The sequence below is a fragment of the Gemmatimonadaceae bacterium genome, assembly GCA_020846935.1.
In the GTDB taxonomy this organism is placed as follows: Bacteria; Gemmatimonadota; Gemmatimonadetes; order Gemmatimonadales; family Gemmatimonadaceae; genus RBC101.
The window spans coordinates 172,824-217,155 of sequence record JADLCY010000013.1; the positions used below are offsets into that span (position 1 = coordinate 172,824).

At 67.9% G+C, this 44,332-nt stretch carries 40 protein-coding genes (1 of these 40 running past the window's edge); 19 read left to right on the forward strand and 21 right to left on the reverse strand.

Annotation, left to right across the window (positions count from 1 at the left end; translation table 11 throughout):
* The 4 genes from IT361_16415 to tilS all read right to left on the reverse strand — a co-directional run.
* Nucleotides 1-1,740 carry the 5' portion of a DUF2723 domain-containing protein gene (locus tag IT361_16415; protein ID MCC6319258.1) on the reverse strand. Its footprint begins 219 nt before the window's first position, so 1,740 of the gene's 1,959 nt are visible here — the first part of the coding sequence; it begins with the start codon at nucleotides 1,738-1,740; its stop codon lies beyond the left edge, outside the window.
* Nucleotides 1,741-1,816: 76 nt separating this feature from the next.
* The gene (gene ftsH / locus IT361_16420; protein ID MCC6319259.1) at nucleotides 1,817-3,793 is read right to left on the reverse strand and encodes an ATP-dependent zinc metalloprotease FtsH; all 1,977 of its coding nucleotides are present in this window, start codon (nucleotides 3,791-3,793) and stop codon (nucleotides 1,817-1,819) included.
* 16 nt (nucleotides 3,794-3,809) lie between these two features.
* Nucleotides 3,810-4,319 carry a hypoxanthine phosphoribosyltransferase gene (gene hpt / locus IT361_16425; GenBank protein ID MCC6319260.1) on the reverse strand — a complete coding sequence of 170 codons (510 nt, stop codon included), beginning with the start codon at nucleotides 4,317-4,319 and terminating at the stop codon, nucleotides 3,810-3,812.
* Between the two features lie 22 nt (nucleotides 4,320-4,341).
* Complete coding sequence (gene tilS, locus IT361_16430) at nucleotides 4,342-5,661, reverse strand: tRNA lysidine(34) synthetase TilS (GenBank protein ID MCC6319261.1); 1,320 nt, start codon at nucleotides 5,659-5,661, stop codon at nucleotides 4,342-4,344.
* 91 nt (nucleotides 5,662-5,752) lie between these two features.
* Here tilS and IT361_16435 point away from each other — a divergent pair, with 91 nt between their 5' ends.
* The 7 genes from IT361_16435 to IT361_16465 all read left to right on the forward strand — a co-directional run bounded on the left by IT361_16435 (nucleotide 5,753) and on the right by IT361_16465 (nucleotide 13,699).
* Nucleotides 5,753-5,932, forward strand: a complete 180-nt coding sequence (locus IT361_16435) for a hypothetical protein (GenBank protein ID MCC6319262.1) — start codon at nucleotides 5,753-5,755, stop codon at nucleotides 5,930-5,932.
* Between the two features lie 97 nt (nucleotides 5,933-6,029).
* Nucleotides 6,030-6,587 carry a LemA family protein gene (locus tag IT361_16440; protein MCC6319263.1) on the forward strand — a complete coding sequence of 186 codons (558 nt, stop codon included), beginning with the start codon at nucleotides 6,030-6,032 and terminating at the stop codon, nucleotides 6,585-6,587.
* A 65-nt stretch (nucleotides 6,588-6,652) separates the two neighbouring features.
* Nucleotides 6,653-7,651: a M48 family metalloprotease gene (locus tag IT361_16445; GenBank protein ID MCC6319264.1), complete on the forward strand. Its 999-nt coding sequence runs from the start codon at nucleotides 6,653-6,655 to the stop codon at nucleotides 7,649-7,651.
* Nucleotides 7,652-7,756: 105 nt separating this feature from the next.
* Nucleotides 7,757-10,645 carry a hypothetical protein gene (locus IT361_16450; protein ID MCC6319265.1) on the forward strand — a complete coding sequence of 963 codons (2,889 nt, stop codon included), beginning with the start codon at nucleotides 7,757-7,759 and terminating at the stop codon, nucleotides 10,643-10,645.
* A gap of 235 nt (nucleotides 10,646-10,880) precedes the next feature.
* Complete coding sequence (locus tag IT361_16455; GenBank protein ID MCC6319266.1) at nucleotides 10,881-11,984, forward strand: Re/Si-specific NAD(P)(+) transhydrogenase subunit alpha; 1,104 nt, start codon at nucleotides 10,881-10,883, stop codon at nucleotides 11,982-11,984.
* Nucleotides 11,981-12,283: an NAD(P) transhydrogenase subunit alpha gene (locus tag IT361_16460; protein ID MCC6319267.1), complete on the forward strand. Its 303-nt coding sequence runs from the start codon at nucleotides 11,981-11,983 to the stop codon at nucleotides 12,281-12,283. Before IT361_16455 ends, IT361_16460 begins: the two co-directional genes overlap by 4 nt.
* 3 nt (nucleotides 12,284-12,286) lie before the next feature.
* Nucleotides 12,287-13,699, forward strand: coding sequence for an NAD(P)(+) transhydrogenase (Re/Si-specific) subunit beta (locus tag IT361_16465; GenBank protein MCC6319268.1), 1,413 nt, complete (start codon nucleotides 12,287-12,289; stop codon nucleotides 13,697-13,699).
* A gap of 20 nt (nucleotides 13,700-13,719) precedes the next feature.
* Here IT361_16465 and IT361_16470 read toward each other — a convergent pair whose 3' ends face one another.
* Genes IT361_16470 through IT361_16480 form a run of 3 tightly spaced genes read right to left on the reverse strand, consistent with a single transcriptional unit; the run spans nucleotide 13,720 to nucleotide 17,184 of the window.
* Nucleotides 13,720-14,859, reverse strand: a complete 1,140-nt coding sequence (locus IT361_16470) for a glycosyltransferase (protein MCC6319269.1) — start codon at nucleotides 14,857-14,859, stop codon at nucleotides 13,720-13,722.
* A complete protein-coding gene (locus tag IT361_16475; GenBank protein ID MCC6319270.1) occupies nucleotides 14,838-15,011 on the reverse strand; it encodes a hypothetical protein in 174 nt (57 codons plus the stop codon). Before IT361_16475 ends, IT361_16470 begins: the two co-directional genes overlap by 22 nt.
* Before the next feature lie 16 nt (nucleotides 15,012-15,027).
* A complete protein-coding gene (locus IT361_16480) occupies nucleotides 15,028-17,184 on the reverse strand; it encodes a S9 family peptidase (GenBank protein MCC6319271.1) in 2,157 nt (718 codons plus the stop codon).
* 66 nt (nucleotides 17,185-17,250) lie between these two features.
* On the opposite strand from IT361_16480, the gene IT361_16485 reads away from it, so the two are divergent.
* The 4 genes from IT361_16485 (at nucleotide 17,251) to IT361_16500 (ending at nucleotide 20,295) form a co-directional block, all read left to right on the forward strand.
* Complete coding sequence (locus IT361_16485) at nucleotides 17,251-18,051, forward strand: AAA family ATPase (protein MCC6319272.1); 801 nt, start codon at nucleotides 17,251-17,253, stop codon at nucleotides 18,049-18,051.
* A 152-nt stretch (nucleotides 18,052-18,203) separates the two neighbouring features.
* The gene (locus IT361_16490; GenBank protein MCC6319273.1) at nucleotides 18,204-18,626 is read left to right on the forward strand and encodes a DUF4442 domain-containing protein; all 423 of its coding nucleotides are present in this window, start codon (nucleotides 18,204-18,206) and stop codon (nucleotides 18,624-18,626) included.
* A 29-nt stretch (nucleotides 18,627-18,655) separates the two neighbouring features.
* Nucleotides 18,656-19,993: an amidohydrolase family protein gene (locus tag IT361_16495; GenBank protein ID MCC6319274.1), complete on the forward strand. Its 1,338-nt coding sequence runs from the start codon at nucleotides 18,656-18,658 to the stop codon at nucleotides 19,991-19,993.
* Nucleotides 19,990-20,295, forward strand: a complete 306-nt coding sequence (locus IT361_16500) for a hypothetical protein (GenBank protein ID MCC6319275.1) — start codon at nucleotides 19,990-19,992, stop codon at nucleotides 20,293-20,295. Before IT361_16495 ends, IT361_16500 begins: the two co-directional genes overlap by 4 nt.
* Before the next feature lie 8 nt (nucleotides 20,296-20,303).
* Here the strand turns inward: IT361_16500 and IT361_16505 are convergent, their stop codons facing one another.
* Nucleotides 20,304-21,092: a helix-turn-helix domain-containing protein gene (locus IT361_16505; GenBank protein ID MCC6319276.1), complete on the reverse strand. Its 789-nt coding sequence runs from the start codon at nucleotides 21,090-21,092 to the stop codon at nucleotides 20,304-20,306.
* Nucleotides 21,093-21,213: 121 nt separating this feature from the next.
* Here IT361_16505 and IT361_16510 point away from each other — a divergent pair, with 121 nt between their 5' ends.
* On the forward strand, nucleotides 21,214-21,387 hold the full coding sequence (locus IT361_16510) for a hypothetical protein (GenBank protein MCC6319277.1): 174 nt from the start codon (nucleotides 21,214-21,216) through the stop codon (nucleotides 21,385-21,387).
* Here the strand turns inward: IT361_16510 and IT361_16515 are convergent.
* The gene (locus IT361_16515; GenBank protein ID MCC6319278.1) at nucleotides 21,371-22,639 is read right to left on the reverse strand and encodes a hypothetical protein; all 1,269 of its coding nucleotides are present in this window, start codon (nucleotides 22,637-22,639) and stop codon (nucleotides 21,371-21,373) included. The genes IT361_16510 and IT361_16515 overlap by 17 nt on opposite strands.
* A gap of 314 nt (nucleotides 22,640-22,953) precedes the next feature.
* Here IT361_16515 and IT361_16520 point away from each other — a divergent pair, with 314 nt between their 5' ends.
* On the forward strand, nucleotides 22,954-23,475 hold the full coding sequence (locus IT361_16520) for a DUF1572 family protein (protein MCC6319279.1): 522 nt from the start codon (nucleotides 22,954-22,956) through the stop codon (nucleotides 23,473-23,475).
* Between the two features lie 10 nt (nucleotides 23,476-23,485).
* Here the strand turns inward: IT361_16520 and IT361_16525 are convergent, their stop codons facing one another.
* On the reverse strand, nucleotides 23,486-23,980 hold the full coding sequence (locus tag IT361_16525; protein ID MCC6319280.1) for a nucleoside deaminase: 495 nt from the start codon (nucleotides 23,978-23,980) through the stop codon (nucleotides 23,486-23,488).
* 86 nt (nucleotides 23,981-24,066) lie between these two features.
* The gene (locus tag IT361_16530; GenBank protein MCC6319281.1) at nucleotides 24,067-26,682 is read right to left on the reverse strand and encodes an ERAP1-like C-terminal domain-containing protein; all 2,616 of its coding nucleotides are present in this window, start codon (nucleotides 26,680-26,682) and stop codon (nucleotides 24,067-24,069) included.
* A 163-nt stretch (nucleotides 26,683-26,845) separates the two neighbouring features.
* On the opposite strand from IT361_16530, the gene IT361_16535 reads away from it, so the two are divergent.
* Both IT361_16535 and IT361_16540 read left to right on the forward strand, forming a co-directional pair.
* Complete coding sequence (locus IT361_16535; GenBank protein ID MCC6319282.1) at nucleotides 26,846-29,152, forward strand: 3-hydroxyacyl-CoA dehydrogenase/enoyl-CoA hydratase family protein; 2,307 nt, start codon at nucleotides 26,846-26,848, stop codon at nucleotides 29,150-29,152.
* Between the two features lie 18 nt (nucleotides 29,153-29,170).
* Nucleotides 29,171-30,340, forward strand: a complete 1,170-nt coding sequence (locus IT361_16540) for a thiolase family protein (protein MCC6319283.1) — start codon at nucleotides 29,171-29,173, stop codon at nucleotides 30,338-30,340.
* A gap of 62 nt (nucleotides 30,341-30,402) precedes the next feature.
* Here IT361_16540 and IT361_16545 read toward each other — a convergent pair whose 3' ends face one another.
* Nucleotides 30,403-31,173 carry an SDR family oxidoreductase gene (locus IT361_16545; GenBank protein ID MCC6319284.1) on the reverse strand — a complete coding sequence of 257 codons (771 nt, stop codon included), beginning with the start codon at nucleotides 31,171-31,173 and terminating at the stop codon, nucleotides 30,403-30,405.
* A 107-nt stretch (nucleotides 31,174-31,280) separates the two neighbouring features.
* Entirely contained in the window at nucleotides 31,281-32,144 is an 864-nt protein-coding gene (locus IT361_16550) for a transglycosylase domain-containing protein (protein ID MCC6319285.1), read from the reverse strand.
* A 3-nt stretch (nucleotides 32,145-32,147) separates the two neighbouring features.
* Here IT361_16550 and IT361_16555 point away from each other — a divergent pair, with 3 nt between their 5' ends.
* From IT361_16555 to IT361_16565, 3 genes are read left to right on the forward strand one after another with little or no spacing between them, the layout of a single operon-like run.
* Nucleotides 32,148-33,683, forward strand: a complete 1,536-nt coding sequence (locus tag IT361_16555; protein MCC6319286.1) for an N-acetylmuramoyl-L-alanine amidase — start codon at nucleotides 32,148-32,150, stop codon at nucleotides 33,681-33,683.
* Nucleotides 33,684-33,717: 34 nt separating this feature from the next.
* Nucleotides 33,718-34,959 carry an NADP-dependent isocitrate dehydrogenase gene (icd, locus tag IT361_16560; GenBank protein MCC6319287.1) on the forward strand — a complete coding sequence of 414 codons (1,242 nt, stop codon included), beginning with the start codon at nucleotides 33,718-33,720 and terminating at the stop codon, nucleotides 34,957-34,959.
* 25 nt (nucleotides 34,960-34,984) lie between these two features.
* Nucleotides 34,985-35,884, forward strand: coding sequence for an endonuclease/exonuclease/phosphatase family protein (locus IT361_16565; GenBank protein ID MCC6319288.1), 900 nt, complete (start codon nucleotides 34,985-34,987; stop codon nucleotides 35,882-35,884).
* Between the two features lie 126 nt (nucleotides 35,885-36,010).
* Here IT361_16565 and IT361_16570 read toward each other — a convergent pair whose 3' ends face one another.
* The 8 genes from IT361_16570 to IT361_16605 form a co-directional block, all read right to left on the reverse strand.
* Nucleotides 36,011-37,849, reverse strand: coding sequence for a CocE/NonD family hydrolase (locus IT361_16570; protein MCC6319289.1), 1,839 nt, complete (start codon nucleotides 37,847-37,849; stop codon nucleotides 36,011-36,013).
* A 21-nt stretch (nucleotides 37,850-37,870) separates the two neighbouring features.
* Nucleotides 37,871-38,254, reverse strand: a complete 384-nt coding sequence (locus tag IT361_16575) for a RidA family protein (GenBank protein ID MCC6319290.1) — start codon at nucleotides 38,252-38,254, stop codon at nucleotides 37,871-37,873.
* Nucleotides 38,255-38,280: 26 nt separating this feature from the next.
* The gene (locus tag IT361_16580; protein MCC6319291.1) at nucleotides 38,281-38,670 is read right to left on the reverse strand and encodes a hypothetical protein; all 390 of its coding nucleotides are present in this window, start codon (nucleotides 38,668-38,670) and stop codon (nucleotides 38,281-38,283) included.
* Nucleotides 38,671-38,672: 2 nt separating this feature from the next.
* Nucleotides 38,673-39,974 carry a fumarylacetoacetase gene (gene fahA / locus IT361_16585; protein ID MCC6319292.1) on the reverse strand — a complete coding sequence of 434 codons (1,302 nt, stop codon included), beginning with the start codon at nucleotides 39,972-39,974 and terminating at the stop codon, nucleotides 38,673-38,675.
* Complete coding sequence (locus IT361_16590) at nucleotides 39,971-40,852, reverse strand: hypothetical protein (GenBank protein ID MCC6319293.1); 882 nt, start codon at nucleotides 40,850-40,852, stop codon at nucleotides 39,971-39,973. The genes fahA and IT361_16590 overlap by 4 nt, the downstream gene beginning before the upstream one ends.
* Nucleotides 40,849-41,436 carry an SET domain-containing protein-lysine N-methyltransferase gene (locus IT361_16595; protein MCC6319294.1) on the reverse strand — a complete coding sequence of 196 codons (588 nt, stop codon included), beginning with the start codon at nucleotides 41,434-41,436 and terminating at the stop codon, nucleotides 40,849-40,851. Before IT361_16595 ends, IT361_16590 begins: the two co-directional genes overlap by 4 nt.
* A 1-nt stretch (nucleotide 41,437) precedes the next feature.
* Complete coding sequence (locus IT361_16600; GenBank protein ID MCC6319295.1) at nucleotides 41,438-41,878, reverse strand: hypothetical protein; 441 nt, start codon at nucleotides 41,876-41,878, stop codon at nucleotides 41,438-41,440.
* Nucleotides 41,879-42,358: 480 nt separating this feature from the next.
* On the reverse strand, nucleotides 42,359-42,925 hold the full coding sequence (locus IT361_16605) for a hypothetical protein (GenBank protein MCC6319296.1): 567 nt from the start codon (nucleotides 42,923-42,925) through the stop codon (nucleotides 42,359-42,361).
* A gap of 277 nt (nucleotides 42,926-43,202) precedes the next feature.
* On the opposite strand from IT361_16605, the gene IT361_16610 reads away from it, so the two are divergent.
* Nucleotides 43,203-43,802, forward strand: coding sequence for a DUF4440 domain-containing protein (locus IT361_16610; protein MCC6319297.1), 600 nt, complete (start codon nucleotides 43,203-43,205; stop codon nucleotides 43,800-43,802).
* Nucleotides 43,803-44,332: the final 530 nt, after the last annotated feature.

Consider the following 44,332-nt stretch of genomic DNA (forward strand, 5'->3'; position numbering starts at 1 on the left):
CACGTACACCAGCCCCAGGAAACGCCAACCCGATCCCATCGAGAGCCGTTCCGATCGCGAGACCCCGACCGCCACGGCCAGCGGTCGACCTTCGCGCGCCGCGGCGGCAGCCATCTGCTGCAGCGTGACGGTTGTCCCGCGCCAGCGGCCGGCTGACGCCGAGTCGAGCAGTCGGGCGCGACGCGCGAGCTCGGCGCGATACCAATCAGCGGGCAAGAGCGGAACCGTAACCGGAGTGATGTCAGGGCGCACGCCGCGCACGTGCTGCGCCCACCAGGCGGCATACGAGTCGTTGTCGCCGGCAAGAATCAGCACCGCGTTCGGCGGTGCGGCGCGCAGGGACTCGATGCCCAGCGCGGCCGCCAACTGCGCGTCGGGGTGTCGACGTCGATTCGTGGACGCCCAGTTCAGCAGCAGGGGAAGCACCGCCGTGGCCGACACGAACGCGGCGATCCAGCGCCTGGACGCATCGCGGGCGAACGCCGCGATGCCGGTTCCGGCCCAGAGTCCCCAACAAGCAAAAGCAAGCGCGAAGAAGTAGTCACGTTCGCGCGCCTCACGAGGCGCACCGTCCGGCAGCACGCCCCACCCGTACGAAGGTCCGGCGCGCAGGTTGAGCATGCCGACGACGCCGATCGACGCAGCAACGCAGAGCAGGCCCAACGCACGAAAGCCGCGTGCGTCCCGGGCACGGTGCGCCACGGCCCCGCGAATGCCGAGCCCAGCGAAGGCGATCGTGACCGGCGTACGAAGCAAGGACGGCCCCGGCGCATCGTCGACACCAAGCGCAAACTGCCAGTCCGCGTACTGAATCAGGTTTCCCAGCTGGAGCCACAGCGGCGCGCGGCGCGGCCAGAACGGCGGCACGTCGTATTGCGTGCGGCCGATCACATCGAGCAGCGACTGCCATGTGACGGGATTGCCCTGGTTCACCGCCGGGTCGTGTGCGGCGCGCACGAGCATGACGAGGACGAACGTGGCCCCAAGCACGGAAAGCATCACGGCCAGTATCCCGTCGAGGCGACGGCTGTCCTGGCCTCCGGCGGCGAGCGCGATGGACACCAGCGCAAACGCACCCCCGACCGCGATCACCAGCGGCGACGTGACGCCGATGCCAACGGCGACGAGCCACGCCGCGAGCGGCGCGAGCGAAGCGCGCAACGAAAGGGAGCCACCCGAGTCGGTCGCCGCCAACAGCACCGCCGCCGGCCCAGCAACGAGCGCGCTGATATGCAGCGGCACCGCAAGGCCAAAGCAGAACGCCAACAGAGCCCGATGGCGAGAGGACCAGGAGCGACCTGCCTGGTCCCCGACCCACACCATCACGGCCCCCAGGCAGAGCGCCCAGGCGTACACCTCGGTCTCGGTGGCGCTCTGCCACACGGCGCTCACCAGGCCGGCGACCAGGCCTGCGCTGACGGTTGGCCCGACTCCGGCACGTGCCACGAAGACCTGCACGAGGAGCGCTATGCCCAACGCGCTGGCCACGGCGGAACCCGCGTTGACCGCGACCGTGAAGTCGAGGGGAGCGAGGGCGAGTGACCACGCCCGAGCCAGGTAGATGAACAGGGGCGTGCCCGGCGGGTGCGGGATACCCAGCGTGCGTACCGCGGCGAGAAACTCGCCGCTGTCCCACAGCGTGACGGAAGGCGCGAGGGTCGCCAGGTAGACGCCGAGAAGCATCACGCCAACCGTGGCGGCCGGGTGCCGCCGCACCGTCGCGCTGACTCTGGGGAGCATCGCGCGCAAAGCTAACACCAAACCGCCCCGGCAACCGTGGGGTCACCGGGGCGGTAGAATCGTTAGGTCGCCTGCGTCAGGCGGGCGAGGGCTCGGGCCCGCCGAGCAGCGGGGGAGCCACGGGCTTGAGTGGCGGCAGGACCGTGCTCGTCGGAGCGGCGGGCGGCACCGTGGGTGACGCCGGCGCGCGCGGCGGCAACGTGTCACCGCGGATCAGACGGTCGAAGTCGTCTCGCGTCAGCGTTTCACGCTCGAGCAGCGCCTTCGCTGCCGCGTGCAGCAGCCCCATGTGCTCGGTCAGCGTCTGCGTGGCGCGCGAATACGCGACGTCCACCACGCGCTTCACCTCGGCGTCGACGAGCTGCGCGGTGTCTTCCGACACCTCTCGCCGACTCATGATCTCCCGGCCGAGGAACACCTCCTGCTCGTTTTCCCCGACAAGGATCGGGCCGATGGCGTCCGAGAGTCCCCACTGCGTCACGTATCGACGCGCAATGCCGGTAGCCTGCTGGATGTCGCTGGCCGCGCCGGTGGTCACGCGGTCCCGGCCGAAGATCAGTTCCTCGGCCACGCGACCCCCGTACGCCATCACGAGTCGCGCCTCGATCTGCTCGCGGGTGACGGACACGCGGTCGTCCTCGGGCAGCGTGAACGCCACGCCGAGGGCGCGACCGCGCGGCACGATCGTGACCTTGTGGAGCGGATCATTGCCCTTGACCATCACCGCGCAGACGGCGTGTCCGGCTTCGTGGTAGGCCGTGAGGCGGCGCTCCTCTTCCTTCATGACGAGCGACTTGCGCTCGGCGCCGAGCATCACCTTGTCCTTGGCCTCCTCGAAGTCGGCCATGAAGATGCGCTCGTGCCCGCGGCGCGCCGCGAGCAGCGCAGCCTCGTTCACCAGGTTCGCCAACTCCGCACCGGCCATCCCCGGCGTCCCGCGAGCAACCGCCGTGATGTCGACGTCGTCAGCAATCGGCTTGTTGCGCATGTGCACGCGAAGGATCCCCTCGCGACCGCGCAGGTCCGGCGCGTCGACCACGATCTGCCGGTCGAAGCGGCCCGGGCGCAGCAGCGCGGGGTCGAGCACGTCGGGCCGGTTCGTCGCGGCGATCAGGATCACTCCGTCGTTGGACTCGAACCCGTCCATCTCGACGAGCAGCTGGTTGAGCGTCTGCTCCCGCTCGTCGTGCCCGCCGCCCAGCCCCGCCCCGCGGTGCCGTCCGACGGCATCGATCTCGTCGATGAAGATGATGCAGGGGGCGTTCGCCTTGCCCTGCTCGAACAGATCGCGCACGCGCGAGGCACCCACGCCAACGAACATCTCGACGAAGTCGGAGCCGGACATGGAGAAGAACGGACGGCCGGCCTCACCCGCCACGGCCTTGGCCAGCAGCGTCTTGCCCGTTCCCGGCGGCCCGACCAGCAACGCGCCCTTGGGCAGGCGCCCCCCGAGCTTGGTGAACTTCTGGGGATCCTTGAGGAACTCGATGATCTCCTGCAGCTCAACCTTGGCCTCGTCGCACCCGGCCACGTCGGCAAAGGTCACCTTGGGCGTGTCGCCGGTCAGCAGCTTGGCCTTGGACTTTCCGAACGAAAAGGCCTTGGCGCCGCCCGCCTGTATCTGCCGGAACAGGAAGATCCAGAGGCCGATGAAAATGACGTAGGGCAGGATCGTGAGCAGGAACCCCGCCACCGATGGCCGCTCCTCCTGTGCGTCGATCTTCACGTTCTGTGCAAGGAGCGCCCGCACCTCGTCTTCCGAGTCCTTCATCGGCAGCTTGGTGACGAACTTCGCGATCTGGCGACCGTTCACGCTGATCTTCTGGCGGAACTCACCGTTGACCTGCTTGCCACCCTGCACCGTGGCCTTGACGATGTTGCCCTTTGCGAGCTCGGCCCGATACTGCCAATACTCGACTGCCGCGGCCGGCTCGCCGCGTGCGCCCGAAAACTGGATGATGGCGACCGGGATCAGGAGCACGAGGATCCAGAACGACAGACCCTTCGAGAGTCGACCCCAGCTGAACTGCTTCTTCGGAGGAATGGGAGCCATGTGACGCGTGTGAGTCCTACTGCAGGCTGGCTACGTACGGCAGATGCCGAAAGTTTTCCGCGTGGTCCAGTCCATACCCCACAAGGAACTCGTTGGGTGCATCGAATCCAACGAACTTCGTCGGGTGCGGCAGGAACGTGGCCACGTGCTTGTCGAGCAGCGCACAGACTTCGATGGACCGGGGCTGGCGCGCGCGGAGCACATCGATCACCCGGCCGAGCGTGCGCCCGGAATCCACGATGTCCTCCACCAACAATATGTGCTTCCCCTCCAGGCGTGTTTCCGGATCGTACACCAGCCGCACGTTGCCACTGGAGACGACGTCGCTGCCGTACGACGACACGACGAGAAAATCCACCTGTAAGGGCCGCATGATGCTGCGGACCAGGTCGCTGACGAAGATGAAACTCCCCTTCAGCAACCCAAGGACGAGGAGATCCCCGTCCGGATACGAGTCGGTGATCGCCTGTCCGAGTTCCCGGACCCGGGCCTCGATCTGCTCGGCGGTGATCGCGATACGCTTCACCTGACGGCCAAGGAGGCGCGGGTCAGCTACTGGGGCGCTCACACACCAATCGGCGGATCGGTCTGCCGGACCGGACGGGTTCCGCAAAATCGCGGCGCACTCCTGGAATCCAGATAATCTCGCCGTCTGCTACGACGACGGGCCACCCCCTCCGCGCGGGACCGGGGATGCCGACGTCCGAAAGGAAACGCGCGACGCGGCGCGTGAGGCGGCCCGGCCCTCCGTGCAACCGATCTCCCGGCGTCCACTCGCGAACTTCGAGGCGCGCCGCAGCCGGGACCCAGGTCTCCCACGCCTGCGGCACGACGGGGCCTGATGGCGCGAACTGCGGAGCGCCCAGCGTGAACCGCCACGGCCCGAACGTCGAGTCGCCATCACGAAGGGTCACGGCTGCGCTCGCGTGCCGCACGAGCGGCTGGAGCACCACACCTTCACGCACACGCATGGCCTCGATCCCACCAGACAACTGGAGGCGATACCCGGTGGGCGCCCGCTGGTCCAGCGCCGAAAGTCGCACGAGGCCGCGGCGATCGAGCACGATGCCGTTTCGCTGCAGGATCGACTGCCACGCCAGCGCGCGAGCCTCGCGATCGAGCGCCGAGAGCAGCGAGGCGTCGATCGTGAGGGTCTGGCCAGTGCGTGAGACCTCCCATCGTGTCGCGATCCCATCGACGGTCGCACGCACGGCGGCAGCCTTGCGGCCAAGCGCCATCAGCTCGGCGGGAAGCTGGGGCCTCACGGCCACGAGTGCCGGGAGCAGGTCGAGTCGCACGCGATTCCGAAAGAAACGACGATCGGCGTTGGAGGGGTCCTCCACCCACGCAAGCTCCCGGTCGCTCGCCAACTCGGCGAGGTCGCTCCGCCGAGTCTCGAGAAAGGGGCGCGCGACGCCGGGCGTGTTGGCCAGGAGGCCCGCGAGTCCGCGGGCGCCGGTTCCTCGAAGGATGCGCATGACCACCGTCTCGAGCTGATCATCAGCGGAATGCGCGGTCACAACCACGGCATCGTGCGCCGCCGCCCGCTCGCGCAGGAACCTCCACCGCGCCTCGCGCCACGCGGCCTCGGTGGATGCAACGGACCCGGCGCGCCCCGAGTGCACGGCGAGTCCCGCGGCGCGCGCGCGCTCGACGACGAACTGCGCCGCTTCGGTGGCACGAGGACCCGAACCGTGATCGAATGTGGCAACGCATACGTCTCTGCGCCCGGTGAGACGCTCCGCCACCAACGCCAGCAGGCACATGGAATCCAGACCTCCGGAGACGGCGAGAAGGAGGCGGTCATGACTCGCAAGGAGCCGATCGATGGCGCCTGCGGGGCCGGTGGCCTGGGGTGGCGTGCGCACCCTCGCAATCTATCGACCGCGCTCGCGGCTACCGGGCGGCGCAGCGCGGGTCTATCTTGCCCGCAGGAACTTCCCCTCACCGAGGCCACACGTGGAGACGCACGGACCGCTGGGCACGCTCTGGGCCGGACTCGGGCTCGGCGCCTTCTTCCTCGCCCTGACCTGGGTCAACCTGTTGTTGGGGCATTTTCTCACCCCGCTCTTTCTCATGCCGCTGACGTGGATCCAGGACGCGGTGGCAGCGCGAAAGCAGAAGCAGGGTCAACGCTGACACCAGTCGGCTCGAGTCTTCGTAAGAGAAGCGTGGGACGCGGCCGGCTGCTGCGTCCCACGAATCGTTTCCGCGGTGTCCTTCACCGGAGTCCGACATGATCGTCGTCCTGTTGGTGCTCGTCGTCCTCGCGCTGTGGTTTGCTGGCGCGTACAACGGGCTGATCGCGCTCAAGAATCAGGTGATGAACGGCTGGAAGCAGATCGACGTGCAGCTCAAGCGTCGCCATGACCTGATCCCGAACCTCATATCGACGGTCAAGGGCGCGATGAACTTCGAGCGCGAAACGCTGGAGGCGGTGGTGGCGGCGCGCAACAAGGCGATCCAGGTGGAGTCGTCTGGCGCCGGCGTCCGGGAGACGGCGGCCGCCGAATCGCAGCTGAGCGGCGCGCTCACGCGCCTGCTTGCCGTGGTGGAGGCGTATCCCGACCTCAAGGCCACGGGGAACATCGCCCAGTTGCAGGAAGAGCTGACGAGCACGGAGAACAAGATCGCGTTCGCGCGACAGCACTACAACGACGTGGCCACGCAGTACAACACGAGGCAGCGACAGATCCCCACGGTGTTCATCGCGGGCTTTGCGGGAGCGAGCCCGGTGGAGCTGTGGGAGATCGAGGATGCGGCTGAGCGCGCGGTCCCGAAGGTCGAACTCTAGGCATCCCGCGCAGGGGCCGGAGCCCGGGCAGCGGGCTCCGGACGCCTGTCGCCGCCCCGATCGCCATGGACGCCCCCGTCGACCTCTTCACGCAACAGGCCCGCAACCGGTCGCGCTCCCGCTGGGTCGTGCTCGGGTTCATCGTGTTCTTCGCCTGGCTCGGTTTCGGCGGCGACTGGATCGCGATGGCCTACACGGCGGGAGCGGAACCGGAACAGTACCGGCACGTGGTGCCGTGGTTCGGGATCGCGCTGACGCTCGTCGCCGGGGGCATGGCCGCCTGGGCCTGGAGGCGCGGCCCTGGCAGCGTGTTGTGGTCGACCAGCGCCCGCGAGGTCGTGACGCCCGCCACCGACGCCGAGCGTCGGTTCGTAAACGTGGTCGAGGAGATGTGCGTGGCGAGCGGCCTTCCGCGGCCGCGCACGTGGATCGTGCCTGACGAGGACCCGAACGCGTTCGCGACGGGGCACGACGAACGGCAGGCGCACATCGCGGTCACGCAGGGCCTGCTCGACACCCTCACGCGCGAAGAGCTGCAGGCCGTGATCGGTCACGAGATGGGGCACGTGCGCAATCTCGACGTGCGCCTGATGACCCTGCTCGCGGCGCTCGTCGGAACCGTCACGCTGCTCGGCGACGGCATGTGGCGGATGATGCGCGGGACGGGTCGGATGCGCATGGCGGGATCCCGCGGCGGCAAGAAGGGCGGCAATCCGCTGCTGCTCGTGGCCCTGGTCCTCTGGGTCGTGAGCTGGCTGCTCGCCCCGCTGATCCTGCGGCTGCTGGCGCTGTCCGTGTCACGGGAGCGCGAATACCTGGCGGACGCCATGAGCGCCCAGTTCACGCGCAACCCGCTGGCGCTGGCATCTGCGTTAGGCAGGATCGAATCGGCCGCAGGGCCGACGCGCGCGATCAAGCGCGGCAGTGCGCACCTGTGCATCGCCGATCCACTCGGTCGCGTCGCGGCGGCCTCGCGCTGGGGGGCGAGCCACCCCCCGATGGCGCAGCGCATCGCCAGGCTGGAGGCCATGGCGCACGCGAGCAGCGTCACACGCGAGGCGTGATCCACGACGATCGCCCGCACGGACCGGGCTGCTAGCTTTCCCGGGACGGGCCGTATCGGCGACGTCAGCCTCGTCAGGCGCCCGGTGACTTCGACCCCCGCGCCCATGCCGGCCCGCTCGATCACTCGATCGTTTGTCGCGCTCGCCCTCGTCTTCGCCTCCGCGAACGCCGAGGCGCAGTACCTCACGCGACCCACGATCCCCTGGGAAACGATCACCACCACGTCGTTCCGATTTCACTATCCGGCGTCGATGCGCACGTGGGTCCGACCGATCGCGGAACGCATGGAGCAATACGCCAGCGCGGTGAATCAGCTCGTCGGCAGTCGACCCGGCCGCCGCGTCACCGTGATGGTGGAGGATCCGACCAACGTCGCCAACGGCTTCGCCATTCCGCTCCTCGACAGCCCGACCATCTTCCTGTGGCCCACGCCGCCGACGCCGTCACCGACCTTTGGCACGCATCGCGGCTGGGGCGAAGTGCTGGCGGTTCACGAGTACGCCCACATCGCGCACCTGACCGTGCGCCCGCGCAACGCCACGGAGCGCCTGCTGTGGCGCATGCTCCCGGCGCGCGTGGGGCCGGTGGCGCGCAAGGCGCCGCCCTGGGTCTTCGAAGGCTACGCCACGTACATCGAAGGGAGACTCACTGGCAGCGGCCGCCCCAACAGCGTCGGGCGCCCGGCGATCCTGCGCCAATGGGCCCTCGAGGGGCAGCTCCCTCGTTATGCGGAGCTCAATGGCACGAGAGGCTACCTCGGTGGCGCGATGCGCTACCTCGTGGGATCCGCGTTTCTCGAGTGGCTGGCCGTGCGGCGTGGTGATTCCTCGCTGCAGCACCTCTGGCGCCGCATGAGCGCCGTCGAGCGCCGATCGTTCACCGAGGCGTTTCGTGGTGTGTATGGCGCGCCGCCCGACGAATTGTATGGGGCCTTTGCCACCGACGTCATGGAGAAGGCGCTCGACGTGCGGCGCACCCTGCGACAGGCGGGACTCGTGGAAGGGGACCTGGTCCAGCGCCTCGCCTGGGGCACGGGCGACCCTGCGGTCTCGCGTGACGGGCGCCTCGTCGCGGTGGTCGTCCGATCCGCCACCGGCCCGGCGCGCGTGCTGGTGTGGCGCACCGCGAACGAAGGGCTCGACAGCGGGGTCGTGCGCGGCCGTCGGCAACAGCTCGCGCGCGATCCGCAGGACGTGATGCCGTACGACTCGTTCCCCCCGCACAAACGGGCCGTCGCCACCCTGCACCCTTCGCGCGGCCGCGGGCACGATGCCCCACGCTGGTTCGCGGACAATCAGCGACTGCTGCTCTCGCGCGATGAGACGCTTGGCGATGGCGCCACACGACCCGACCTGTTCATCTGGAATCATGCCTCGGGTCGCCTTCGCCGCGTGACACGGGGAGCGGGCATCCGCTCGGCCGATCCCGCGCCTGATGGGCGGACCGCGGTTGGTGTGCGGTGTCGCGCCGGCATCTGTGACGTGGTTCGCGTGGACCTCGAACGTGGCTCGTGGACCACGATCGCCGCGGGGTCGCCAACGGTGGTGTTCCACCGAGCCAGGCTCTCCAACGATGGGCAGCGGATCGCGGTCTCGGTGCAGCGCGACGGCGTCTGGAGCGTGTCGATCCTGGACGCGCGAACCGGCGCCGAAACGTCGCTACCGGCGCGCGACGGCGTGGCGCGCTATTCGCCCAGCTGGACGCCCGACGGTCGACTCGTCACGGTGAGCGAGGCCGGAGGCATCGCCAACCTGGAGGTGCTGGACCCCGCGACGCACGAGGGGCGGGCGATCACTCGCGTCACCGGCGGTGTGGCCGGGCCCGACGTGGGGCCGGACGGCCGCGTGTGGTTCCTCAACCTGCACGCGCGCGGTTACGATCTTCGCCGCGTGCCGAGCGGGGCGCCGGCTGCCACGGTGGTGTCGCTCGATCCACGATCGTTCCCGGCGGCACCGCGGCGCGCCGAGCCCGGGCGCACGTTTGCGCCGGGGCCGATCAACGGACCGTCCGACTATGCACTCGGGCCCCGCGGGTGGCGCGCGCTCCCGGGCATCAGCGTCGGCCCGGATGGCGACATGGGGAGCCTGATGGTCGGCACCGTCGACCCGGTGGGACGGTGGAGCACGCTGCTGCAGGGCGCCTACGGACAGCGCGGGGCGTGGCGCGGAGGATCAGCCATGACGACGTTCCGCACGACGCTCGTCGAGATCGACGGGAGCCTCTGGTACGGCGATCACGCACCATCAAAGCAGCGCTCCGGATCGTTTGCCTCGCTCAACATCGACTCGCGCTTCACTGGCCTGGGCGTCTCGGCTCGCAAGGGGCGCGAGCTGTCCGCTTACGGGTGGGCGCTGCGCGCCGGCGGAAGCGCGGGTCGCGTGGACGGGAACCAGCTCGACGCGGCCTCACGGGCCATGGGCTTTGGTGAAGTGCGCGGTCGTCTTTCGTTGCCGCTGCGTGGGGCGACCATCACGCCGCGCGTAGCGGCGTCGGTCACCGAAGGGAGCACCGATGGCGATCGGTGGACACGACGCCTCGTCACCGCCTCGCTGACCGTTGGCGGCGCACGTCGCGAGCTCCGACTCGAAGCAACGCGCGGATCGGTGACCGAACCCGGGCCCGGTGAGTTTGGCCGCGCGTTCGAACAGTTCGCGGTCGGTGGGGCCTACCTGCCCTTCATCGATCAGGCGTACCTGAGTCAGCGGATCTCCCTGCCGTCGGTGCCGGTGGGCTACACGTCAGGTCGCCGGGTCGAGATGTATCGCGCGTCGATGCGCCTGTTCAGGGTGCACCCGTACGCGACGTGGATTGCCGCGGGCGACAGTGTCACGAGCTACCGGCGGGTGCTGGGGCTCGAGAACGAGTTCGCCTTTCCCACGATCGGGTTCGTGACGCTGCCGTCGACGCGCATCCGCTTTGGTGTGGGGTACTCGCTCGATGAGCCCTACGAGGAGAAGATGCGTCCCTACGTCAGCGTGACGTATAGACCCTAGCGCCGACGGACCAACGAGGGGCGGCAGACCGGCACCGCTTCCGCCGGCCCGGTGGCACCGCGCCTAACGTGGTCTGCGGCGGCCGAGTGCCTGGCACGGGACTCCGCGTGTGGCGGGCGTCGGGCCGGCGCAAGGCCCACGTGCCCGCGACCCCCGCGTCGGAGCGCTCGCGTCGCCTTGTCTTTGCGTGGTCACCCACCGACATTCCGGCCCGTCCAAGCCATGGGAGTTACGCATGTGGATCGGGGTTCCCCGCGAGAGCGCGCCCGGCGAGCGGCGTGTTGGTCTCGTCCCGGACAGCGTTGCCCGCCTCGTTCGGTCCGGGGTGAGCGTGCGCGTGCAGCGCGGCGCGGGCGTCCCCGCCTTCTGCTCCGATGATGCGTTCGCGACCGCGGGAGCCGAACTTGTGGACGACGCGCGATCGATCCTCGGCACGTGCGACGTGGTGGTGAAGGTCCAGAAGCCATCGCTGGACGAGGCGGCGGCCCTGCGCGAAGGCAGCATCCTCATTTCGCTCCTGCCAGCGGCGACGAGTACGGACGTACTGGAATGCCTGACGTCGCGTCGGGTCACGGTACTGGCGCTCGAACGCGTGCCGCGCATCACGCGCGCGCAGTCGATGGACATCCTGTCGTCGCAGGCCACGGTGGCCGGGTACAAGGCGGTGCTGATCGGTGCGGCGGCGACGTCCAAGCTGTTGCCGATGCTGACGACCGCCGCGGGGAGCATCCCACCGGCAAAGGCGTTCGTCATCGGGGCCGGCGTCGCCGGCCTCATGGCTATTGCCACCGCACGTCGCCTTGGCGCGACGGTGTCGGGCTTCGACATTCGCGCGGCCGCACGGGAGCAGGTCCTCTCGCTCGGCGCGACGTTCGTCGGGCCCGACCCCTCGAAAGACGCAGAGGTGGCCGGTGGCTACGCGCGCGCGCAGACCGCCGACGAGCAGGCGCAAACGATGGCGGCGCTTGCGGCGCACCTTCGCGACCAGGATCTCGTGATCACCACCGCGCAGATCCCGGGTCGCTCCGCGCCGCGCCTGATTACCGCCGACATGGTCGGCACGATGCGCCCGGGCGCGGTGATCGTGGACCTCGCCGCAGAGACCGGAGGCAACTGTGAACTCACGGTCCCGGGCGAGACGCGCGACGTGAACGGGGTGCAAGTCATCGGCGCCGTCAACGTCGCGGCGTCCGTGCCGTATCACGCGTCGGTGATGTTCGCCAAGAATGTGCTCACGCTGCTGCAGCACATGATCAAGGATGCCGCGATCCCGATCAACCTCGAGGACGAGATCGTCGGCCCGATGTGCCTCTCCCACGCCGGCTCCGCCCGCTCATGACGATCATCCTTCAGATCTACGTCTTCATCCTCGCCGCCTTCCTGGGCTACCAGCTCATCAGCCGGGTCCCCGCCCTGCTCCACACGCCGCTGATGAGTGCCACCAACGCCATCGCCGGCATTTCGCTGGTTGGCTCGCTGATCGCGGCCGGCGGCCGGTATGGCACGTTCGCCACGGTCCTCGGGTTCGTCGCCGTGATCATGGCCACGATCAACGTCGTCGGCGGCTTCCTGCTCACCAACAAGATGCTCGCCATGTTCCGCAAGGACGGCGGGGCCCCCAAGCCACACGGGAAATAGCCGATGCCGACCCTCTCGGGCCGCGAACTGGCGATCCAGCTCACCTACGTCCTGGCGTCGATCGCGTTCATCGTCGGCATCCGGGGCCTGACGCAACCGGACAAGGCGCGACGCGGCATCCAGATCGCCGCGGTGGGCATGCTGCTCGCCGTCATCGGGACCCTGGTGTCCGCGCAGATCCTGACCTACACGTGGATTGCGGCCGGGCTCGTCATCGGCACGGTGATCGGCTACCCGCTGGGCGTGAAGGTGCCAATGACGGCGATGCCGCAGCGCATCGCCATCGCGCAGACGTTCGGCGCCTCGGCCGCCACCCTCGTCGGCGTCGCCGAGTATCACCATGCCTACCACGCCACCGGCGCCACCGGCCTCAGCGCGTTCACCATGGGCGCCCTCGGCCTCGAGGTCATGCTCGGCGCGCTGACGGTCTGCGGCTCGCTCATCGCCTTCGGCAAGCTGCAGGAGCTGCTCCCCGGTCGACCCATCACCTTCGCCGGGCAGAACTACCTCAACTTCGCGCTCGTCGGGCTGGCGCTCGTCCTGCTGGTCGCGCTGATCCTCGACCCGGCCGACTCGCGGCTCTTCTACGGGCTGATTGCCCTCGCGTCCGTGATCGGCTTCTCGCTGGTGCTGCCCATCGGCGGCGCCGACATGCCCGTCGTCATCGCGCTGCTCAACTCGTACGCCGGCCTGGCCTCGGCGGCGACGGGCTTTGCGCTGGGCAACATGATCCTGATCATCTGCGGTGCGCTTGATGGCGCGTCAGGCGTGATCCTCTCGGTGCTGATGAGCAAGGCCATGAACCGTTCGTTTCGCTCGGTGTTGTTTGGCGCGTTCGGCAGCGAGAGCGGGTCGGCCGCGACCGGGGGCAGCACCGCCGCAGGCACGGTGCGATCGGTGAGCGTCGAGGACGCCGCCGTACAGATCGCCTACGCCAACCAGGTGGTCGTCGTCCCGGGCTACGGCATGGCGGTCGCCCAGGCGCAGCACGTGGTGCGCGAACTGGCCGAACTGGTGGAGAAGCGCGGCGGCGACGTGAAGTACGCGATCCATCCCGTCGCCGGGCGCATGCCCGGCCACATGAACGTGCTGCTTGCCGAAGCCAACGTCCCGTACGATCGGCTGTTCGACATGGACGAGATCAACGACAAGTTCGAGAGCACCGACGTGGTGCTCGTGATTGGCGCCAACGACGTGGTGAATCCCGCGGCACGGTCCGATCCGGCGAGCCCGATCTACGGCATGCCGATTCTTGACGTCGACAAGGCACGCGCGACGATCGTGCTCAAGCGCTCAATGGCCGCAGGCTTTGCGGGCATCGAAAACGAACTGTTCTACATGCCGAAGACGGCCATGCTCTTTGGCGACGCCAAGGCGAGCCTCACCAAGCTGGTCGCGGAGGTCAAGCAGATCTGAACCAGCGAGGGATCGGGTAGTCATGAGCTGAGGGGGCGTCCCCGCCATTGCCGCGGACGCCTGAGCGTCGACCAGAGCAGGCGCAGCGCGGCCAGTGGATCCGCGAGTGGTGAGAGGTAGAAGCCGATGGTGCGTTCGGCATAGCTCGCCCTGAGCGCGCCGAGCATGGCAACGCGAATCGCGACCAGGGCCGCGTTCACCCCGAGCAGGGCGCCGCTGCGGGGCGCTGCCCCGCAAGCCGCGAGCAGCACATACGGCACGGGCACGCCCTGCGCGAAGAGCACCAGGACCACGTCGAGCCATTGGCGAGCCCTCGTCGTGGCGTCGGAGAGATCGAACGAACGCCCCCACTCGCGCCACATCTGCCCGACCGACGTGTACGCGCGCACATCGTACAGCCGAGAGCCATCCAGGAAGTCCACGCGCACCCCCCGGCGCGCGAGCACGCGCGCCAGCGTGACGTCGTCGGCCCAGGAGCGGCGCGCGAGTTCGTAGCCACCGTGCGCGAGCAGTACGTCGCGGCGCGCGAGAAAACACTGGCCGTTGGCCAGCACCGTGTTCGGCTCGGGGCGCCTCGCACCGGCAGCGCCTGTGCGGTATACGAGCGAGACGAGCATCGACGGCTGGATCCACTGCTCCGCAGCGGTCATGCCCACGAACCGCGGGGAGAACGACACGACTTCGCTTGCGGTGTCGCGGGCTGCCGCGATCACGCCGGCCACCATGCCTGATCGCGCTTCGGTATCCGCGTCGACGCCAAGCACCCACTCTCCGCGCGCCAGCGAAAGGCCGTGCTGCAACGCCCATACCTTGCCGATCCAGCCGGGCGGGAGTGGTGGATCGACGACGAGGCGTATGCGCCGGTCGCGTGCCGCGGCCGCGAGCACCAGACGGTCCGTGCCATCGTCGGAGCCCGAGTCGACCACGAGGATCTCCGTCAGCGGGGCGCCCTGCCGCGCGAGACCATCGAGGCAGCGCGAGACTCTGGCTGCCTCGTTGTAGGTCGGAACGATGACACTGACGGTCGTGTCGTGCACGCCGTCAGCACGCGGCGCCACCGGCGGTCGCCGCGTGCGACCGGGCGCCAGCCGCGTGAGGACCAGTGCGAGCGCCACCCCCTGAAGCGCCAGCAGCGCGATCAGCAGCACGTCAGCTGCGATGCCGCGCAATCCGGGTCAACGCCACGCGTGACGGGCCAGCTCACGTGCGGCGGCCCGAACGCGAGCATGATGTACCAGGCGACCACGCGACGACCCGTAGCGTCGCGCCGCGGCGTCACCAGCTCGACGCCGCGGTCGCTCGGCTCGCTCACGCTCGCGGCCACATCCCTACTGCGCGGTCGTCGTCACGTCCGGCTTGAGCCAATAGGTGAACCATTGGCGCAGGCGACCGAGCCGATCCACGAGCAGCCACGGCTCACCCGTGCGCGAGAGGTCGTGTGTCGAACGCGGGTACCGCACCAGCTCGACCGGCGTGCCCTGCTTCTTGAGGCCGATGAACCATTGCTCGGCGTCGGTCATCGGCGTGCGGTGATCCTCCTCGGACTGCACGATGAACGTCGGCGTCCTGACCTTCCGGATGTAGCGGATCGGCGACAGCGTGTCGTACATGACCGGGTTATCCCACGGCTTGCCCATGAACTCGAACTCGGTCAGGCCCTGTGCGTCGGACGTTCCGTACCACGACCACCAGTTGCTGATCATGCGGTCGGCCTGCGCGGCCTTGAACCGTTGCGTCTTCACGGTCACCCAGGCCGTCATCACGCCGCCGTATGAGCCGCCGGTGACACCGAGTCGCGTCGAGTCAACGTCAGGCCTCCTGGCGATGATGTCGACGCCCTTCATGAGATCCTGATAGTCCTCGGCAAACCATCGACCGCGGGTGGAGTAGGTGAACTTCGCGCCGTACCCCGAAGATCCGCGCGGATTCGTGAACAGCACGAACATCCCGGCCCCGGCCAGGTTCTGAAACTCGTCGAACCAGTTCTCCCCGTACGCGCTGTGCGGCCCGCCGTGAATGTAGAGCACGGCCGGGTACTTCTTCGCGGGGTCATAGCCGTACGGCTTCATCAACCACGCCTCGATCTCGAGGCCGCCCACGCTCGCGTAGGTGAAGCGCTCGGCGTCGGAGAACGCGACCTTTGCCAGCAGGTCGTCGTTGAACGTGGTGAGCTTTCGTTCGTTGGAGCCGTCCGCATTCGCGATGAACAGCTCCGTGGGTTTGTCCATGCTGGTCGCCACGAACGCCACCTGGGAAGCCGACATGCCCATCGTGAATCCGTTCATGCGTCGGCGCCCGCCCAGGACCTCCTTCATCTGCTTTGACGCTGGATCGACGAGGAACCAGCCCGATCGCCCGCCGATCGATGCCGATACCGCGAGCTTGCCGTCGGGCAGCCAGTCGTAGCCATCGGGCTCGTATTGCCAGTCGCCGAGGACGTTGACCGGCGTGCCACCGGAGGCATTCACCACCCAGAGTCGCTGGTTGGTCACGCGGGTCGGCGCCGCCGTGAACGCAATCCATTTGCCGTCCGGCGACCACTGCACGTCGCCCTCGCTCCCCATCGCACTCGTCAGGCGCCGCGGCGTGCCGCCAGCCACCGGGATCACGAAAACATCGGCGTCGTTGCGCGGCTGCTCGTCGCGCCGCGCGTCGTACGGAAGCCGCGCCAACGAATCCCGTTCGGCTTCGACCACCGAGTCGGGGCGCATGGCGGGGTCCGCGACGTACGCGATCGACCGACCATCGGGCGACACGGCGGCGCCGCGACGCGAGTACACGGTGCTGTCGACCATGCGCTTCTTCGCGCCCGGCTCGAACGACTGCACGAACACCTGCGTGGGCCGATACGCGCGCCGCTCGCGCGGTCCGGGAAGAAAGCCTGGCCCGTTGGACTTGTAGCGCATTTCCGTGATGTGCCGCCCGTCAAAGCGCTTGGGGTCCAGCGGCGCGGTGATCGCGCCATAGGGGGGACGCGCCATCGCCGGCGTGTCCCGATAGATGTCGGGCGCGCGCGGCGCGCTGGTGTCGGCGGCCGTCGCTTCGGTCCACACCGCCAGACTGCGGTCGGCTGGCATGGAGCCCGCCGGGAAGCGATCGATCTCCATGGCCTCGCCCGCGGGCTGGTCCATCCGGATGCCCCACGTGCGACCACGGGAGCCCGCACGCTGTGACGAGAACAGCAGGTACGTGCCATCGGGAGACCAGCGCGGCGCGGTGCTCTCGTAGCCTGGGCTCGTGAATCGCTGGGCGGTGCCGCCCGCGGACGGCGAGACCCAGATCTCGGTGTGACGTCGGTTCTCGCCTTCGCGGACGGTGGTCACCGTGTACGCCACGTACTTGCCGTCAGGTGACATGGCCGGGGCGCCCACCTGATGCACCTTGTACCAGTCTGCGGGCGTGAACGGCTTGCGCGCCTGTGCATCGGCGACGGCGCCGAGCAGCGTCAGGCCGGAGAGGAGAGTTGCGTACCGCACGTAGGTCATGGAGGTTCTCCACATGGTGTCGATCAGGATCCCGGGCGAACCGGGGGCCGGAACTTATCGCCGATGATTCATCTACGCAGCATCGAGCGGAAGCGTGGTCGGGGCGATCCCGACCGCTTCCCGTTCGGCGTGCCGGCCATTCGAAGCCTCCCCGCGCTCGAGTTCCGCGCGGCGGTCACGTTTTTCGTCGGTGAGAACGGGTCCGGCAAGTCCACGCTGCTCGAGGGTATCGCCGCTGCCGTGGGACTGCCAACCATCGGGACCGCGGACAGCCGCTCCGACGGCACCCTCGGCGCCCAGCGCGAGTTGGCGGCGGATCTCAGGCTTGGCTGGACCAGGCGGGCGACCCGTGGATTCTTCCTTCGCGCCGAGGACTTCTTTGGGTTCACCAAAGCGCTGGCACGCCAGCGCGAGGAGATGGTGGCCGAGCTTGGCGACATTGCCGCATCGTATGCGGATGCGTCGGCATATGCGCGCGGGCTGCGCGAAGGGCCGATCCGTGCATCGTTGCACGACATGGAGCAACGCTATGGCGTGGACCTCGACGCCAACTCGCACGGCCAGAGCTTCCTCACGGTTTTCCGCAGCCGATTTGTCCCTGGGGGCCTCTACCTGCTCGACGAACCGGAAGCACCGCTCTCGCCGCAAAGTCAGCTCGCCCTCATCGCCATGTTGATGGAGATGGTCGCGCAGGAGTCCCAGTTCATCATCGCGACGCACTCCCCGATCCTGCTCGCGTTTCCGGGCGCCGAGATCTGGTCGTTCGATGAATCGCCCGTCGCGGCGGTGCCTTATGCTTCGCTCGATCACGTGACCATCACTCGCGATTTTCTCATCGACCCGCAGCGGTTCCTGCGTCACCTGTGAAACCCGCGGCTTCATCCGGGGCGGGCACGCCGGTTCGCGATGCCACGCCGGAGCGCGCGCTCGACGCACCCGGGGCACGCCTGCTCGATCGATGGCGACGCCTCGCACCGCTCCCCGGTGGCGCCTGGCTCTTCAGTCGCCTGCTCGGGCGCATGGTGCCGTATACAGGGACGCTCGGCGCCAGGGTCGTTACCCTCGAGCCTGGTCGGGCCGTGGTCCGGCTGTCGGACCGACGAGCGATTCGCAATCACCTGCAGTCGATTCACGCGGTGGCGCTGGCCAACCTGGGCGAGCTGACCAGCGGCCTCGCCATGCTGACCGCGCTACCTCCGCGGGTGCGCGGTATCGTGATCAGAATCGAGGTCGACTACCTCAAGAAAGCCAGAGGCACGCTCACGGCGCTCTCGACCGTCGACATGCCGGACGTCAGCGTTGCCATGGACGTCCATCCCGTGGCCGATGTGACCGACGACCTCGGCGACGTTGTTGCGCGGTGCCGGGCGACCTGGCGCGTGCAGCCACAGGATGACGGAACCATGGACGGTCCACACAGACTACCGCACCTCACGGATTGAACCCACCGCAAACGCCGTTCACTCGACCAATGCGCCTCCTGATCGCCGCCCTCCTCTCTTGCCTCGCCGTCTCTTCCCTGCATGCCCAGAGCACCACGCGGCCCGCGGCGACCATGGCCGTCGTGGGTGGCCGGATCATTGACGGCTACGGCGGTCCCGTGATTGAGAACGGGGTCGTCCTCGTGGCTGGGGAGCGCATCGTGGCCGTCGGCGCGGCCGCGAACGTCCCCGTGCCATCCGGCATTCCCGTGGTAGATGCCAACGGCATGACGGTGATGCCCGGATTGATCGACATGCACGTGCACCTTCATCTCGTTGGTCACGGCGACTACAAGCGCTGGGACGACTTGTACGGCACGCGAAACGCCGACGTGGTGATGCCGATCGCCGCCCACCAGCTGTTGATGGCCGGCGTGACCACGGCCCGTGACCTTGGTGCCCGCCTGGACGACATCCTCACCGTCAAGCGGCGCATCGCCGCGGGTGAGATCCCCGGCCCTCGGCTTTTCGTGTCGGGGCCGTTCATCCAGCACGCGCCGTATGAGCCGTACGAGCGTGAGTTCCGCTGGGGCGTGACCGGAGCGGACGACGCCCGCGCCAAGGTGCAGCGCCTGATCGACGCCGGCGTCGACTTCATCAAGCTCATCGACCAGGATCAGATGACGCGTGAGGAAGTGCGCGCCGTCGTGGAGACCGCGCATCGTGCCGGGCGTCAGGTGGTTGCCCATGCCCACCGCATGGACGAGATCCGCGTGGGCCTCGATGCCGGCGTGGATGGATTCGAACACACCGGCCTCGGCACCGCGCCGGGCTACGCGGACGACGTGCTGCAGCGACTCCGGGAGCGCAACTCGGCGCTGTACTGGACGCCCACGATCTCGCCGCTCTTCACGCTGTATGAAACGGGGACGGTGTTCCCGGAGCGGCTCGACGATCCCGCGTGGCGCGACGGGATGCCCGAGGCCATGGCCCGTGAGGTGCGCGCCTCCCTCTCCGCAATCCCACACCTGCCCTACTACGCGCTCTTCCCGTCCCGGATCCCGCTGCTGCGGCAGAAGTTCGATCAGCTGCGCGAGACCGGCGTTCGAATGATGATCGGGACCGACGCCGGGATTCCTTCGATGTTCCACAACGACGCCACGTGGCGCGAGATGGTGAAGTGGGGCGAGTTCGGCGTGCCGGCGATGGAGGTGATCCAGTCCGCAACGCTGTGGCCGGCGCGCTTTCTTCGTGCCGAAGACCGGATCGGCGTCCTCGCGCCCGGTCGGTACGCGGACATCATCCTCGTGCGTGGCGATCCGCTCACGGACATGACCGTGGTGCGCGACGTCAAGGTGGTGATCCAGGGCGGGAAGCGCATCCGATGATCCTCGAGGTGCGGGACGTCGGCAGAAAGACACCGATGGATGGCCGGTTGGAGGTGACGGAAGGCACCTACCGCCGCCTGACGATGGAAGGCGAACTGCGCGCCACCGTGGGCGAGGTCACGACGCCGGCACACCTGGAAGAACTGCCCTGCACGTGCGGGCGCGGCGCGGGCGCCGTGCACGTGCATCGGTTCGTTCAGGCCGACGTCTTTCGTTCGTTAGAGGCCGGCGCGACGTGCGTCCTCGAGCTGACGGCACCGGGCACGCTGACCGCATCGCGGCCGCACCCGCTTGGCGCGTGACGCCGCGACTACGCTCTCGGCCGACCGGCGACCTGCGCGATTTCGCGCTTGAACGCATGCATGACACAGCGCAGGCCCCCGTTCTGCCGCACCTCGCCCGTGCGGAGACCCGTGTAGCGCTTCACCATGTTTCGCATCGAGGTGCCTGACGGGAAATCGAGCAGCAGGGCGACCTGCTCGATGGTACGCCCCGGATCCTCGAGCAGCCGGGCGGAGATCATGAGGCGGCACCAGGCGATGATCGCGCTTGGCGCCGGCAGTCCCGCGGCGCTCAGGCGGTCGACGAGCGTCTTGCGGTGCACATTGAGCGCGCTCGCGACGTCCTCGACCGTGAGCGCGCGGCGCCCGTTCTCGAGGCAGTAGCGAATGATCGGGGCAACGTTCGGAGGCACCAGTGGTTCGAGTTCCGTCGCGATGGTGCGAGCCGAACAGTGATCTGCCGCACTCGTCAACGACGCCCGGAGCGTGACCTTCACGTCGTCCACATCGCGGAGCACAAGATCGTTCACGCCGGCTCTGGCAAACGCGAGCATGTCGCGCGAGATGGATGGCGATAGCGCGAAGTACAACACCACGGGAACGCTTGGAAATCCCTCACGAATCCTCACCACCGTGGAAAGCGTGCTCTCACCCTCGGCATCGCGCATGTCGAGGACGACCACATCAGCGAGGCCGTTCTGCACCAACGCGAGGAGCTCAGATTGGCGTTCGCACAGGTGGAGGTGCGCCTGCGACCGGGTCGCCTCCTGAAGGCGTGCCCGGGACGCGGGATCCCACACGAGGGCTCCAACGATCATCGCGCCTGCAAATAAGGCTGGAGGTTACACCATGTAAGGGCACTGCCCATACGGTGTCAGCGCGTCACGAAACCGGCATCTAGTCTAGCGCAGTCACTCCACCACAACACAGGGGACCGTTATGACCCGCGTTGCCCGCTTCGTCGCCTTCGCCGCTGTTGTCGTCGGTTTCACGGCCTGCTCCAACCCGACCGCCCCGGCTTCGAGCAAGCAGTGCAACCCGAAGGCAGGTTCGGCCTGCACGAACGTCGACTTCGTGAATCCGAACGTGGACTTCGTCAACCCGAACGTGTAAGGACGAACGCGGACTCGTCAGCTTCGGGCTCGAACTGTTCCAGATCGGCCACGAGCTGTCGAGTTGGGGTCTCGAGATCGCGCGGTTCGGGCTTCGACGCCGCCCGCGCGATCTCCATGCGCTCCGAGGTGACTTCGAGTTCGTGAAATCCCCGCGCCCGGGCAATCGCCAACGTCTCCTGGCGAAAGCGCTCGGCCGCAAGATCATCGCCGAGCGCCTGATAGGCCTGGGCGAGGTGCTGCAGCGCCTGCGCGTTCTCGAACGGGAGCGAGCTTCGCTCCACCGTGTTGCGAATCTCTTCGGCCAAGCGGTCCAGCCGCGACCGGTCGCCGGTCTGGCCAGCAGCGAGCGCCGCACCTCCAAGCGCCGAAAGTCGGACGCGGAGTACGGTCGTTCGCGAGAGGGCACTCAGGAACGAACGCAACGCCGCAGCAGGGTAACCAGACATCAGGCAGACCTGCGCCATGTTCGTCAGCGACTCGGCCTCCTTCGTCGCGTCACCATCCGACATGCGGAACGCCGCCCACGAATGCTCGAGGGAGCCGTCGTAGTCGCCGGTCATCGCCGCGGTGATCGTCAGGCCCTGGTGCGCGAAGTACTGCAACTCGCGGCCGCCCACGGCAATCGCCATCGTCAGACCGTTCTGGAAGAACACACGAGCCTTGGGGTAGTTGCCACGCACTCGCGCCAGGACGCCACGGCCCAACGACGCACGGGCCTGAAGCTCCTGGTCTCCCGAGCGGTCACCGATGAGCGAGGCCACGCGATACAGTTCGTCCGACGATTCCAGCTCACCGAGCTGACGCGCCACGCGAGCCTGATCGGCCGCCAACAGCCCGCGCTCCCGGTCCGACGCCTGCACGACCGCCGCGCGCGCGTACCCGAGTACGGAATAGGCGACGGACAGGGCACCTGCTTCGGCCATCCGCGCCGCGAATCCGCGGCAGGCGCGACTGACGGCGTCTGCGCCACCCCGCGAGTCGAGCTGCGCCAGCCCCGCCACGATCAGCCGCAGGTCGTTCTGGTGGCTGTTCGCATCAGTCGGTGCACCACTCGTCTCGATCAGGTCACGCAGCGCCTCGGCCGATTGCACCGCCAACTGCTCGCGTACCCCGTCTCCCACCCGGCTCAAACGACCCAGGCAGTGGGTCAGCAAGAGCCAGACGGTGTCGGCATTGCCGAACTCGGATCGCCGGGAAAAGCGATCCAGATCGGAACGGTACGCCTCGAACGGGCTAAGCGGAGCGAGCATTCGACAACCTGATTGGATTGGCGCGGCAATAATTCCGCCAAGTCCCGGTTTTCACAAGGGACTCGATGGCTTGAGAGCAGGGTACGTGCCCGGGTCGCCCCGAGCTGAGAGGCCACGCGAGATCATACATGCAACTCGTTACAGATCAACACACTGCGACGATCGGTCGATTTTCCCCATCACGTACAGCGCCGCATGCCGACGTTGCGAACTACCGGAATCTGCGGCACACATCACAGAATTGCATGCCTGTTGGGGACCTGCGTCCCCGCCGTGGGACGCAATGACGTCCTCCTCCCCGCACCGACGGCATCATGAGCCCAGCCCCAGTTCCCTTCCTGACCGAGTGCACGGCGATCTTCCAGAAGCAGAAGTTGCTGGCCGAGCGCGCCATGGCGCAGGTCTCAGACGGCGATCTGTTCGCAACCCTCGACCCTGACGCCAACAGCATCGCGCTCATTGTCCGGCACATGCACGGGAACATGCGGTCGCGGTGGACGGACTTCCTCACGACCGACGGCGAAAAGTCTGATCGACACCGAGACACCGAGTTCGAGATACCGGCGAACCTCACACGCGCCGATGTTCTGCGCTGGTGGGACGACGGCTGGCGCTACGTGTTTGCGGCCCTGGACACCCTGACCGCCGACCACCTGACGCACACGGTGACCATTCGCGGGCAGGAGCTCTCGGTCATGGCCGCCGTGCTTCGACAACTGGACCACTACGGCCAGCACGTGGGCCAGATTGTCCTGCTCGCGAAGCACAGCCGGGGAGCGGCGTGGGAGTCGCTGTCGATTCCCCGCGGAAAGTCGGAGGAGTACCTGCGGCGCTGACCGTACCGATCTACCTGTCGACTCGACCGAGCGTGTTGTAGATGATGCCACCGCGGGCGCGATAGGCCTCCATGACCTGTCGCGCCTCCTCGCGGAGCGGGCCGCCTTCGATCCGGATACCGCGGCGGCGCAGGTACGCAAACGACTCGGGGAAGACGGGCCCTTCGTCGAACGCGAGCCGGTGGGCGTCGTCGCGTCGCGCCGCGTATACCACCCGCGACACGCCGCTCCAGAGCACGGCGCCGAGGCACATGGCGCAGGGCTCACACGAGGTGAAAAGCTCGCGCCCTGCCCCGTCACTTGCGAGCGAAAAGGAGCCTACCTGCGCCTGGGCGCGCATGAACGCGAGCATCTCCGCGTGCAACGTCGAGTTGTTGAGCCGGACGACGGAATTGACGCCGATCCCCAGCAGCGCGCCGCTCTCCCCGTCAAAGACGGCCGCACCAAAGGGACCACCAGTGCCTCGCTCCACGTTCTCGCGCGAAAGGTCAACGGCGAGGCGCATGCGATCCTCGTCCGTGGCATACACGCGCCCGACCTCATCGAGGTCCACGGCCCACGGCGGCAGCGTGATGGAGAGCCTCGGGCCGGTCACCAGAGTGGGTCGGCGCGCGGGGCGTCGAGACCGAACGTGCGGCGAATCCGCACGGTCCGTTCGAGTTCGTCGGCGGCCTGCAGGACCTTGCTGCGGAGGTCAGGTGCGAGTTGCGGGCGCGCGTCGAGGAAAGCGCGCACCAGCTGCAGGGCCTCGTCACCGGTCTGGCCGTCGAGGAATCCATTGATCCACGCGCCGACAAAGAAGATGCGGCGATTGCGCTGGATCCACGGCAGCGAGTCGAGGGCCGCCGTGAGGAAGGGGCGTGTGAGGCGTTGTGCCTCTACGGCGTTGAACGCATCGAGGCTGGCCGTGGCCCAGTCTTCATTCAAGTCGCGATCGTCGAAGTATCGGCGGAAGTATTCGGCCTTGGTGGCCGCATCGGTCCGCGCGGCATGGGCGACGAACGCGCGTCGCGCGCCCTCCGGCGTCTGGTCCCGCGCCGTTTCCGCCGCGAGACGGGCGCTGGCGGTCGGAGCGTCGAGGGTCACCAGTCGCGTGACGAGGGCCCAGCGGGCCGGCGCGCGCAGCGTGTCCCCGACGATCGTGGTGCTGTCAAGCATTCCGTCAAGGATGGCGACGGCCGGGGCCGTGGCCGCTACCCTGATGTAGGTGTCGAGATGCGCCTTGCGCACGCCGTAGGGTCGCCGCGCGTCGTTCGCGCCGACGAGCAGCACGCGCTCGACGTCGGGCAGGAAGGCGGCACGCTGCACGTCGCCGAGGTACGCCGTGGTGGCTCGTGCGATGCGCGAGAGGAGGCCGCCGACCAGCTGTTCGTCGGATTCGCCCGGCAACTCGCGCAGCGCGGCGCGCAGGAAGCGATCCGGGCCGAGGGTCGCTTCGCGGACCAGGTCCCACAACGCGCCCCACAGCATGGTGCGCAGAAACGCATCGTCGATCGCACCGATGTCCCGCTCCAGCGTGGCCACGCTCCCGGGATCGAGGAGCACGAGGCCATAGGCCTGGTCCTGCGCGTTGGCGAAGATGAACTGCGGTGCCGGTCGACCGGCGAGTTCCGCGACCCAGGTCGTTTCCGCCGTGATGTTGAGGGGAATCCGCAGGGTCTCTCCGCGCTCGAAGACGGCGAGCAATTCGGTGCGGATCGGCCAGGGGCGCGACCCGGAGAGCGCGCGCGCAGGCCGTTGCACCAGGGAGAACGACACGATGCGGCCGTCGCGGACCACCGACCGTTGCTCCAGCACCGGCATGCCCGGGCGCAGGATCCACGAATCTCCCCAGACGGCGAGCGACCGTCCCGATGCCGTACCAATGGCATGCACAAGGTCGCGCCACGTGGCGTTCTGATAGGCATGCTCGCGAAGGAAACGCTGCAGGCCCTGCCGAAAGGCCGAATCACCGACGAGGTAGTTGAGCTGCTTGAGAATCGACGGCGCCTTGTTGTAGACGATCGCGCCGTAGTTGCTCTTGGCCTGGTCCAGGTTGCCGAGTCGCTGCCAGACGGGCGTGGTCCCTTCCGTCAGGTCGACGGCATAGGCCGCGGGCTTGTTACGAAGGTAGAACGACTTCCACGCGTGCGAGTCGGGATCCAGGTCCGCCTGCATGCGGGCCGCCATGTACGTCGCAAACCCCTCCTTGAGCCACAGGTCGTCGAACCAGCGCATCGTCACGAGGTCGCCGAACCACTGGTGGGCGACCTCGTGATAGATCGTTGAGGTGCGACCGAGGCGTTGCGTCACGGTCGGTCGCTCGCGGAAGACGAAGCGCTCTTCCGAATAGAAAATCGCCCCCGGGTGTTCCATGCCACCGAACGGGAAGGCGGGCGCGAGTACCATGTCGAGCTTCTGGAACGGGAAGCGCGACGCGAAGTAGCGCTCGAGCCAGGTCGCCGCGCGATCGTTGGCCACGATGATCGAATCGGCATCGACGTCGGCCAGGCGTGACTGCCTCACGTACAGCGAGATCGGCTTGCGCGTCCCCTTGCTCCGGACTTCGGCCCAGGGCCCGGCGGCGAAGGCGATGAGGTAGGTGCTGATGGGCTCCGTCTCGCGGAACGAGTGAACGATGCCGCGCGAGGTGGAATCCGACTTGATGCGCGTCCCATTGGCCACCGCGCGCCAATCTCGCGGGGTGGTCAGCGTCAGGGTGACCCGGGCCTTGAGGTCAGGCTGATCGAAACAGGGGAACAGCTGGTTCGCGTCCGAGGGCACGAGCAGGGTGTAGAGATACGCTCGCCGGTCGGCGGGATCCCGGACGCGAATGATGCTCGCGCCGACCGCGGCGACCATCGCGCCGAATTCCACCTCGATCCGGTTTTCGCCCGAACGCACCAGGCGCTGGGGGATGCGGAGGTGCGCCCCGTTGAACCGCGGGTCCTCGAGGGGTCGCCCGTTCACGCGGACCCGCTCCAGGATCGGCCCGCGGAAATCGACAACCACGTCACCGGGGCGCAGGCGCGTGAAGCCGATGGTGACGCGCCCGCGTGCGGTATCGGCCTCGGAGACGTTCATCACCAGGTCGTACCGCACGTTGCCGATGCGCTCAGCGCGATAGCGGGCGAGTGCCAGGGACACCCCGGGCGCCGTGAGCGAATCCTCCTGCCCATGCAGCGGCGCGGCGAGGACAAGGGCACCCGCGAGGGCGAGGTGGCGCATCATGCGCTTGAGCGTACTCGGGGGTGGAGCAGCACGGTAGTGCCGTGGCACGGAGCGCACACCGCGGTGGGTGGAGCGCACAGCACACGCGTGGCCCCGACCCTTTTCTTCGGGGCGCGGCGCTCTGATAATCCCGGGACTCCATTCGGGTGAGAATCGCGTCATGCGGATCACAAAGGTCGGGGTGGTGGGAGCCGGGGCCATGGGCACGGGCATCGCCGCACTCTGTGCGTCGGCGGGCGTTCCGGTGGTGCTCCTCGACATGCCGACGGACGGCGACCGCGACGCCCTGGCACGAAACGCCGTGGCGAAGGCCCTCAAGGCCAAACCAGCCCCCTTCATGGATGCGGCGCACGCCGCCCTGATCTCCACGGGGAACACCGAAGACCATCTCCCCCGGCTTGCAGACTGCGATTGGATCGTCGAGGCCATCGTCGAACAGATCGAACCCAAGCAGGCGCTCTTCGCGCGCATCGAAGCGGTGGCTGGTCCGGACGCGATCGTCGCGTCGAACACGTCGAGCATCCCCATGCACGTGCTGACGCAGGGGCGCAGCGCGGCGTTCCGCCGGAACTTCCTCGGCACGCACTTCTTCAATCCCGTTCGGTACCTGCACCTCCTGGAGGTGATTCCCACCCCGGAGACCAGCGACGTCGCGATCACGCGCATGCGTCGGTTCGCCGAACGCACGCTGGGAAAGGGTGTCGTCATCGCCAGGGATACCCCGGGATTCATCGCCAATCGCCTTGGGCTCTTTGGCGTCGTGCGCGTCCTGCGGTTGATGGAGCAGTTCGGCCTGACCATCGACGAGGTTGACGCGATGACGGGGCCGTTCATCGGACGCCCCAGGTCCGCGACGTTTCGCACCAGCGACATCAGCGGCATCGACGTGTTGGCCCACGTGGCCGCGAGCACCGCGAAGGGGACGGGCGAAGATCTCGCGCTGCCGTCGTGGGTGCATCAGCTCGTGGCGGAAGGGCGACTGGGTGAAAAGAGCGGCGCAGGCTTCTACCGAAAGGACAAGAGCGGCATCCACACGCTCGACTGGCGCACCATGCAGTACGCGCCCAAGGTCGACGCATTTCCTCCCGAACTCGCCGCGCTGCAAAAGCTCCCGCTGGCCGAACGGCTGCGAGGTCTGGTGACGGCGGGGGGCCACAAGGCGGAGTTCGTGCGCACGCTCCTCCTCGACATTTCGCGCTACACGATCGAAACCGCCCCCGACATCGCCCACGACCTGGTGTCCGTGGATCGCGCGATGGAATGGGGCTATGGGTGGGAGGCCGGGCCCTTTCGTCAGATGGATGCGATGGGTCTCGATGTCATCAAGGCCTCATACGCACGCAGCCGAGCGCCGGAGCCGCGACTGCTCGCGGCGGCGCATGAGGGCTTCTATCGCGCGCTCCACAGCGGCGCCCGGCAGCTCACGCTTGGGGGGTCCTACGCACCCATCGAACCCACGCCTGGGCTCATCGATCTCCAAACACTGCGTGCATCTGGCGGCGTGATCGACAGCAATCCGGGCGCGGCGCTGCTCGACCTCGGCGATGGCGTGCTGTTGCTCGAGTTCCGCGGCAAGATGAACACGCTCGGACCAGGCGTGTTCGCGATGCTCGACGTCGCCTCGCGCCGCATTTGCCGCGGGGACTCCGAGGGCCTGGTGATCGGCAATGCCGACCCGCGCACGTTCACCGCGGGCGCGGACCTTGGCCTCGTGGCGGCGCAGGTTCAGGCGGGCGACTGGACGTCGCTCGAACGCAGCGTCCATGAGTTTCAGCAAGGCGTGCTGTCGCTCCGCCGATCACCCTTCCCCGTCGTCGTGGCGCCCTTCGGACTCACTCTCGGCGGTGGCTGCGAGATGTTGCTGCACGCCGACGCGGTTCAGGCGCACGCGGAACTGTACTGTGGGCTGGTTGAGGTTGGCGTCGGCCTCCTGCCAGGGGGCGGTGGCACCAAGGAGCTGCTGTTCCGCTTCACTCGCGACCTGGCTCCGTACGACGAGGCCGATCCGTTCGAGGCCGTGCGCCGCGCGTTCAAGCTGATCTCGATGGCGGTGACGAGTACCAGTGCCGCCGAGGCGAGGCGCCTCGGCATCCTGCGCGAGCGCGACCGGATCACGATGAACCGCGATCGATTGCTGGCCGACGCGAAGGCACGCGTGCTGGACCTGGCGCCGGACTACACGCCGCCGATGCCCATGACCATCCGCGCGCTCGGCCGCGAGGCGATGGGGAACCTCGAGTACGCCGTCTGGGCGATGAAGGAGGGCGGCTACATCTCGGACCACGACGTGCAGATCGGCCAGCGCATCGCGTACGTGCTCTCCGGAGGCGATGGTCCGCCGCGCGACGTCACCGAGCAGGACGTGCTGGACCTCGAGCGCGAGGCGTTCCTCGGGCTGCTGGGAACGCGGGAAACGCAGGAACGGATCGCCCACATGCTCGCCACGGGCAAGCCACTCCGCAACTGAACCGGAGGTAGACTCGTTATGCGGGATGCCGTGATCGTCAGCGCCGTGCGGAGCGCGGTGGGCCGAGGCAAGCGCGACGGCTCGCTGGCGTCGGTGCACCCGATCGACCTCTCGGCCACCGTGATGCAGGAGGCGGTGAAACGTGCAGACATCGACCCGCGGACCATCGACGACGTGTTGTGGGGCTGCGCGATGCCAGAGGCATCGCAGGGGCTCAACATCGCGCGCCTCGCGGTGCTCCGCGCCCGGCTGCCCGTGGACGTTCCGGCGGCCACGATCAATCGGTTCTGCTCGTCCGGACTCCAGACCGTGGCCTCCGCGGCGCAGGCGATCATGAGCGGGATGGCCGACGTGGTGGTCGCCGGTGGCGTGGAGATGATGAGTCAGGTGCCCATGTCCGGCTACCACACCCGACTGCACGACGGCATGACGGAAGGCATGATCGGCATGGGCTTCACCGCCGAGCGAGTCGCGTCACGCTGGAAGGTGTCGCGGGCCGACCAGGACGCGTACGCGCTGTCGAGCCATCAGAAGGCTGCGGCCGCGCTCGAGCGCCGGGCCTTTGCCGATCAGATCGTGCCGGTACCGGTGCAGCGCGTCACCTGGCAGGGCGCCACGAAGCACGTGGAGGAGGGCCACTTTGCGGTGGATGAACTGGTGCGCCGTGACACGACGATCGAGCGACTCGGCAAGCTGCCTCCCGCATTCCGCGCCGGCGGCAGCGTGACGGCGGGGAACTCGAGCCCCTACAGCGATGGTGCAGCCGCGCTGGTTCTGATGTCAGCTCGACGCGCGCAGGAACTCGGCGTTCGGCCGCTCGCGCGCTTTGTTGCGTACGCGGTCGCCGGCGTCGAGCCCGATGTGATGGGCATCGGTCCGATCCGCGCCGTCCCCAAAGCCCTCGCGAAGGCCGGCATCGATCTCGCGCAGATCGCGCTGATCGAGTTCAACGAAGCCTTCGCCGCCCAGGCGCTCGCCGTCAAGCGTGAGCTCGGCATGCCCGACGAAAGGCTCAACGTGAACGGCGGAGCGATCGCCCTGGGACACCCGCTCGGCGCCACGGGCGCCAAGCTCACCACGCAATTGTTGCACGAACTCCGTCAGCGCGGCGGGGGCTACGGCCTCGTGACGATGTGCATCGGTGGCGGCATGGGCGCGGCGGGAGTGCTCGAAGTCAACGCGAAGTAGCGCCCGACGGGCCGTGCGTGATTGATGAATCCTGCGGGTTGGGGAGGCCGCCGAGGACCGGCTCACCCGCCCCGCAGCAGGTATCCGCCGTCCACCAGGTACACGCCCCCCGTGCAGAACGACGCGGCGGGACTGGCGAGAAACACCGCCATCTCCGCCACGTCTTCGGGTGTCCCCAGCCGGCTGATCGGTTGCTTGCCGATGATGTTCTCCATCACCGTGTCGTCGCTCCAGAGCACCTGCGAGAAATCCGTCTGGATGAAGCCTGGGCAGATCGCGTTGGCGCGGATTCCGTGGGTTCCCCACTCGCGGGCCATGACCTGGGTGAGGCTGATGAGCGCCGCTTTGCTCACGCTGTACATGCCCAGGCCGCGTTCAGGGGTCAGCCCACCGATGCTCGATATGTTCACGATGGCGCCTCGACCATTCGCTTTCATGGCGGGCATGAGTCGCCTGGCCAGTTCGAACGGAGCGCGCAGGTTCACATCCATGATCTTGGCGTAGGCCTCAGGCGTCGTGTCTTCCACACCGCCGAACACCGGGTTCGCCGCCGCGTTGTTCACCAGGATATCGACACGCGCGAAGCGTGAGAGGCATGCCTCCGCGAGCGAATAGACCTCGTCCAGGCGCCCGACGTTTGCGGGAATACCCTCGACGTTCGACCCCTCTTCGCGCAGCTCAGCGACCGTGGATTCGACCGCCGCGGCCTTGCGGGACGACACCACCACCCGTGCCCCGCTGCGCGCGAGGGCGGCGGCGATCGCACGGCCGATGCCGCGGGTGCCACCGGTGACGAGCGCGGTCTGGTCGGACAGGTCGTAGCGCGATGCCATGCTCCGGAAGCCGGTCAGTTGGTGAGCGCGGAAAATGGTCGCGCGGCTCGCGCAGGGCCAGCGTGGGCGCAGCTCCGCTGACCGGCGCGACATACAGTGAGACGGCCTTACGGTCGGCGCGACGTGTCGCAGGTACTGGCGAGCGCCTGTGGTTCGAGACCGTCCGGCGACCGCTCGCGCCCCATGACCGAATCGACGGCCGCGAACGCGTCGCTCATCGACCCGCCGGCCCGCGCGAACGAGCGCCAAAGCCGCAGGCGATCGAGCGTGGCGCCATAGGCCGCATCGCTCAGCATGCTGGCGCGCCACAGTTTGGTGGCGATGGCTTCCTGGCGCGCGGTCGCGCGGGCGCCCACGGCGTACGCGAGTTCGCGCCGGGGCGCGGGGAGCATCGAGGCGAGCACGATCGCGCGCGATGGAGGCAGGTCGCTCGGCAACACACCCAGGTACGCCTGACTGGCTGCGGCCACGCCCCATCGTCCCTTGCCCCATTCCGCTACGTTCAGGTGCAGTTCGAGCTCGCGTTGCTTGGACAAGGCCTCGTGCAGGGCGACGGTCAGCACGTATTCGCGCGCCTTTCGTCGGGGAGTCCGCGACGGTGTCAGGTATAGATTTCGCGCGAGCTGCTGACCGATGCCCGAGTAGCCGACAGAGAATTCCGCCCGCAGCACCGCGTTCATCTGATGCTTGAGCTGCTCGCGACTCAGAGCGCGCGATCGGAAAAACTGCTCGTCTTCGGCCAGAACGACGGCACAGGCCAACACCGGAGCAATTGAATCGATGGGTGTCCAGACCCACGAGACCGGGTGGCCGAGGGGATCGGCATGCCGCATGTAACTGGTGCGAGGGACCGGACCCGCCGCGAGCACCGATCGATCGCGAACGACCCACCACGAAGGGAGGACCACGAGGTCGATGATGCCGACGACGGCGAGCAGAAGCGCAATGCTGACCACGGGCCGACGCAGCAAGCGATGACCCCTCATCGATGCGCGGTGCGTGCCGCAGCCGCCGTGCTTCTGCTGGCGTGCCGCACGAACGAGCCTCGGCTCCCCGAAGTCGACGGGCCGCTGGCGATCGATGTGGTCTTTCCGACTCCGGGAACGGCAGTTCCCATCAATGATTCCATCGCGATCTGGGGATCGATCGGTACCGGTCGTGGCGCACTGCGCGCGAACGGCACCGAGCTTCACGTCAGGTCTAACGGAGCCTTCGCCGGGATTGTCTCAGTCCCCCCGAACGGCCTTGCCGAGATCCGCCTCGAAGCGCGAAGGGGCGACTCCTCGCTCGTCAGGCAGGTTCCGCTCGTCCGCCAGCCAGAGGCCCCACTGCCACCTGCAGATTCCGCGCTGGCGCACCGGCTGCGCTGGGTGCGTGTGCGGCGGTTGCCCAGCGACACGGCGGACAGCGCGACGCAGTGGCGCCCGGTCTATTCGCGATGGCGGCCGGGAGGCATCGTCGGCGTGCCCCTGCCGCAGGGGTTCGTCGCCCGCTCCGACGCGGCGCGCCCGGGCTGGCTCCGGCTCCGACTCGCGGAGGACGAGGCGGTGTGGATCCCCGCCGCCGATGCCGACACCACCGTGTTGCGCGGTGTGGACGTGCAGGCGATTTCGGCTCCCTCGCTCTCCGTCGATACCGAGGGCATTCGGCTTTCGATTCCGATCGCATCGGCGCTGCCCACGGCCGTGGAGCACGCGCGCGACCACCTGCGGTGGACGCTGTACGGAGTGACCTGGCGACGAGGTGCGGTCGCCGTGCCTGGCGATGGCCACCTGGTGCTGCGGGCCGTGCCGATCCAGGGAGCGCGCGGGCGCGTGTACGTCGACGTCCCGCTGGCCGCCGTCGCACGAGGCTGGCGCACGGAGTACTCCAACGGCGCCATGCATCTGGTGGTTCGCCAGCAACTGCCGCCTGCCGATTCGCTTCGTGGGCTTCGTGTGGTCCTCGACCCCGGACATCCGCCGGACGGCTCCACCGGGCCCTCGGGGCTACGTGAGGATTCCGTGACCCTCGCCGTGGCGCTGCGCGCTGCGGAGCGGCTCCGGGCTGCCGGTGCCATCGTCACCCTCACGCGCCACAGCGACGTCGCGGTGTCGCTGGAGGCGAGAGCGGCCATCGCGGATCGCGCTTCGGCGGACGCATTCCTGTCGATCCACGTCAACGCCCCGGCCGCGGGACGGGCCCCGGAGCGCGTCGACGGGACCACCGTGTTCTGGCAGCACGCACCCGGCATGGTGCTCGCCCGAGCCATGGCGCCCGAAGTGGCGCACGCCCTTGGATACGAGCACGGCAGCAACACGCGGGGCGACTACGCCGTCTTGCGTTCGGCCTGGATGCCCGCCGTCCTGATCGAGGGCACGACGCTCGTGCTGCCGGAGCGCGAGGATTTCCTTCGCACATCGGAGGGCGTCGACGCATGGGCAGAAGGCATCGTGCGCGGGCTCCTGCGCTGGCGCCGCGGACCCGGTGCGGCGTCGAAGGCGGGTGCGCGTGCTGGCACGTCGCGATAGACTTCGCGGCACTGACACTGACCCGTTCCCCTCCATGCCCTCGTACTCGCACCTCAAGGCTCCGACCCGCGGCGACACCATCACGATGCACGATGGTGTGCTCCGCGTTCCCGACCATCCGATCATTCCATTCATCGAGGGGGACGGCACCGGGCCGGACATCTGGCACGCCTCGCAGCTCGTCTTTGATGCGGCGGTGGCCCGCGCGTACGGTGGCAAGCGGTCCGTCGTGTGGTTCGAGGTTCTGGCGGGCGACAAGGCCAAGGCCACGCTCGACACGTACATGCCCGACGATACGCTCGCCGCCATCGTGCATCACCTCGTGGCGATCAAGGGTCCACTGGGCACACCGGTGGGCGGCGGAATCCGCTCGCTCAACGTGGCCCTGCGCCAGCAGCTCGACCTGTATGCCTGCGTGCGCCCGGTGCGCTACTTCGACGGCGTGCCCTCGCCGGTCAAGCGGCCGCAGGACGTGAACATGGTCATCTTCCGCGAGAACACCGAAGACATCTACGCCGGTATCGAGTGGGTGGCAGGCACGGCGGAAGCAAAGAAGGTTTTGGCATTCCTGCAGGGCGAGATGGGCGTGAAGAAGATCCGATTTCCCGAGACGAGCGGCATCGGCATCAAACCCATCTCTGCCGACGGCACCAAACGCCTGGTGCGATCGGCGATCGGCTATGCCCGACAGTACGGCTATTCCTCGGTGACGCTGGTGCACAAGGGCAACATCATGAAGTTCACCGAAGGTGCGTTCCGGGACTGGGGCTACGAGTGCGCCACGCAGGAGTTCGGTGGCGTGCCGATCGACGGTGGTCCGTGGCTGCGGCTCCCGGACGGCATCGTGATCAAGGACGTGATCGCCGATGCGTTCCTGCAGCAGATCCTCACGCGGCCCACGGAGTACGGCGTCATCGCGACGCCAAACCTCAACGGAGACTACATCTCCGATGCGTTGGCCGCCCAGGTGGGAGGGATCGGGATCGCGCCCGGCGCCAACATCAACTACCTGACGGGGGCGGCCGTCTTTGAGGCGACGCACGGGACGGCGCCGAAATACGCCGGTCAGGACAAGGTGAACCCGGGCTCGGTGATCCTCTCCGGCGAGATGATGTTCCGCTATATGGGATGGACCGAAGCGGCGGACCTCATCATCTCGGCGCTGGAGAAGACCATCGCGCAGAAGCGCGTGACCTACGACTTCGAGCGCATGATGGAAGGTGCCACGCTCGTCTCGTGCTCCGGGTTCGGCAAGGCGCTCGTGGAGAACATGTGACTCGGGGGCGCGCGGCGACCGCGGCATGAGCACGCGCGGCGACCGCGGCATGAGCACGCGCGGACCCCGGACACGGCTCGGCATGTACGGCGCGCTGGCCGTCGCGCTCTTTGGCGCACCGCGTGTTGCCGACGCACAGGCCCCGGTTCGGGTCCTGACCTTCAATATCCGATACGGCACGGCCAACGATGGCGCCCATCGCTGGCCGTTCCGCCGACCGCACGTGATCGCCACGATCCGCGACCACCACCCGCACCTGCTGGGCGTGCAGGAAGCGCTGCGCGCCCAGCTCGACGACATCGAGTCGGCGCTGCCAGGCTTTCGTGAGTTGGGCGTTGGTCGAGATGACGGCGCGACCGGCGGTGAGTACTCGGCGCTGCTCGTCGACACGGCGCGCTTTGTGGTGGCCGACCACGGGCAGTTCTGGTTCTCGGACCGACCGGCGGAGCCGGGATCGATGACCTGGGGGAACGGCTACCCCAGAGTGTGCGTCTGGGCGCGGCTCGTGGACCGCGCGACAGGAGACACGCTCCTCGTGTTCAACCAGCACTGGGACCACGAGTCACAGCCTTCACGCGAGCGCAGTGCGGCGCTCCTGCTCGCGCGCATGGCCGACGCCGGCGCTGGTCGGTTGCCGGCACTGGTCCTGGGCGACTTCAATTCGGGCGAGTCGAACGCCGCGTTCCGTGCCCTGCTCTCCGATCGCGCCGTGCGCCTGCGTGACACGTTCCGGGAGCTCGCGCCAACGGCCGGCGTAGTGGGTACGTTGCACGCCTTCAAAGGCGACTCGACCGGCGAGAAGATCGACGCGATCCTGGCGACGCCGCAATGGACCGTGCTGGATGCCTCGATCGATCGCCGGCGATTTGGCGATCTCTGGGCTTCGGATCACTTCGCCGTCGCCGCCGTCCTGCGCCGGCGTTAGGCGCGCCACCGCCAGGCGCGCGCCTGGCGACGGTCGGATTCAGCGGCGCAGTCGCGGAGCAGCGGTTCGCCGAGGTGGGGCGCGAGACGGGACGTGGGAACGCCAGCCGGCAGCGACGGCTCGGCCCTACTGCGCGACCCGCTCCACGACAGGAAGGACGATCTTCGAGGGATATCGCCTCGAGCGAAAGACGCGCTGCGTCGATGGGGTGAAGTCGGCGTCCTTCGCCTCGAAGATGTTCGGCACGAACTTCTGCGGATTGCGGTCGATCAGCGGGAACCAGGTACTCTGGACCTGGACCATCACGCGGTGCCCCTTTCGGAACGTGTAGGCCTGGGTGTGCAGGTCGATGGCGTAGTCGGTCACCTTTCCCGGGACGATCGCCTGCGGCCGGGAGTAGCTGGAGCGATAACGACCGCGGAACACCTCGTTGGCCACCATGAACTGGTACCCGTTCATGCGCGGCTCGCTCATCCCCGTGTCCGGATAGACGTCGATGAGCTTGACGATCCAGTCCGTATCGCTGCCGGTGATCGCGGCATGGAGCGTGACCGAGATGTCGCCGGCGATCGTCAGATCCTCGGCAAGCGCTGGCGTTTGCCATAGCACCACGTCGGGCCGCGTAGCCGCGAAACGCTGGTCATCACTCAGCCACGTCGACCAGGTGGAGCCCGCGCTGTACGTCGGCGGGATCGGGCGCGGCCGATATGGCACGGGCTTGTTTGGATCCGACACGTAGGCGTCGAACGCGTTCGCGTCGTTGCGAGTCGGCGCCGTCGTGCTGAGCACCTGGTTTGCGCTGAAGAAGAAGCTGCGTGGCGAGCTGCCGGCCTTTGGTGGCCACGCATCGTAGCGACGCCATCGATTGCTCCCCGCCTCGAAGACGGTCGCCTCGGCGAGGTGCGGGGCCGGCCGACCTTCGTGCAGGTGGTGCGCAAAGAACGGCGCCATCAATGAGTCGCGAAAGAAGCTGCCCGTCGCCGCGTCGAACTGGATCGGCCCCAGTGAGTTGCCGTCACCGCGCATCCACCCTCCGTGATTCCACGGGCCAACGACCAGCCAGTTGTTCCGATTCGCGCCATCGAGCTTCTCCAGCTCACGGTAGATCGTGATCGGACCATAGAAGTCCTCCTGATCCCACCAGCCGGCCACGTTGAGGTTCGGAATCGTCACCGGCTTTCGCAGCAGTGGTGCCATGCCCTGCCCCTGCCAGAATGCGTCGTAGTCCGGACGCTGCGAGAAGTCGTTCCAGGTCGGGATCTTCCCGTTCAGGTACCTGCGGTTGACGTTGGCCAGCGTGCCAAGGCGCAGGTACCAGTCGTACGTGTCGTACACGTCGAAGGCGAACGGCTTCACATCCTTTCCGGACTCCATCATCACGGCGTACTCGAAGCCATAGGAGAGGCGGAAGGCGCCGTTGTGGTGGAAGTCATCGCCCAACCACATGTCCGACGGCGACGCCTGCGGGGACACTGCCTTGAGTGCCGGATGGGGCTCCATCATGGCGACCGCGGTGAGCCAACCTGGGTAGGACACGCCTGTCATGCCGACGCGACCGTTGTTGCCGGGAAGTTGCTTCACCATCCACTCGATCGAGTCCCAGGCGTCGGTGGCCTCGTCGATGGCGCGCCGGTCGGATCGATCCTTGCGCGGCTGACGGAGCATGACAAACTCGCCTTCGCTCCTGAACTTCCCCCGGGCATCCTGAAAGGCAAAGATGTAGCCGTCCTTTGCCAGGAACCCGTACCCGGCCTCAATGCTTCGACTGCTGGTGCCACCGATTCCGTACGGTGTGCGAATGAACATGATCGGCAGGGGTCCTCGCGCACTCGCGGGCGTGAAGATCCGCGTATAGAGACGCACACCGTCGCGCATGGGGATCATCTCCTCGCGCAGCGTGAAGGCGTCCTGGCCGAGGGCTCCTGCGGGGCCGATGACCAGCGCCAGCGCGAGTGACGAGAGCAGCGTTCGCATCGTATCGACCGATCAGGAGGGTTTGACGGCCGCAATGGCCTGGATCTCGATCTGGTAGCCGTAGTGCAGATCCTTCACCGGCACCACCGCCCGCGCGGGCTTGTGACTCCCCATCATGCGCACGTAAGCCGCGTTCACTTCGCCCCACAGCGCGATATCGCTGATGTAGATGGTCATCTGCAGCACGTGGTCGAGGTCTGAACCCGCCGCCCGAAGGATGGCCTGCACGTTGCGCAGCGTTTGCTCCGTCTGCTCGCCAATGGTGCCGACGGCATGCTCCGATTGCCCAGGAACGATCGCCAGCTGACCGGCGACATATACGACGCCATTGTGGACAACGGCCTGGGAGTAGTGGCCGGCAGGAACGGGCGCGGTCTCGGTCTGGACGAACTGCATCGCTGGAGTCGGTTGAGGTCGAGTCGTCAGCCCCGCTCAGACGGAGGCATCGGGGCCAGGACGTTGCGTCGGGTGATCCAGAAGACCGTAACAGCGGCGATGATGCCCCCGGCCAGGAGCGAAGCAAAGACGGCGCGCAGATCCTGTCCACCGTAGAATCGTGTCGCCGCCGCTCCCGTATAGGTGAGCGTGAGCCCCCAGCCCCAGGCGAACGGCGCCAGCCAGGGCCGGCGCTTGCGCCATCCCCACAGTATGATCGGGCCCAGCACGACATAGGCCAACTGCGCCCAGAACACGGACCACTGGCCCGTACCGGACGGACGTGGCTCGGCCGTCACCAGATTCACAAGCCCCGCGATGCTGCCCGCAAACAGCAGCGTCATCGCGAGCGCGTCGACGAGCCTGACGAACCGCATCGTCAGGCGGCCGGCATCACGACGCCGGTACAGGTGCCGAACCCGATGGGCGCCGCGCCGGCGCGCTCGGCGCGCGCGCGAATCGTCACTTCATCGCCGTCTTCGAGGAATCGCCGTTCCTCGCCGCTCGGCAGCCGCAGCGGTTGCGATCCGCGCCAGGTGAGTTCGAGGAGGCAACCCCGCGAGCCCGGGTCGGCACCGGAGATCGTGCCGGTGCCCAGCAGGTCACCCGCGCGAAGGTTGCATCCGCCCATGGTGTGGTGCGCGACGAACTGCGCCGGCGTCCAGTACAGGTCGGTGGACGACCCCAGTGAAAGCCGGTGTGGTGCCATTCCCTCGGAGCGCATGCGTTCGCTCCGCAACCAGACCTCGAGCCGGACGTCGATCCCACCTGCGGCCTGGTCGCCGGCATCCAGCAGGTAGGACAACGGCGCAGGGTCACCCGGAGCGCGCGAGGTCGCCGGGGACCGGAACGGTGCAAGCGCTTCCGAAGTGACCACCCATTGCCCCACCGTCGTCGCGAAGTTCTTGGCGAGGAACGGGCCGAGTGGCTGGTACTCCCAGGCCTGAACGTCGCGGGCCGACCAGTCATTGAGCAGGCTCACGCCAAAGACGGCCTCGCCGGCCCGCTGGATCGGCACCGGAATGCCTAACGCATTGCCGCCACCGATCCACAGTCCCAGCTCCAGTTCGTAGTCGAGGCGCCGCGTCGGCGCCACGGTCGGCGGGCCCGCGGCCTCAGCGCTCCACTGCCCGATCGGTCGACGGATCGGCGTGCCCGAAGCGACGATCGAGGACGCACGACCGTGGTAGCCGATCGGCACCCACTTGTAGTTCGGCAGGAGCGGATTGTCGGGGCGAAACATGGACCCGACGTTGGTCGCGTGATGGATCGATGCGTAGAAGTCCGTGTAGTCGCCAACCGTGGCGGGCACGCCCAGCTCGACGTCGGTGAGCGGTCGAGTGAGCCCGTCGATGTGTGCTGCACGGCGACCCGCCTCGGTATCGGCGCGCAGCGCATCGCTCACCGCGCGCCGCCTGGCGGTCCACTGCGCCGGCGACTCCGCCATGAGCGCGTTCAGCGTCGGCCCGGTGACCTGTTCCCATGCTTCACCGACCACGCCAGCGCGCGCCGCCGCCGCGACGTCGAGCACGCGGTCTCCGATGGCGACGCCCACACGCCATCCAGTGCGCTCGTCGCGAAAGACGCCCCACGGCAGGTTCTGCACAGGGAAATCGGTGGCGCCGTCGTTGGCCGATTCCACCCACGAACGGAGCGCAGGATCGTGCGTCGCGTTCGTCATGCGGCGACCAGGGCTGCGAGTTCGTCCACGGGTTCGCGAAACGAACACGAGCCAACGCCCCGCAACATCGGGCGCGCGAGCGAGGGATCGAACGGCACCTCGACTCCCGCCCAGGTGACCCGATCCCGGCCCACGGTGAAGTCGTCCAGCGAATCGGCCAGCAGGATGCGCCGCGCATCGGCGTCCGAACCGCCGGCCGCGACGAGCGACGACGCCAGCAACACGTTCAGGTAGCCGTGCATGACGCCGCGCGGACTGTCGGGCTCGTAGGTCAGCGGATAGGTGCCTCGGATGGGATGGTGCAATCCCGCGGTCGCCTTGAACGGAACCCCGGCCTCGCGGCAGGCCCGCAGAAAGGCCACGACGTCGTCCGCCGAGGGAAAGGCGTCTGCCACGACGCCGCCGGCGCGCAGTTTGGCCGCGGCGCCGATACGTCGTACCGCGGTCAGGCACGCGAGGAGCGACGGACCTGGGGCAAGTTCAACAAACAGTTCGACGCCGGGACTCTGCAGCGCTCCCAGGGCATCCACGTCGCCAGGAGATGTGGCGCGTGATTCGATCGCATCCACGACGAGTCGCCCCGTCCAGCGCGTGTTGAAGGCCGTGATCGTCGCAAGGTCGGCCGGGGACGTCGCCAGTCCGGACAGGCGCCAGGGCGTCGAGATCGCGTCGACGCCGAGTGTGCGAACCTCGGTCTCGAACTCGGCGAGGCGCGCGATCGGCACGACGAGGCGACCCAGAGCCCAGGCGTCGTCACCCCCGAGATACTGCGCGTAGTTGGAGACGACGGCTCGCATCGACAGGGACGCCGGCGGGAACAGCCCGGCGTAGTCGACGAGGCCTCGCACGAGGCCACGCAGAACAGTCGAGCCGCTCATCGAGCGGCGCTGCGGCGCTTCTTGCTCTTCCCCGCCTGGCCGACCTTGCGCTGTTTGCCCGGGTGACGCGAGGCCGCGTGATGCGGAGCCTTTGCCCGGCGCTTCTTTGGCGGCTCGAGGATCGTCCCTCGACATTTGGCCGTGCCGCAGCGGCACACATAGAGCGCCTCGTCTTCTTCCGTCGTGTCCTTGTCCCGCGAGTAGCTGTAGTCGTAGCTCAGCTCCTCACCCTTTCGAATGGGCTTGATCGCCTCGATGAAGATGCGATTCTGTTCGTCGACCGCCTCGCAGTTCGGGTCGCACGAGTGATTGATGAAGCGCGCGTCGTTGCCGTCGAACGCCGCGTCGATGATGGTGCGCTTGTTGACCGTGAACAGAAAGGTGTGGTGGCGCTTCACCTTCGTGTCGTCGTAACGTCGATCCGCTTCGGCCCACGAGATACGCTCGCCCAGATATTCGACGATCCGCTCGCCCTTGCGAATGTCACGCGTCGCGTAGCCACCGCGTCCCTGAATGCTCGACTTGCGGACCACGAACGGCGGATCGACCGGCACGTACGGGACCTTTTTCTTTCGAGTCGCCATGTCAGGCCTTCGCGGCGAGCGTCGTTGCCACACGCTTGCGGAACAGCTCGAGCACCGCCTGGGCCGCCGGGCTGTGCGCGGTCATCCACTCCGCGTTGCGAAACGCGATTGGGCTGATCTTTGCCCGGTACTCGGCCAGGTAGGGCTCCACCTTGGCGAAGACGAACATCCCCTCGCCGCAGCTCTCCATCATGAAGTCGGCGTGCAGCACGCCGTGCTTGACCATGCCGTAGACCATTTCCCAATACGAGCTCACCTGCCGAAAGGCGGGGTTGAGCGGGTGGTCGCCCTTGGTGAAGGCGAGGACGTCGTCAAACGTCCGAGGCCAGAACTCCGCGTTGATCAACCGGCGCGACTCCCGCATCACCGCGTCCCTGCGCAGCTCATAGAGCTTGATGACGAGTTCGGCGTCGTGGTGGTCCGGGTAGTCCTTGGTCAGCATGAATGGGGATTCGAGGGATTGGAAGGCACGGCACGTCAGGGGCGGAAAATGCCCAATTGGTGCAGGCCGTGCCAGTCACCATGTTCCTCGGCTGAACCGGCATGCGGAAGGAACAGCGTGTCCCTCGCCCGGGGGAGGCGTCGGCCTCGGTGCTGATGACGCCATGCGCCTGACGCGCTGCGCAAGAATCCCTGCAACGACCTCTGCGTTGAGTCACGACCCCCACGCCGCCTCGTCGACGCCGAGCGTGCGGTGCTGTTGAAGCCGTACGATCCGCTTGAGGGTGATTGCGGCCCGACGCGGTCCTGCTCGCCGGAACCGCCGCGTCAGGCATCGCGTATTGCGCGAGCCCAGCGCCGTGACGCGCGGATGCGGAGGTCACCGGGATGCGTCGGTCTGCCTAACGCGCGTGCCGGAATGCGAAACGGCCGGGGGATCATGGCCCCCGGCCGTTGCCTTCGCACCTCGATCCTCGGGCCCTTACCGCGGTAGTCGACCGCGCGGACGTCGGCGTGGTGGACAGTGATCCGGCCCCACGCCACCTCCGCGAATGACCACACCGATCACGTCGCCGATGCCGATGCCGCCTCCGCTATCTCCGGTTCCGATCCCACCCCCTCCAGTCCCACGCCCACCCTCGGCCGGCACCTCGACCGGCAGCGCGGCCGGGCGCGGGGCCACGAGCGGAACGCTCGAAACCGCGGGCGCCGGGGACGGCGCGACCGAGGCCTCCGTCGTTTGCGCCACCATGATCTCGGCCTTCACCTCTGGCGCCGGCGTGGACAGGTCCTGGGGTGTCGTACCGGCCGTCCTGGCGACCGTCGGCCGCGGCCGGCGCGAACGCTGAACCGGTTCCGCCGTCTTCCCCTGCTCCAGCTCCGAAACGAAGCGCATCGGCGCCTCGTTGCCTTGGCTGGCCAGCTCGATCGGGTTGGCCGAAGCGTCGAGATCGCGCTTGAGATCAGCGCTGAGGTTGCCCTCGCCAGCGCGTTCGCCGCACGCGGCGGCGCCGATCAGACCGAGGACCAACAGCTTGCGAATGCTCATCGGCAACCCTCCGGTTCAGAATGCCGTTCGCGCGTCCCCCGAGAATCTGCAGCAGAGGCGCACCGCTTGCCACCATCGCAGGTTGCAGGCCAACGGTCCTCCCAGCGAGGGCGTGCATGCGGTGTCCTCGGCAGGGCACACACCGCTGTCTCCCTGCGGTGACAAGCACCGTGGCACTCGCGTTCTCAGGTCACGTGGGGTATACACCCGAGCAGCGTGTGACCCCAACCGACGTTCCATCCCGAGTCCAGGGCCGACGAGCAGGCCTCTCTCAAACATGTCACAGCCCCGAATTCCGGTCCACGCGCTTCGACTGCTGTCGGGCGCCAGCCTGCTCCTCGCTTGTGCCTCCGGGGCGAAGGACAGCGCGCCATCGCGCGCCGAGGCGGCGGCCATTGCCGATACGCTGCGAGCTACCGTGCGTGACGCCTACGATCTTTCAAAGGGCGACGTGGTTCGTCGCATGATGGCCGTGTATCCGGCGAGTGGCCGAGTGATCTCGGCAACCGGCGGGCGCATTTCGACCAGTCGCGACTCGCTCCAATTGGCCATCGCTGCATTTTGGGACGGGGTTGGCCAGTTCATGGTTGACCCCACGTGGACCTGGGGCACGATGGAAGTCGACGTGCTCTCGCGCGACGCCGCGGTGATGAGCGCCCGGTACACGGTTCCCCATTGGACGGACGCCGGACGTCCGCATGTGATCGGTGGCGTATGGACCACCGTGTGGTCGCGAGGCCCGGGCGGCTGGCACGTGATCCATGAGCACCTCTCGGACCTGCCCCGGCCAGCTGCGGAGCGTTTGGAGGCGACCATGCCACGGCGGGACTCCGTGAGCACGGCCAGTCACGGCGCTGCGGCGCACCCGCGCGACTAACGCGCTGGCCGCGTGTGCGGGCGACCGCGCACGCCGCGCGCGACATCTCGGCTCGCGTGCCGGGCAGGCATACCTGTCCAGGATTCGTCGCTTCGCCAAGATATCCCGACTTGCGGCGCGTATGGCGATTGGGAGGGTGGATGTCGTGCGATACCTGACCTGCCTGGACGAGCAGCGGATCGCGCCGCGACGCGGGCGCGGGGCATCTGGTACGATAATCACACCGTGCAAGACGGCTCGGCCACCGACCTGAGCACGTCCAGGATCGCGTCGCAGGGCTGGAACCGCGGGGCGCTCGGGGTTCGGAGTCCGCGGGACTCGCAGGCTAACGATGGGGGGCTTCTGGCACGTTCCGTTGCGGGTTGGCGGGTGGGGCGGTAGGCTGGTGGCAGCCGAAAAGGAAGTTAGGGCGACGAGCACACATCGATCATGCTCATGGTTCACTCAGATCTCGGCGGAACGTTCCCAGCGTTCAGCGTCCACGCGAACACGCTCGAGGAGCTACCGGCAACGCTCGTCGCACCGAGCCC

What these genes read in the sequence shown, in the direction of transcription:
- IT361_16565 (MCC6319288.1), top strand. Translation starts at nt 34,985, where the DNA reads ATGAGCACGCGCGGCGACCGCGGCATGAGCACGCGCGGACCCCGGACA.
- IT361_16495 (MCC6319274.1), top strand. Translation starts at nt 18,656, where the DNA reads ATGCGCCTCCTGATCGCCGCCCTCCTCTCTTGCCTCGCCGTCTCTTCC.
- IT361_16590 (MCC6319293.1), bottom strand. Translation starts at nt 40,852, where the DNA reads ATGAGCGGCTCGACTGTTCTGCGTGGCCTCGTGCGAGGCCTCGTCGAC.
- IT361_16530 (MCC6319281.1), bottom strand. Translation starts at nt 26,682, where the DNA reads ATGCGCCACCTCGCCCTCGCGGGTGCCCTTGTCCTCGCCGCGCCGCTG.
- fahA (MCC6319292.1), bottom strand. Translation starts at nt 39,974, where the DNA reads ATGACGAACGCGACGCACGATCCTGCGCTCCGTTCGTGGGTGGAATCG.
- IT361_16440 (MCC6319263.1), top strand. Translation starts at nt 6,030, where the DNA reads ATGATCGTCGTCCTGTTGGTGCTCGTCGTCCTCGCGCTGTGGTTTGCT.
- icd (MCC6319287.1), top strand. Translation starts at nt 33,718, where the DNA reads ATGCCCTCGTACTCGCACCTCAAGGCTCCGACCCGCGGCGACACCATC.
- IT361_16520 (MCC6319279.1), top strand. Translation starts at nt 22,954, where the DNA reads ATGAGCCCAGCCCCAGTTCCCTTCCTGACCGAGTGCACGGCGATCTTC.
- IT361_16445 (MCC6319264.1), top strand. Translation starts at nt 6,653, where the DNA reads ATGGACGCCCCCGTCGACCTCTTCACGCAACAGGCCCGCAACCGGTCG.
- IT361_16510 (MCC6319277.1), top strand. Translation starts at nt 21,214, where the DNA reads ATGACCCGCGTTGCCCGCTTCGTCGCCTTCGCCGCTGTTGTCGTCGGT.
- IT361_16490 (MCC6319273.1), top strand. Translation starts at nt 18,204, where the DNA reads ATGGTGCCGTATACAGGGACGCTCGGCGCCAGGGTCGTTACCCTCGAG.
- IT361_16455 (MCC6319266.1), top strand. Translation starts at nt 10,881, where the DNA reads ATGTGGATCGGGGTTCCCCGCGAGAGCGCGCCCGGCGAGCGGCGTGTT.
- IT361_16480 (MCC6319271.1), bottom strand. Translation starts at nt 17,184, where the DNA reads ATGACCTACGTGCGGTACGCAACTCTCCTCTCCGGCCTGACGCTGCTC.
- IT361_16610 (MCC6319297.1), top strand. Translation starts at nt 43,203, where the DNA reads ATGTCACAGCCCCGAATTCCGGTCCACGCGCTTCGACTGCTGTCGGGC.
- IT361_16465 (MCC6319268.1), top strand. Translation starts at nt 12,287, where the DNA reads ATGCCGACCCTCTCGGGCCGCGAACTGGCGATCCAGCTCACCTACGTC.
- IT361_16505 (MCC6319276.1), bottom strand. Translation starts at nt 21,092, where the DNA reads ATGATCGTTGGAGCCCTCGTGTGGGATCCCGCGTCCCGGGCACGCCTT.
- IT361_16450 (MCC6319265.1), top strand. Translation starts at nt 7,757, where the DNA reads ATGCCGGCCCGCTCGATCACTCGATCGTTTGTCGCGCTCGCCCTCGTC.
- IT361_16500 (MCC6319275.1), top strand. Translation starts at nt 19,990, where the DNA reads ATGATCCTCGAGGTGCGGGACGTCGGCAGAAAGACACCGATGGATGGC.
- IT361_16545 (MCC6319284.1), bottom strand. Translation starts at nt 31,173, where the DNA reads ATGGCATCGCGCTACGACCTGTCCGACCAGACCGCGCTCGTCACCGGT.
- IT361_16555 (MCC6319286.1), top strand. Translation starts at nt 32,148, where the DNA reads ATGACCCCTCATCGATGCGCGGTGCGTGCCGCAGCCGCCGTGCTTCTG.
- IT361_16535 (MCC6319282.1), top strand. Translation starts at nt 26,846, where the DNA reads ATGCGGATCACAAAGGTCGGGGTGGTGGGAGCCGGGGCCATGGGCACG.
- IT361_16605 (MCC6319296.1), bottom strand. Translation starts at nt 42,925, where the DNA reads ATGAGCATTCGCAAGCTGTTGGTCCTCGGTCTGATCGGCGCCGCCGCG.
- IT361_16595 (MCC6319294.1), bottom strand. Translation starts at nt 41,436, where the DNA reads ATGGCGACTCGAAAGAAAAAGGTCCCGTACGTGCCGGTCGATCCGCCG.
- ftsH (MCC6319259.1), bottom strand. Translation starts at nt 3,793, where the DNA reads ATGGCTCCCATTCCTCCGAAGAAGCAGTTCAGCTGGGGTCGACTCTCG.
- IT361_16460 (MCC6319267.1), top strand. Translation starts at nt 11,981, where the DNA reads ATGACGATCATCCTTCAGATCTACGTCTTCATCCTCGCCGCCTTCCTG.
- IT361_16600 (MCC6319295.1), bottom strand. Translation starts at nt 41,878, where the DNA reads ATGCTGACCAAGGACTACCCGGACCACCACGACGCCGAACTCGTCATC.
- IT361_16575 (MCC6319290.1), bottom strand. Translation starts at nt 38,254, where the DNA reads ATGCAGTTCGTCCAGACCGAGACCGCGCCCGTTCCTGCCGGCCACTAC.
- IT361_16540 (MCC6319283.1), top strand. Translation starts at nt 29,171, where the DNA reads ATGCGGGATGCCGTGATCGTCAGCGCCGTGCGGAGCGCGGTGGGCCGA.
- IT361_16580 (MCC6319291.1), bottom strand. Translation starts at nt 38,670, where the DNA reads ATGCGGTTCGTCAGGCTCGTCGACGCGCTCGCGATGACGCTGCTGTTT.
- IT361_16525 (MCC6319280.1), bottom strand. Translation starts at nt 23,980, where the DNA reads ATGCGCCTCGCCGTTGACCTTTCGCGCGAGAACGTGGAGCGAGGCACT.
- IT361_16515 (MCC6319278.1), bottom strand. Translation starts at nt 22,639, where the DNA reads ATGCTCGCTCCGCTTAGCCCGTTCGAGGCGTACCGTTCCGATCTGGAT.